Here is a 48,733-nt window from a genome sequence, read left to right as displayed (position 1 = left end):
TTCGTAAGAGGACCGGGGGTTTGTCTTTGGGCGAAGAAAAATTCGTTCGACTTTGGGGCCTCGCCTCGGCAGCAGAGGCTTGTCGAGCAGACCCAGAAGCTGCAGAAGGCACTCGGCCCAGCCGCAGCTCAGCGCTACAAGTGCTGAGCACTTCTCGATGTTCAGATGAACATGCCGCTGCCTACAGCGCCTCGCGCCTCTAGGCAGATGCTGCTGGCGCTGTTTGAAAGTCCAGCCCACCCACCTTTTGCTCAAATACCCCGCCTGCTTTCTGTGCTTTTTCCAGCAGGGGATTCATATGGAAACGATGTAACCGATCCATAAACCCATCTTTTACCAACCGGGGCCAGAGCCTACTGTGGCGAGGCTGGTGAGCAGTCTCACGGCAATAGCGTTTCTTAGTCTTCCATGCTCTCTGTGCCGACGGCGTGAGGTCCGTTCGCTTACCATGCTCAGGTCGGGCTTGTGATAGATGGCGTGCTGGGAGAGAATTCCCTCCAGCTTCGTCAATGAGTATCAGTTTAGACATTGCAAACTCGCAAGTTCTTCGGTGTAGGAATCTAGATTGTGCGGGTTTGCTCTCCCTCCTTCTGCCCCTCGCGCTAAACGTCAACAGCCCCTAACGGAATAAGGTATAAAAATGCTGCCTAGGATCTCTGAAGAAGCAATCCAGTCTCTCTACATTGCCTATTTTGGCCGTGCTGCCGACCCGGAAGGGCTTCAGTACTGGTCTAACACGTTTGAAAATCAAGAGGACGATTTCTCTGGCATTGTAAAAGCGTTTGAAGTAAGCGATGAATATATTGGCCGGAGTGCTTCAGCCAGCAATGAGGTGGTCGTCACAACTATTTATCAGCAGGCCTTTGGTCGTTCTCCCGAGCCGGAGGGCTTGGCTTACTGGACAGAGGCTCTGGATGGCGCAACGTTGTCTCCGGCTGATCTTGTCATCGCCATGATCGAAGGGGCTTCTAATGCAGACGCCAGTGTCCTGAATGCCAAGACCCAGGCAGCTGAAGGCCTGACAGAGGTGCTATCCAGCAAGGTGGGAGGGGAGCAGGCTTACGCTGACAACCTTGATTTTGCTCGCACCTATCTGCAGAACGTTACGAGTGAGGCCGACCTTGCGAGCCTCTCGCCTGAGCAGCAAGTCGATGGATTGATCAACACAGCAGCATCACTACACCATGCCGCAGTGCAGTCGATTTACCTCGCCTACTTCGGTCGTCCCGCCGATCCGGAGGGACTGGAATACTGGGCTGCGCAGATGCTCGCCGAAGGTGGCGAAATGCTGAACGTGGCGCGTGCCTTCGCCAGTTCTGATGAGTACCAAGAGGGATTGGCCGAACTGACACCTCAGGAGCAGGTCTCGGCGCTCTATCAGCAACTATTTGGTCGTGAAGCCGACGCTACCGGCCTGGCTTACTGGAGTGATGCTCTGGTGACTGGTGAAGCCACACTGGGGGATATCGCCCTCGCCATGATGCAGGGTGCGCAAGGCCCGGATACGGAAGTGCTGCAGGCCCGTCAGGACTTTGCTACAGCATATACTCAGCGACTGGTGGAAAATCCCAAGTTATTGGCCACCGTCTCCAGTGAAGAGGGCTTGGCCAATATTCGCAATGTTCTGAATTCAATAATGACAGCCCGCGATGCGGAGGCGGCACTTGACAATATGGAAGTGCTCCAACCGGAGCCCGAACGTGAGTCTGAGTCTGAGTCTGAGCCTCAGCCCGAACCGGTACCTCAGCCCGCACCGGAAGCTCAACCCGAGAGCACCCAGCTTACACTGACGATGACGGAGGACTGGGAAGCGGGTAGTAACTCCGTCAAATTCAGCCTCACTTTCCCGTCCGAGGCCTCTCTGGATGGGGTATCCCTCCAAGGGGGCGGCGCCCTTTCCTTGTCTTCTGCAAGCACCTCCCTAGGCGGCGTGACTACTGTCGACTATTCGCTATCTGCGAGCAATGGCCAGAATAGTGGCGCCTTGGTGTTCTCGTTCACTCTGAATGAGTCGCAACTGGATGATTTCGAAGTCGAAGTGCAAGGTCTCACCATCAATGGTAGTGCCTTAAGCGACACAGTCTATCTTTATCAAGATGGTCGCATGGTGGAACCCGAACCCGAACCCAAGCCGATACCGCAGCCCACACCTGACTTGGATTCCACCTTCAACCTCGTTGAAGATGGGCACTTGACCGAAGATGATGGTGTTTTTAAGTATTGGCAGAGAAGCGACAATACTACTGTCGCTATTAATGAAAAGAAAATTTTCATAGAGGAAGGCGTTGAGATTTCAGCCGATTTTGATGTCTTGTCAACTTTTAATGGTGCAGGCTATTCAATCACGGGCCCAGGCGACTTAGTCGTTACCTTTTATAGTGAAAATGCACCGCAATATCCGGTAACATTAGTCATTGAACTTGATAGTGGTAATTTAACTTTTGATTTCACGGCAACCCAATTAAGTGACTTGGAAGGCCTTGAGCTAGCTGCCGACAGCACCATCAGCCTCAACGGCGGCACACTGAACGTCTCCGGCGGTATATTAGACATTTCCAACATAGAAAACGCTGATCAGTTCTCGGGAGTGGATAATGTAATCATCAACCAGGGCGAGCAGCTGCCGATTCCCGATCCGGAGCCCGACTCCATCAGCGGCGTTGCCCAGGATGGTTATTTGCGGGGGGCTACCGTCTTTCTGGATCAGGATGGGGATGGAAAATGGGATGAGGGGGAGCCTCAGAGCGTCACCGACTACCTGGGTAACTTCACCCTGCTCGGCGGAAAGGAAGGTACCTTGATCGTCCATGGCGGCACGGACGTCAGTACCGGTCTAGCGAACGCCGGGATCTTCAAGGCGCCGGCTGGCTCCACCATAGTCAATCCGCTGACCACGCTTGTGGCCGAAATCGCCGGTGAGAATGCGACACCGGAGCAGGTGGCAGAGGCACAAAGTAAGGTCATCAGCGCCCTGGGGCTACCTGAAGGCACGGACCTTACCGGTAGCGATCCTATTGCCGCTGCACTTTCCGATACTGCCACCGCTGAAGAAAAGGCCGCAGCGCTTCAGGTGCAGTCTTCTTCGATTCAGGTCGCCAACCTGATCACGACCACGGCCAGAATGCTGAGTGGCATGGACGGAGATATCGGCTCGGCGGCCAAGAACACGGCGTCGTTCATCGCCGACACGATCCGAGAAAGTACCGAGTCGGTCGATCTTTCCGATGCCGATACGATCACCACCATCATCGACGGTTCCGCCGCGCAAAATGGCAGCGCCCTCGAAAGCGGGACAAGCGCATCCGCGGCAGGCTCCCTGGCCAATCTCAATCAGCGCGTGAAGCTCGCAGTTTCAGAGGAAGGCGCGACTGCCGAGCATGCGTTAAATAACGCCGTAAAAGCACAGATCGTGGCTCAGAAGGACCTGGCCGATGCGCTTGCCGGTGGCAACACACTGGACGATGAAGCATTGAATACGGCCATCGAGTCGGCAGAGCCCAAGGAGTTGCAACCGGACCTCAAACAAGAAGGCGCCCCTTTCCTGGTGGGAACCACCCCCGTCGATGGCGCGGCCAATGTGCCGGCTTTCACGCGCGTCACGCTGACCTTCAATGAAACGGTCATCGCCCAGCAGGGCGGCACGATCACAATCCATTCCGAGGCGGGCGAGCCGCTGGTCATCGACGTCACTGACCCGAACCATGTGACGGTGCAGGACAACGTGGTGAGGATTGATCCACAGATCAACTTAGCCAATGGGTTGGCGTATCACGTCATAGTCAGTGAGGGAGCCTTTGCTGACGGTGATGGCAATCCGTTTGCCGGGATCGGTGACGCTACCACGCTTGATTTCATCATCAAGGCTGGCAATACCATTACCGGCACCGAAGGGGATGACGAACTGACTGGCACCTTGGGCAATGACACCATTCACGGCCTGGGCGGCTACGACCAGATTCGCGCTGAGGCCGGGAATGATACGGTCCATGGCGGCGCCGGCTACAACGATATTTGGGGTGGGGCAGGTGATGACACCCTGCAGGGTGGCGATGATGGCAACAACATTTCCGGTGGTAGTGGCAACGACAAGCTGTATGGAGGTGTAAGGGATGATTATCTGTATGGCGAGGAAGGAGATGACCTTCTCGAGGGTGGTGCGGGTAACGATGACCTTTACGGCGGTAGCGGCAGCGACGTCCTGAACGGTAGCGAGGGAGACGACAGGCTCACGGCGGCTGACTATTATAGCTATAATAGTGAGTCAGAATCCGACAATGAGCTGAACGGTGGCGCCGGCAATGATTACCTGTCTGGCGCTGGGGGTGATGATGTCCTCAACGGCGGTGACGGTGATGATATGCTGTATGGTTACGGTGGTGCTAATGAGCTGAACGGAGGGGCTGGTGCTGACTTATTGTCCGCCGATCAGGCGAGCACGCTGAATGGCGGTGATGGCGATGACACCCTTTACGCAAGCCTGGGCAGCACGCTGACCGGCGGCACGGGCAAGGATACTTTCAGCGTGGAAAGCAATCGCTGGATGATGGAGCCAAGCGATCAACCGCCGGCCGTGGTTACCGATTTCACGCTGAGCGACGACGTTCTGGATATTTCGACGCTGGTCGCGGACAGTGAATACTCCGGCTTCATCGATTATGCCGGTGGCAATCCCTTCGATCCGACCTTGGGTTACCTGTCACTGACCCAGGAAGGTGACGATACGCTGCTGAACATCGACTTCGATGGCCTGAATGGCGCCGAATATGACATGCAGTCGTTCATTAAACTGGTAGGTATCAGTTCCAGCGAGCTGCAGTCGGTTAATTTTACGCCAAGCGTTGATATGGTTGTGGCTGGAGGTGTCACTGGATAACAGCGAAATACAGATGTAGATCAGGGCGGCATCAACTGTCCGTGACACTGCTCCCTGCCGGGTGTTTTCCGGCAGGGGTCTTCATCGTCGAACTGCCAGCCTCTGACGGCACTGTAAAACGCAAAAACCCATTAGCGAGAGGTGGGGTTTATGGGCGCGTATGGACTCATCCTCTATGGCAAGCACTTTGTTTGATCACAACGAAGGTACGACTGCCTACGTGTATCCGGTCTCTTTAGAGGCGGTACAGCGGGAGATTTGAAGCTGAACTAAACAGCCCGCACCATTGGCTAGCTGCTTAGTTCGTGATCTTCAGCTGACTGGCTCGAACTCTTTAGCAGGCCTTTGAGCAGCTGCGCCGTCAAATGGCTCGGACCGCTCGCGACGCTTGATGAACTGCCAGTCCGCCTCGTCGATGTAGATTCCGCTCGGACCGCTGCCGCCTTCCAGATCGATGGCGACGTGCGCCGAAACCTGCGGTTTCACTGAGGCGAGGATCGGCACGAAGCCCAGCTGCAGGCTGGTTTCGATCAGCGCCTGCTGGTTGCGCTCGTCGATATCCGCCGCCTCGTCGAGGTAGTAGGGCAGGCGGATGCGCCCGGCCTGCTGGCGGTCCATCAGGTGCAGCAACAGGTACATGTTGGTCAGCGCCTTGATGGTCATGGTGGTGCCGTTGGATGCCGCACCGTCGATGTCGATGTGGATCACCGGCTGACCGCCGACCTTGGTGATCTCGAACGCCAGTTCGAACAGATCTTTCAGGCCGAGCTGATTGTTGTTGGCAGCGACCAAGCGCGCCAGGTACTCCTTGGCTTCCTCGTTCTTGCTGTCCTGCTCGCTGCTCTGCTGCAGATCGAACACCGACAGCGTCTCGCCTTCCTCGTACTGCCCGGCGCTGTGGATGATCTGGTCGATGTGCTTGAGCGCATCCTTGTTCGGCGCCAGCACGATGCGGAAGCTCGCCAGGTTGGAAACCTGACGCTTGTTGATCTCGCGGTTGAACAGCGCCAGCTGGTGTTCCAGGCTTTCGTAGTCGCTACGGATGTTGCGCAGCGTCCGGGCGATGTCGGTGACCGCGGCACGGCGGGCCTTGGCCAGGGTCAGCGCCTCGTCCTGACGGTGGGCGTAGGCGTTGACCAAGAGCTGCAGGCGGCGCTCTGGATCTTCCTCGCTGTCGAACTTGGCCACGCCCTTCAAGCGCACCTGGGCATACAGCGCCTCGATCTGACCGTCGACGCGCTGCAGCGCCTGCCAGCTGTCCTGGTAGTCGTTGAGCAGCGGCAGCAGGTTGTCCAGCGAGTCGTCCACCGGGTCCATGAATGGCGTGCCGAACGGCAGATCCGCCGGTAGCAGCTGGCGGCGTCGCAGGGCGTCTTCCAGCGTCCGCTCCTTGGCTTCCAGATCCGCCAGCTGACGGCCGACCAGCTGCAGCTTGGCGGACAGGTGCTGCACGCGCTCGGCAAAGGCGTCACTGGTGCGCTTGAGTTCTTCCTGGGCGGCCTCGGCCTGGGCCAGCTGTTCCAGCTTCGCCGGCTCCTCGGCGGCCAGGGTCTGGCTGCGGCGGAAGTCTTCCAGCGCTTTCTGTGCATCCAGCACGGCCTGGTACAGCGCCTCGGCCTGGGCCTTGCTCGCCGCGCGGTCGACGGCCACCGCATGCTGGGTCTTGAGCTGCTTGAGCTCGCGCTCCAGGCGATCCTTCTGGTCGCGCAGGGCGGCACGGTCGGCCAGGGCCTGCAGCGCCGGTGGCTCGATATGCGAGAGGTCGATGGACAGGCCCGGCACGGCGAAGGTGTCGCCCTTGAAGCGATCCAGCACCGCTTCGACGACCTTGACCCAGTCATCACCGTCGGCCTGGATGCCCTTCTCGCCCAGCGGCAGGCTGAACAGCTGGCCATTGAACAGGCGCATCAGGCGGTCGACGTCCTGCTGGCTGAACTCCTCGCGCAGGCGCGAGTAGCTGTTGTTGTCGGCGTGGTCGAGTTGCTGCTTGACTGACTTGAGGCGTTTTTCCAGGTCACGCAGACGCTCGTCCAGGTCTTCGCTGGAGAACTGCCGCGACTGCGCCAGGGCACCGGCCAGTTCGTCGTGGGCGTCCTTGGCGGCGAGCAGTTGCTCTTCCAGCACCTTGGCATCGTCCACCAGGGCGAAGCGGTTCTTCAGCACTGAAAGCTCGCCGAGCCAGCGCTGGATCTCGCTGATCTCGCGTTCCAGACGCATCAGCTCACTGGTACCGCCACGCTGTTCGTTCTGCAGGCCGTCCTGCTCGTTGCGGTAATGCTCGGCCTGGATCACCAGCTCTTCCTTGCGCGCATCGGCATAGTCGTGCCACGTGCCCAGCAGGTTGTCGAGCAGCGGCGAGAGGCGATGCAGCTTGCCGCGCAGCACTTCGCGCTGGGCCACGCCCGAGGCCAGCGCTTCGATCAGCGGGCCGGCGGTGACCAGCGCCTGGTAGTCCTGCTCCATACGGCGTACGTCGCGGAAGGCTTCCTCGGTGGCGGCGATATAGTCGACGCTGCCGGAGCGCAGGCTGTGCTCGAAGGCATCGAGGAACAGCTGCTTGAGCTTGGCGGCGGTGATCTCGCGCATGTGCAGCAGGTTGATGAACAGGGCGCGGAAGGTCTTCAGGCTCTGCTCGCTGGTCGAGCGCAGCGGGATCAGCGTCATGTCCAGCGGGATCGAGGTATGCCCGCCGACCAGTAGCCGGCGCAGCTCATCCGGCTTGGCCTCGTAGGCCTTGATGCCGGCGCGTTCGAGGTTGGCGAACAGCTCGCGCTGGCGCAGGCAGGTGCCGTTCTGCTGGTAATGGTCGAGGTCCAGCGAGCCCTGGTAGACGAAGAACTGATGACCGAAGCCGCCGCCTGGCCCGCGGCCGGCCACGCCGATCACATGCGGGCCGTGGGGCAGCATGACTTCGACGAGGATGTAGCTGGTGTCCGAGGCGAAGTAGAACTTGCGCGACTGCTCGAGGCTGTACTTGCCGAAGCTCATGTCCGACATGCGCGCCAGGATCGGGAACTGCAGCGCGTTGATCGACGCGGACTTGCCGAGGTTGTTGGCGCCGTAGACCGACAGCGGGTTTTCCAGCGGAAAGATGCCGAGGCTGTAGCCGGCGGTGTTCAGCAGGGCGAAGCGGCGGATGCCGTAGCGTTCCTGGCTCATGCTTCAAGCTCCTTTTCTTCGGCGATGGCGCGCGCCAAGGCTTCTTCTTCCGATTCTTCGGCTGTTTCCTCGATGAGGATGATGTCGTCCTCGCCCTCGTCCTCGGCGATCAGCTCCGGGGCGGGCAGCGGTAGGTCGCTGCTGTGCAGGCTGGCGGCGAGATCGCGGTCCTGCTGCACCGACAGGCAGACGTCGAGGAAACGGTGCATCGGCGGCAGGAAGCGGTAGACGCCGTTGCTGTCCTCGGCGAAGCCCAGCTGCGTCAGGCGGCGAATGACTTTCTCTTCCAGTTCTTCCTGAGTGGTGACTTCGGCCTGCAGGAACAGGTCGCGGTACTTGTCCAGCAGCGCCGGCAGTTCATCGCGACCGAGGCTGCCACCGTCAAGCACGGCCAGCGGGTCGCGCCCCTGGTCGGCCAAGTGCTCGACGAGGATGAAGGTGAACAGCGCCAGGCGCTGGGCGGTCTTGTTCACCTGCGCGCCCATCTGCTCGGGGACGAAGTAGTAGAAGCCGCGCGGATCGCAGACCAGCTCGAAGCCGAGTGCCTTGAACAGTGCGCGGTACTGGTCCTGCATGTTCGACAGCTGCGCGTAGGGCTCCGGCTCGCTGCGCGACAGGTGATAGCCCTTGAACAGCTCGCGGAAGATCGGCGCCAGCTGGGTCATTTCCTTGAGGTCGATGTTCATTCAGGTCGCTCGGATATCGTCGGGGTGATGGTGGACAAGCTGCACGTTGTCCACCCGTTGGCTGGGCGTCGCGGAACGCGGTATGGCGGATCGCTTTTTGTAGGATGGAATCGCCAGAGGCGCTTCCGTCGTTTACCGCGAAGGGGCCAGGTTTCCCCCCATAGCACGCAACCGCGCCCACCCACCCGATCGTCGGATTACGCCTTCGGCTAATCCAACCTACGTAGGAATCAACCATTGGCGTTGGCCACCAGGGCAAAGGAGCTGAGGCTGACGCGGTGCTCGCGGGTCAGGTATTCGCGACGCTCCAGGCGGTCGCGCTGGAAGCGGGCATCACGCGACAGGCGCGAGAACCAGTAGAGCAGCTCGTCGGTGGCGCCCTCGGGTTCCTGTTCCAGCAGCCAGGCCATCAGGTCCGGCAGCGGCAGTGCCTGCTGGCAGCGCTCGATCATCTCGCGGGCGGTGCGCGGTGCGCGCGGCTGCTCGCCCTTGCGCTTGCCGCTGGCCCGCGGGAACTGCGCCGGTTTCGGCTCGAAGCGGGCCAGGGCATAGACGTAGGCCTCGACCTGGCTGGCAGTGCCGAGAAAGGTGCTCTGCGGACGGGTGAACAGCGGCAGCGAGGCCTGCGGTACGGCGTCCAGGCCTTTCTTGCGGATCGCCGACAGCGCCAGCGCGGCGCCGCGGGTCACCGCATTGTGCCGGCGGGCTTCCTCGCGCAGCGGCAGCAGCAGTTCGCGGGCCTTGCGCAGGGTCAGCTGGGCGGTGGTCTGCATATCGAGGATGCGCGCGTGGGTGCGCAGCAGGAGATCGTCGTCCACCAGTTGGCCGAGGCGCTGCTGCTCGCCGAGCAGTTTCATCAGCACCTGCTCGACGCGATGCACGCCCTGCTCGAAGGCGCCATCGGCGGAGACCAGCTGGATCATCGGCTCGACATATTCGTCCCAGGTCGCCAGCACCTCCGCATAGCGCTGGCGCAGCGGAATCTGGCGGTCGCTGGTCTTGGCCCGGTCGGCCACGGCGACCAGCGCCTGCTCGTCGTTGTCGAGCTTCTTCAGTACATCGCGTACGCGCATGTCCAGCAGGCGCAGCTGGCGCGCAAGGTCGTTGCCGTCGCGAATCTCGAAGGCATCGAGGATATGTCCGGCCAGACGCTCCAGGTGGCGCAGGTAGGCCTCGATCTCCAAGCACAGGCCGAGACGATGCTCGCGGCGCAGGTAGGCGAGGAAGTCGTGGATCTGCGCGTTCAGCTCGAAGCGGTTGGGGCTCTTGGCCACTGGTACCAGAATGTCCAGGCGGATCCACTGGTCGAGCAGGGCGGTAATGTCGGTGGGAGTGCCTTCCGGTAATTGCGCGGCGAGCTGGTGACGAAGTTCGACCAGGCTCAGGGTGCCTGCATCGAAACGCTCGCACAGCGGCTCGAGCAACGTCCAGTGTTCAGCGAGGGCACGCAGTACGCGCTTGGGTTCGATCATCGAGGCGCCAGTCCAGCCTGTAAAAAAGCGCGAATTGTACTGCATTGACAGCCCACTGAAGGCCCGCCGGACAATCGGACGCGCTCTGAATGCGGCGCCCGGCAATCAACTGGGCGATTCACTTGAACGTCATTGCAGGCGGGTTAGCCTGTCTAGCATCGGCGCTTGCAGCCATATCGGTGCTGCCGGATGTCCTGGAATGGTGACGAAGTGTTGAAAATCTATTTCGATCTGCGCCGGTAATCGGCACAATTCGCGGCTTTTGCAAACGGGGAGCTGCCGGCTCCTTTCCGGCGAAAACCCTTGGGGGCACGTACACATGATCAATACGCCGTATTACCTCATCGACAAACAGAAGCTCCTGGGCAATCTGGAGAAGATCGCCTACGTGCGCGAACAGTCCGGCGCCAAGGCGCTGCTGGCACTCAAGTGCTTCGCCACCTGGTCGGTGTTCGACCTGATGCAGCAGTACATGGACGGCACCACTTCGTCGTCGCTGTACGAACTCAAGCTCGGCCGGCAGAAGTTCGCCGGCGAAACCCACGCCTACAGTGTGGCCTGGGCCGACGACGAGATCGAAGAGATGGTCGCCAACTGCGACAAGATCATCTTCAACTCCATCGGCCAGCTGGAGCGCTTCGAGGCTGGCACCGAGGGCACCATCCGTGGCCTGCGCGTCAACCCGCAGGTGAGCAGTTCCGACTACCTGCTGGCTGACCCGGCGCGGCCGTTCAGCCGTCTGGGCGAGCACGATCCGGCGAAGATCGAGGCGGTGATCGGCAAGATCAGCGGCTTCATGTTCCACAACAACTGCGAGAACTCCAGCTTCGAGCTGTTCGACCAGATGCTGACCACCATCGAGGAGCGCTTCGGCCATCTGCTGGAAAAGGTCGAGTGGGTCAGCCTCGGCGGCGGTATCCACTTCACCGGCGAAGGCTATCCGCTGGATGCCTTCTGCGCGCGGCTGAAAGCGTTCTCGGAAAAATTCGGCGTACAGGTCTACCTGGAGCCGGGCGAAGCGGCGATCACCATGAGTGCGTCGCTGGAAGTCACGGTGCTCGACACCCTGTACAACGGCAAGAACCTGGCGGTGGTCGACAGCTCCATCGAGGCGCACATGCTCGACCTGCTGATCTACCGCCTCAACGCCAAGATGGCGCCCAACGACGGCGAGCACAGCTACATGGTGTGCGGAAAGAGCTGTCTGGCCGGCGACATCTTCGGCGAGTACCAATTCGATCGTCCGCTGGCCATCGGCGATCGACTGTCGTTCATCGACGCGGCAGGCTACACCATGGTCAAGAAAAACTGGTTCAACGGCCTGAAAATGCCGTCCATCGTGGTAAAGCAGCTCGACGGCAGCGTCGAGGTGGTTCGTGAGTTCGACTTTAACGATTACCTGTCCAGCCTTTCCTGAGGCCGCAGTACAAGGGGGTGAAACAATTGAAGAAAAACGTTCTTATCATTGGTGCAGGAGGTGTCGCCAAGGTGGTGGCCCATAAGTGCGCGCAGCACAACGACGAACTCGGTCGTATTGCTATCGCGTCGCGCAACATCTCCAAATGCCAGGCCATCATCGACAGCGTGCAAGCCAAGGGCGGGCTCAAGCAGCCCGGCGAAATCAAGGCCTATGCGTTGGACGCCATGGACGTGGAAGCGACCAAGGCACTGATTCGAGAAACCGAATCGCAGATCGTCATCAACGTCGGTTCTGCCTTCCTCAACATGTCCGTGCTGCGCGCCTGCATCGACACCGGCGCCGCGTATCTCGATACCGCGATCCACGAAGAGCCGGGCAAGATCTGCGAAACGCCACCGTGGTATGGCAACTACGAGTGGAAGCACCTGGCCGAGTGCCAGGAGAAGGGCGTCACCGCCATCCTCGGCGTCGGTTTCGACCCGGGCGTGGTCAACGCTTACGCTGCCCTGGCGCAGCAGGAATACTTCGACAAGATCGAGTCGATTGACATCCTCGACGTCAACGCCGGTTCCCACGGCAAGTATTTCGCCACCAATTTCGACCCGGAAATCAATTTCCGCGAATTCACCGGTCAGGTTTACAGCTGGCAGAACAGCCAGTGGACGACCAATCGCATGTTCGAGGTCAAACGCACCGACGACCTGCCGGTCGTGGGCGCACAGAGCCTCTACCTGACCGGCCACGACGAGGTGCACTCGCTCTCCAAGCACCTCGATGTACCGAACATCCGCTTTTGGATGAGCTTCGGCGAGCACTACATCAACGTCTTCACCGTGCTGAACAGCCTTGGCCTGCTCTCCGAGCAGCCGGTGCGCACCGCCGAAGGCCTGGAAGTGGTTCCGCTCAAGGTGGTCAAGGCGGTGCTGCCCGATCCCGCATCGCTGGCGCCGGGCTATACCGGCAAGACCTGCATCGGCGATCTGGTCAAGGGCACCAAGGACGGGCAGCCGCGCGAGCTGTTCATCTACAACGTGGCTGACCACGAAGAAGCCTACGCCGAGACCGACAGCCAGGGCATCTCCTATACCGCCGGCGTACCGCCGGTCGCCGCCGCGCTGCTGATCGCGCGTGGCGAATGGGATGCGCAGCGCATGGTCAACGTCGAAGAGCTGCCGGCGCAGCCGTTTCTCAAGCTGCTCGATGTGATGGGGCTGCCGACCCGGATCAAGGATGAGCGCGGCGATCGTCCCTGGGATCAGGCTTGATCGGCTGCGCGTCGGCCCTGCTGCGTTAAAAACAGGCTCGGACGGTGGCTTGCCACCGAACGGCCTTTAGGCCGGCCCGAAGGGCGAGCGGAGCGAGTCATGCTCATTTACAGCAGTAAACTCGTGCGCGAGCCCGGTCCGCTTCCTCGCCTGTTTTGATTCGCTGGCGCTCACCCTGCGGGCCAGCCTTCGGCTGTTACTTCCGCTGGTCGTTGCGCCTTGCATGGCTCTAGCTCGCTCGATCAGCCCAAAGCCCGCCTCTTGGCGGGTGTTTTTCTTTCTGCGATCAAATTGGCCCCACGCGCCGCGCTTCCCGGCCCGCCCATTTCACGCGACAATCCACCGTCTACAAGCGCCCCCTCAGAGGCGCTCGCCAGCCGTGAGGATTTCCTATGAGCAGCAACGACCGCGTCATCATCTTCGACACCACCCTGCGCGACGGCGAGCAGAGCCCCGGCGCGTCCATGACCGGTGAGGACGCCAAGCTCGTGCTGAACGTGGATGGCAACGAGCAGGCTGCGTCAGCGCAGGGGTCTGGGCCGGTCGGCACGACTTTCAAAGCCGTCGAGTCGGTGGCCAACTCGGGCGCCACGCTGCAGCTGTATTCGGTCAATGCCATCACCAAGGGCACGGATTCTCGAGGTGAGGTCACGGTGCGGCTGGAGAAGGGCGGGCGTATCGTCAACGGCAACGGTGCCGACACCGATGTCGTCGTGGCCTCGGCCAAGGCGTACCTCAATGCGCCGGACCTGATGCAGGTCGGCGCCAAGGCTCATCCACAGGTGGCCGGGTTTTGATTACCGAAAGCCGGCGTCGTGCCTTCCTCAACGCCATGCAGATCACCACCTGGCTGCCGCGAGCCGAGCTGCCCTTTGCCGCGCCTTCGCGCCCGGAGCTCTTGCAAATCATCGAGACGGCATCCGCGCCCGCGCCAGTCGTCGAGCTTCGACCGCTGCCACAGCCGAGCCGCACAGTGCCCGAGCCGGCAGCGCCTGCGACGTCTGCTTCGGTCAGCCCAGCCAGCCCGGCCGCAGATGCGGTTCGCTCGGTCATGCCGCGCATCGCCGTGCCCGAGCCGAACAAAGCTGCGGTCAAGACCCGTGAAGCGCAAGCGGTTGCCGCCGAGCAGAAAGCCGCCGTACCGCCCCCTCGCTTCGCCTTGCAGCTGCTGCGTGCTGGCAATGTGCTGTTGCTGGTCGAGCTGCCGATGGGTGAGTCCTTCCAGAGCCGCGATCCCGCTTACATTCTGCTCAAGGACGTGTTGCGTGCTGCCAGGCTACCGGACAGCCCGCAGCAGGTCGGAGACGGTGAGCCGATTCGCTGGCCGCTGCTCCATCGCGGCAGCCTCGATCAGGGCGCCGAAGCCGCACGTGACTACGTGCAGGGCGTGGTCGCTGCCGAGTTGGAAGAAATGGGTTGTGCCTGCCTCTGGCTGATCGGCTCGCCAGCGCTGCGGTTTGCTGGCGAGGTCGAGGCGGACGCCTGCTATCGCGAGCTGCCAATCGAAGGCTTAGGCGTTGCGTTGACGATGCCGGGGCTCGAGCAGTTGATGGAGCAGCCCGGCAGCAAGGCAAAGCTGTGGCGGGCCATGCGCCGCAGCATGCCGCGCTGGGTGATCGGTTTGAGTGGAGCCACCAGTAGTGTTCATGAGTGATGCAGTGAGCTTCTGCCCGATGACCGCGGCGGATATCGAAACCGTTCTGAAAATCGAATATGCCGCTTTCAGCCACCCCTGGACCCGCGGAATCTTCACCGATGCGCTCAGCGCCTATGAGTGCTGGGTGATGTTCGAGGGCGAGCAGCAGGTCGGCCACGGCGTGATCAATGTGATCCTCGATGAAGCACATCTGCTCAACATCACTGTCAAACCGCAGAGCCAGGGTCACGGGCTTGGCCTGCGACTGCTGGAACACCTGATGCAGCGCGCTCAGGAGCGTGGCGGGCGCGAATGCTTCCTTGAAGTTCGCGCGAGCAACACCTCGGCTTATCGTCTGTATGAGCGTTATGGCTTCAATGAGGTGGGGCGTCGCCGTGGTTACTATCCCTCTGCCGAAGGGCGGGAGGATGCGCTGGTAATGGCCTGTACGCTGATCGACTGATCCAGCGAAGGTCTGACGCAAGAAAGGCCCGATTCGAAAGCGTCGGGCCTTCTTCTTTATCGTCTTTACCGTCGCCCTCTATCCGTTGCGTACGGCAGACAGCAGCAGCCTGAGCGAGGCTACTGTCCTGGCGCCTTGTCCCGGCCAGAATCCAGCGGAGCGTCACCGCCGAGTTCGTTGTCATCCATCACTTCGTCATTTTCGTGTAGCGCGGCGTCACCGCCGCCGAGGCCGGTGTCCGGATCGCCATCTGCCGGGCCGTCCCAGGGTTTACCGTCCAGTGGGTTGGAGCGGGCCGCTTCGGCCTCGTCCAGGTCCACATCGGCCCCGATGCGATGCTCCGAAACTTCACTCAGATCCTGGTCAGCCGGCCCGCCATGACCCTGCTCGTGTGGCGAGCGGGAGCCATCGTCAGGCATGAGTGTTTCCGGCGCCATGTCGTCCATCGTCGTCTGGCCGCCTGGCACCTCACCCGTTGTCATTCCGGCTTCGGCGACTCGCTCCGGCGGGAACTCGTCCTCGAGTTCTTCAGCAGCGACTTCATCCCCGATGCGGCCTTTACGGTCGTCCCGATGCTGGTCGAAATCGAGCTGCTCGATTGAACCCATGCGGTCCTCGGTAGTGTCGATTTCCGTTGGGGTATAAGGCTTGGAATCGTTCATGACAACCTCCTGCTGGAACTCTGGTCTTGCAGCTTGTGACCCGGTGCCGATGTGAAGATTCAGGCCGGCCGCTGGCCGGTTCCGCCTTTATGAACCAAGCTGCAGTGGCCGTGCATGTTGAATTACAGGCGGCGGCCGCGATAAAAAACGCGAACCACCACCGTTGACGGGGGGTCCCAGTTACATGAGTAAACAAAATGATCAACCCGAGCTAGAGGCTCGGAGCTGCGCTTTTTTTTTCGATGTTGATGGCACGCTCGCTGAGATCCAGCCGCGGCCCGAACTCGTTTTCATCCCCCCACGTTCACTGGCGGCGCTGGAACAGTTGAGCGCCAATGGCATTCCTGTTGCGGTCGTGTCGGGCCGGACGATCAGCCAGCTCGATGCCCTGCTCACACCTCTGCAACTGCCCGCTGCCGGCGTGCACGGCGCCGAGCGTCGTACCGCAACCGGCGAATTGCGAAACCTGACCCTCGATAATGACGTGCTCGACGCCATCCAGCGCGAGCTGGCGCAAGCATGTGCCAAGCATCCTGGCCTGATGCTGGAGAACAAGGGTGTCGCCTTTGCGCTGCATTTCCGCCTGGCTCCTGAGCTTGAAGAGACAGCGCGCGGGGTGGCCGCAGATTTCGTGGCCCGTTATGGTGAGGTGTTGGCGCTACAGCCTGGCAAGTGCGTCTTCGAACTCAAGCCGCGCGGCGCCAGCAAGGGCGAGGTCATCCGTACCTTCATGCAGGAGGCACCGTTTGCCGGACGGACACCCGTCTTCATTGGCGATGACCAGACCGATGAGGCAGGCTTCTCGGTGGTCAACGAACTGGGCGGGGTCTCGATCAAGGTGGGCACAGGGCCGACCGAAGCCATGCAGCGGCTGGCGTCAGTAGAGGCCGTCGCCGCCTGGCTCGATGGGTTGCAGAACACGCTGTCCGAGCCGCAGCAACATCCAATAAAACCAGACTGAAGCGAGAACTACATGAGCCGACTAGTAGTGGTTTCCAACCGTGTAGCGCCGATCAAGGCGGGGAAGGTCGCTGCTGGCGGGCTTGCAGTTGGCGTTCACGACGCATTGCGCCAGGCCGGCGGTATCTGGTTTGGCTGGAATGGCGATGTAAGCAGCACCCCGCAAACCCGTACCGAGACCGTCGGTAATATCACCTACGCCACGATGGGCCTCACCAAGCAGGATTACGACCAGTATTACCGGGGATTTTCCAATGCCACGCTGTGGCCGATCTTTCACTACCGGATCGACCTGGCGCGATACAACCGGCAAGAGTACGACGGTTACAGACGGGTCAACGCCATGCTGGCGGAGAAACTGAAGCCGCTGCTCGAACCTGACGACATCATCTGGATCCACGACTACCACCTGATTCCCTTCGCCGAAGCCTGCCGCCAGTTGGGCATCCGCAACCGCATCGGTTTCTTCCTTCACATTCCGTTCCCGCCGCCGGAAATCCTGACCGTCATTCCGCCGCACAATGAGTTGCTGAAAACACTTTGCTTCTACGACCTCATCGGCTTCCAGACGGAAACGGATCGGCTCGCCTTCCAGGACTACATGACCCGCGAAGTGCGGGGCATCCTCGAGCCCGATGGCAGCCTGACCGCGTATGGTCAGAATTTCCGCGCCGGGGTGTATCCCATCGGCGTTGTCCCGGACGAGATCCAGACGCTCGCCGAGTCCTACAAGGGCCGAAGCAAGCCCATGCGGCGCACCACGGATGTCGATCGCAAGAAGATCATCAGCGTGGATCGACTGGATTATTCCAAGGGATTGGTCGAGCGATTCAAGGCGTACGAAGCATTCCTCGACCGATACCCGGAGCATCGTCGCGCTGTCGAGTTCATCCAGATCGCGCCGACGTCGCGTTCGGACGTGAAGACCTATCAACACATTCGTCAGCAGTTGGAAAGCGCAGCGGGTCACATCAATGGCTGGCTGTCGGACCTGGACTGGACGCCCCTGCATTACCTCAACAAAAGTCATGATCGGAAAACCCTGATGGGCTTGTTCCGCCAGTCCGACATCGGCTTCGTCACCCCGCTGCGCGACGGTATGAACCTGGTCGCCAAGGAATACGTCGCGTCTCAGGACCCGGAAGATCCCGGTGTGCTGGTGCTGTCGCGTTTCGCCGGGGCCGCGCGCGAGCTGACCTCAGCGCTGATCATCAATCCCTACGATTGCATCGGCATGGCCGAGGCGCTGGATCGCGCGATGCGTATGTCGCTCACCGAGCGCAAGGATCGCTATGAGCACATGATGCGGGCGATACGCACCGCTGACCTGGACGCCTGGCGCGACAATTTCCTGCGCGACCTGCGCGCCTTTTCCTCCCGCCCGAGAGCCGAAGTGCCTTCGAATCCGCTGTTCACCGTCTAATACTGTGACGTACCGGTCTGCGTGCTTGTCAAAACACCGACCGGTTCGTAACGTGCGTGTCGGAATGGAAGGGGCAGGTGATGAGCAACGAGCTTCAACAGTTATTCGAGAACAATGCGCGCTGGGCTGAAGCGATCATCGAAGAAGACCCTGCTTTTTTCACCAAACTGGCCAAGCAGCAGCTGCCGGAGTACCTCTGGATTGGCTGTTCCGACGCCCGCGTGCCTGCCAACGAGATTGTCGGCCTGCTGCCCGGCGATCTCTTCGTTCACCGCAACGTCGCCAACGTGGTGCTGCACACCGACCTCAACTGCCTGTCGGTGATTCAGTACGCGGTGGATGTGCTCAAGGTGAAACACATCCTCGTCACCGGTCATTATGGCTGCGGAGGTGTTCGCGCTTCGATGCATGACGATCAGCTCGGCCTGATCGACGGCTGGCTGCGCACCATCCGCGATCTGTATTACGAACACCACGAGCACATCGCCAGCTTCCCAACCGAAGAAGCACAGGTGGATCGCCTCTGTGAGCTCAACGTCATCCAGCAGGTGGCCAACGTCAGTCATACCACCATCGTCCAGAACGCCTGGCACCGCGGCCAACAGCTGTCGGTGCACGGTTGCATCTACGGCATCAAGGACGGCATCTGGAAGAACCTCAACGTTACCATCAGCGGTCTTGATCAACTGCCGCCGCAGTACCGCCTACGCGCACGTCGGCCGGGCTGATGGACAGGCGTCAGGGATGGGCTTTCGCCGGCCTGCTGCTAGCCGTGCTCTGCTGGAGCGGCAACGCGCTGGTGGCGCGCGCCTTTCATGATGCAATACCGCCGCTGGCCTTGTCGTTCTGGCGCTGGGTGCTGGCGACCTGCCTGTTGCTGCCGTTCGTGGCGCGCTCCATCTGGACACACAGGGCCACGCTACGCGCCGCGGGTTGGCGGTTGCCGGTGATCGCCGCATTGGGCATCAGCAGCTACAACTCATTGCTGTACTCCGCGGCGCAAAGCACCGAAGCCATCAACCTCACCCTGGTCAACACCTGCCTGCCGCTGTTCACCTTCATCGGCGGCGGCCTGCTGTTGGGTGAATGGCCTGCGCGTCGCGCCTGGTTCGGCATGGCCATCGCCGCGTGCGGGCTGGTCTACCTCATCAGCCGTGGTAGCTGGGATGCATTCACCCATCTGGCCTTCAAGACCGGTGACCTGATCATGCTCGCAGCGGTACTGGCATGGGCGCTGTATACCCTGTCGCTACGGCGCTGGGGCGCCTTTCTCCAAGTTCCGCCCTTGACACTGCTGGGCGTGCTGATGGCAATCGGTACGCCGTTGATCCTGCCGTTCTATCTATTCGAGCTGAGTCAGGCTGGCGGCTTCACGCCCACCTCGACCAACCTCGCTGTCATCGCCTACACAGCGGTCTTCGCGTCGCTGGTGGCCTATCTTTCCTGGAACCACGGCGTTAAAACCGTCGGCGCGGCGAAAGCGGCCATGGCGACCTACCTGATGCCGGTCTTCACCGCCATTCTCGGCTGGCTGGTGCTGGGCGAGGGGCTGCGGACATTCCACTGGGTGGGCGGTGGGCTGATCTTCGCCGGGCTGCTGCTGGCAACCCGACCGGCTGCGCGTCGCGCGGTCCGCTAGCGCAGAGTCGAGCAATAAGAGCCCGCCTGCGCGGGGCTGTCATTTGCACTTGTGGTTGTCAGGATCTCTTCGTCGCTGCCGTTCATGCGTGTGTGCACGGGTGCCCTGTGGGGTTCTCTGCGTACTCCGCTGGCTTTACCGGGAGCAACCAAAGTCCCTTTCCCTACGGCCAGCCGGCCAAATCTGCGACAATCGCGGCCTTCACGCTATCGCTTACGGCTGTCCATGACCGACGCAACGCCTGCTTTTGATCAACTCCTGAAAAATCTCGACCAGGCGATGTACGCCGATCGCCATCGCTTGCGTCGTCAGTTGCATGACCTGCGCAAGAAGGTTGGTGATGCACCACTCGAAGACGAGCGCCTCGCCCAATGGCTCGAACATTTTCATGCCTCTGCCGCCAAGGCCGAGGCGCGGCGGCAGAGCGTGCCGACCATGCGCTACGACGACAGCCTGCCGATTGCCGCCAAGCGCGAGGAGATCAAGGCTGCACTGGAAAAACATCAGGTGCTGGTGATCGCCGGGGAAACGGGTTCTGGCAAGACCACTCAGCTGCCGAAGATCTGCCTGGAGATCGGCCGTGGCGTGCACGGGCTGATCGGCCATACCCAGCCGCGTCGACTGGCTGCACGCAGCGTTGCGACGCGGGTAGCCGAGGAAATCGGTACGCCATTGGGTGAGCTGGTGGGTTATCAGGTCCGCTTCGAGGACCAGAGCAAAGACAGCTCGCTGATCAAGCTGATGACCGACGGCATCCTGCTGGCCGAAACCCAGCACGACCGCTTCCTGGAACGCTACGACACCATCATCGTCGACGAGGCCCACGAACGCAGCCTCAACATCGATTTCCTGCTCGGCTACCTCAAGACCTTGCTGCCACGGCGGCCGGATCTCAAGGTCATCATCACCTCGGCGACCATCGATCTGGAGCGCTTCAGCGCGCACTTTGCTGGGGCCGGCCTTCCGGGCGCGCCGATTGTCGAGGTGTCCGGCCGAACCTTCCCGGTCGAAACCTGGTATCGCCCGCTTGCCGCGGAAACTGACGAGGACGGCAACCGGGTCGAGGACGATCTCACTGTCGACCAAGGCATTCTGGCGTCGCTGGACGAAATCGAGGCGCATGAAAAAGGCATCGGCAAGCGTCCCGGCGATGTGCTGGTGTTTCTGCCCGGTGAACGCGAGATCCGTGATGCCGCCGAAGTGCTGCGCAAGGCCAACCTGAAGTTCACCGAAGTGCTGCCGCTGTATGCGCGATTGACCCCGGCCGAGCAGCAGAAAATCTTCCGCCCCGCGGCCGGCCGCAAGATCGTGCTGGCGACCAACGTGGCTGAGACCTCATTGACCGTGCCCGGTATCCGCTACGTGATCGATTCGGGCACGGCGCGCATCAGCCGCTACAGCTACCGCGCCAAGGTGCAGCGCCTGCCCATCGAGGCCGTGTCCCAAGCCAGTGCCAACCAGCGCAAGGGGCGTTGCGGGCGGGTCGAGCCAGGCATCTGCATTCGCCTCTACAGCGAGGAGGATTTCCTCGGCCGGCCCGAATTCACCGACCCGGAGATCCTGCGCACCAATCTCGCCGCGGTGATCCTGCAGATGCTGCATCTGCGCCTTGGCCAGATCGAGGATTTCCCCTTTATCGAGCCGCCGGATGGCAGGGCCATCAGCGATGGCTTCAACCTGTTGCAGGAGCTCTCAGCGGTCAATCGCGAGAACCAGTTGACGCCGCTGGGCCGGCAGCTGGCGCGTTTGCCCATCGACCCGCGCCTGGGCCGCATGCTGCTCGAAGCGGCGCAGCTGGGCAGCATGGCCGAGGTGCTGATCGTCGCCAGTGCGCTGTCGGTGCAGGACGTGCGCGAGCGCCCGGCCGACCGCCAGCAACAGGCCGATCAGGCCCACGCGCAATGGAAGGATCCGGATTCGGATTTCGCCGCGCTGATCAATATCTGGCGCGGTTTCGAGGAACAGCGTCAGGCGCTGGGTTCCAACCCCTTACGCACCTGGTGCCGGAAGAACTTTCTCAACTATCTGCGTCTTCGCGAGTGGCGGGATGCGCATCGGCAACTGACGCTGATCGTGCGGGAGTTGAAGCTCAACGATAACGCGCAGCACCGTAGGAGCCAGCTTGCTGGCGATCAGGCCATCGATGGTAAGGATCGCCAGGCTGGCTCCTACAAGGAAGACGGCAAAGAGGCGTCGCCCGATCAGCTAGCCCTGACGAAGGACAAGAAGGTCAACGTCAAACTGGCCCAGCAAGCCGAAGCCAGCGAGGCAGCACAGAAAGCCAAGAGCTATGCCGCGGTACACAAGGCGATCCTCTCCGGCCTGCTCAGCCAGGTCGGCCACAAGACCGAGGAGGGCGACTTTCTCGGCGCGCGGCAACGGCGTTTCTGGGTGCATCCGTCCAGCGTCATCGGGCGCAAGAAGCCCAGCTGGATCATGGCGGCGGAACTGGTCGAAACCACCAAGCTGTTCGCCCGCATGGTGGCGAAGATCGAGCCGGACTGGATCGAGCCGCTGGCCAAGCACCTGACCAAGACCAACCACTTCGAGCCGCACTGGGAGAAGAAGCGCGGCCAGGTGGTGGCCTTCGAGCAGGTCACCCTGTACGGCATGATCGTGGTGGCGCGGCGCCCGGTGCATTTCGGGCCTATCGACCCGCCTGCCGCACGGGAGCTGTTCATTCGCGAAGGCCTGGTGCGCGGGGAAATGCACAGCCGGGCCAAGGCGCTGACCGCCAATCGCGAGCTGCTGGAGTTGTTCGACGAGCTGGAAGCCAAGGCGCGGCGGCGCGACATCGTTGCCGATGAAGACACGCTGTTTGCCTATTACGACGCGCGCGTGCCGCAGGACATCTACCAGACCGCCAGCTTCGAAAGCTGGTACAAGCGCGAGAGCGCCAAAGATCCGCAACTGTTGGTCATGCGCGACGAAGACGTGCTGGCGCGTGATGCCAGCGAAGTCACCGCGGCGATGTATCCGGATCATCTGCGCATCGGCGAGCTGCAGCTGCCGCTGGAGTACCATTTCGAACCCAACCATCCGCGCGACGGCGTGACTCTGCGCGTGCCGGCGCCATTGCTGCCGCAGTTGCGCAGCGAACGGCTCGACTGGCTGGTGCCGGGGCTGATCGAGGCCAAGGCGGTGGCGCTGGTGCGCAACCTGCCGAAGGCGATCCGCAAGAACTTCGTGCCGGTGCCCGATTTCGTCAAGGCAGCCCTCGCCAAGGTCACCTTTGGCGAGGGCGCGCTGCCCGAGGCGCTGGGTCGCGAGCTGCTGCGCATGACCGGCGCACGGGTTCCGGAGGAGGCCTGGGCCGAAGCCGCAGCGGGCCTGGAAAACCATCTGAAGATGAACATCGAGGTGGTGGATGCGCGCGGCAAGTTTCTTGGTGAAGGCCGTGAGCTTGCCGAACTGACTGCGCGTTTCAACGAGGCGAGCCAGGCCGCGCTGGCGCCCCCGCAACAAAAGGCCGAACAGAAACCGGTGGAAGCCAAGGGCTTCGCCCAGGTGGCGGAAAAAGCCCAGGCGAAAATGGCGGGGCTGTCCATGACCGTCTACCCGGCGCTGGTGGAGGAGGGCGGGGTGGTCAAGGAAGGCCGCTTCCCGACCCAGGCCGAAGCCGACTCTCAGCACCGCCGCGCCCTGCAACGACTGCTGCTGCAGCAACTGGCCGAACCGGCCAAGTACTTGCGCAACAAGCTGCCAGGCCTGACCGAACTGGCGTTGCTGTACCGCGAGATGGGCAAGATCGATGCACTGGTCGAGGACATCCTGCTGGCCTGCCTCGACAGCTGCATTCTCGACGGCGAAGCGCAACTGCCACGCGATGGTGCTGCGCTTGCGTCATTGGCAGAACGCAAGCGTGGCGACTGGGCATCCCATGCTGAGCGTCTGGCCCGCCTGACGCTGGACATCCTCAAGCTCTGGCATGGCTTGCAGAAGCGCTTCAAGGGCAAGATCGACCTTGCCCAGGCGGTCGCGCTCAACGATCTCAGGGGTCAGCTGGGCAATCTGGTCTATCCCGGCTTCGTTCGCGAAACACCGGGCGAATGGCTCAAGGAATATCCGCGCTATCTGAGGGCGGTCGAACAGCGCTTCGACAAGATCGGCGCGCAGCTGCAGCGCGATCGCGTGTGGTCCGGCGAATTGGCTGGCTACTGGGAGCAGTACCAGGCGCGGTTGAAAAAGCATCAGCAGGAAGGCAAGCGCGATCCGGAACTGGTGCTGTACCGCTGGATGCTGGAGGAGTATCGCGTGTCGCTCTGGGCCCAGCAGTTGGGCACGAAGATGGCGGTGTCGGACAAGCGCTTGAGCAAGCAGTGGAGCCAGGTGGAGGCTTGACCGTAAGATTGCGCAGGATCCCTGGTGCCCGCAGATCAGAAAGTTGAATACGTCCTGACCACGTCCAGCCGCGGAGGCAGGTTCATAGCCTCCGGAATGGCCAAGCATTGACCCGCGCGAGGCTGGCCGGGCCTATCAGCACGATTTCAGTTGGAATTTCGCAAGGAGCCCCCAGCGAGAACCGCGTTCTGTTTCAGCTCGGTCTGGCTGAACCAACCATCCTTACACTGCACATTGCCGCGCTTGAGCTTGACCAGCAAGGTGCCGTCCGGGGCGGTAACGAAGCGGTTGGCGCCGTGTGAGCCAGGGTGTTGTCGCGGTCCGGATCGTAATGGTGATCGCGGCTGGTATTGCTCAGCATGAAGGCCCCCCATTGATGCGGTAATCGATGTCGGCGGTCAGCGAGAAGACTTCGCTGCGGGTGTAGCCCTGATCTGCGTCGGCAGTACGAAGCGTTTGTCGCGGTCGACATCGACCGCGCGGCCGTTGATTGCGGAATGCCGAAGTCGATCAGGCGCTTGTCGTGCGGATATGGCGCCCCGAGGTTGATCTCCAGCTCATCGCAGAGCTGGAAGTAGGCAGACGGCGCCAGGACCTTGCGTTCCAGAAAACCGTTTTCGCGGAAGGTGTCGCAGTCTTCCGGTGCGCCGGTTACACGAAACGCCTTGGTTTTCTGCTCCTGATCGGCCCAGCCGGCATCGAATCGAGTGCGCCGCTTTCCTTCGCTGTCGAAGCTGACATCCACACGTTTTCCCGCCTCGCCCTACGCTACGAGCCGCCTGGCCTGTTTTCGGCTGCTTTTCTCGCGTTTTGCTCAAGCCGTTCCAGTCGTTGCAACTGACCTTGCTTGTTCAGCCGGATCCGCAACAGATCTTCGGCCAAAATCAAGTTCGCGCCGAAATGCTTCGCCGCCTCCACCTGAATGTCGTCCAGTGATAAGCCTCTGTTCGATGCGCCTTGATACCGCGCGCTGAAGTGCGTCAGCACCAGATGCGGCAGCTGGATCGACGCTGCGAATGCGGCGACCTGCGCGGCTGTGCTGTGGCCGAAATCAGCTTTACCGGCTTCGGCGATGGCCTGGGTATAGGTCGCTTCGTGGACCAGCAGTTGCGCGCCTTGGCAGGCCTCGCGAAGAAGTTCGGGCTGGTCGTTATCGCCCGCTATAACGACACGACGCGGTGCACGACTGAACAGTAGATAGTGCTCGCTACGCAGCGTGCGTCCCTCATGTTCGATGTCGTGGCCGCGCATCAGATCGCCCCAGAGTGGGCCGCGCGGCACGCCGTCGCGGTCGAGCTTGTCGACATCGAGGCTAGGATCGGGGCGGGCTTCGGTGAAGCTGTAACCCCAGCTCGGGACCCGATGGGACAGGGCGGTGGCCTCGACGCGCATCTGCGAGCTGCACCAGCCGTCGAACGACTCGGTGGCGTGAAACTTCAGTTCGTAGGGCAGCCAGCTCTGGCTCATGTCCAGCGTGGCACGTACCCAGTCTTCAATCGCCCGCGGAGCGATGATATCCAGCGGCTCCTGGCGCCGTGCCAGGCCGGCGCTGGCGAGCAAACCCGGCAAGCCGTAGCAGTGATCGCCGTGCACATGAGTGATGAAAATCGCACGCAAGCCATGCAGTGTCAGCGGCGTATGCAGCAATTGATGCTGGGTGGCTTCGCCACAATCGATCAGATACCAGCCTTTACCGCTGTCCTCCAGCAGCGCTACGCCGCTGACATTGCGGGCCATGGTCGGCGTGCCGGAAGAAGTGCCAAGGAAAATCAAGTCCATGGTGATGCTCATGCGCAGTCGTCGCGTCAGTATGGCGGCCGAGTGTCGGCGGATAAACCTGCACCCGACCGGGCGCAGCGCTGCGTTCATATATCTTTTAGCTACTAAGAAAGCATTAACTTATATTAAGGATTGCTAGTCCGGACCGTTATGCTGCTGGCCTTTGACACGGCCTGTGTGCCTTGAATCGGACGTTCTCATGGAATTCGGTGTAATCAGCTTTGTTGTAGCCGGCCTGCTGGTTGGCTTTATCGTTGGCATGACCGGTGTAGGCGGTGGCTCGCTGATGACACCGATCCTGTTGTGGTTCGGTGTCAACCCGGCTGCGGCCGTTGGCACCGATCTGCTCTACGCAGCGATTACCAAAGCCGGCGGCGTCTGGGTACACCAGAAGAATCGCAACATCGACTGGAGCATTACCGGCTGGCTGGCGCTGGGCAGTGTGCCGGCCGCAGCGCTGACGCTGTGGCTGTTGAAAGGGCTGCACTCGGACCAGGATGCGCTCAACGCGATCATCAAGCACTCCCTTGGCATCGTGCTGGTACTCACGGCTCTGGCTGTGCTGTTCAAGAAGCAACTGCTCGCTGTGGCTGCTCGCTTGTCAGGCCCGACCCCCAGGCTGTCGTCGCGCGGGTTGAACATCCTGACCGTAGTTGTGGGCGTTGTGCTTGGCGCAATGGTCACGCTGACTTCGATAGGCGCGGGTGCGCTGGGTACAGTGGCGCTGTTCTTCCTTTACCCCTTGCTCGCCACGCGCCGCCTGGTGGGCACTGAGATCGCCCATGCGGTGCCTTTGACGCTGGTAGCCGGGCTGGGCCACGCCAGCATGGGCAACATGGACTGGACCATCCTGAGCTACCTGCTGATAGGCTCGTTGCCGGGCATTTATTTGGGCAGCCACCTGTCCGGCCGGGTGCCGGAAGCGGTGTTGCGACCTTGCTTGGCAGTCATGTTGGCGATGATCGGCTATAAGCTAATCTGACCACGATCTATTCACGTCCGCAGGCACTGCCACTGCGCTGGATTGTTGCTTCTATCTGCTCCGTCAGCACACCGGCAGCATCCTAGGCGGCTGGCCCTGAGCCAGCGCCTTCTGGGGACCACCACCGACCAGCCTATCGGCACCATTGCCTCGCTGGCCGGGTTTGGCTCTCAGCATCTCGATGCATCAGCATTTCAGCAAGGCGCTGGGCGTCTCGCCGAAGCAATATCGCCAGGCATTCCGGGGCCAGGGTTGACCTTCAATGGTGCATCGCCAGCCGGCGTATCCGTCGTATCGCCTGAGCTCGTGGCCTGTGTTTCATATCTGTCACAGATACTTGAGCCACCGAATGTCCCGTCGGCGCGCCTTCAGCGAGGCGAACCAACGCACTGGGGGATATGACACCACCGTCAGCGTACACAGGCAAACGGCCATAAGGCCGCAAAGCCGAGGTAGCTTCCCCGGTGGAGTCCCTCGAAAGGCTCCGCGGCAGGATCGGCAAAACAGTAACAATCAGAGGGAAAGGGCGTGACCGGGGATCGCTAAGCCCCGATGCACGTGGCGCGCGGTGTGTTATCCACAACATCTGTGGATAACATTGTGAACAAATATTGGATGACGTGCCCAAACGCCCATCTGGCGCGGCTCAGAACAGATCGACGAGTTTTTACTCAGTATTGATAAAGCCTTTCTAATCAATGGCTTAGATTTGGTTAGGCTGGCGCTTGCAGCAACCCGCGAGCAGGGCCAACCCGACCAGGTCTTATGTGCATAAAATTATCTGTCAACGGGTTTTTTAGATAATTTCGCTGCTATAAGACTGGACAAATCCGTCCGAATGGTTCGAGAGATGGCTGACTGCCACCGGCTGTAGATGATCATCCAGGACACGCCGAAGCGGTCGGTAAACTGCACTTCAGGGTTTTGTCGTCCCCGTTAAGCGATCCACTCCGTCAACCCTAGTCCGGCATCACCCGTGCGGTGGAATAGTCAGCCCCTTGGCCACCGCTGGCCGGGCGAGGAAGGCATCCAGTACCCGTTGGACGTTGACGAAGCGCTCGAACTCCACCAGTTCGCGCGCTTCGTAGAAATCCACCAAGCCGCGGACCCACGGAAATGTAGCGATGTCGGCGATGCTGTAGCGCCCGCCCATGATCCACTCGCGACCCTCCAGGCGCTTGTCCAGCACGCCGAGCAAGCGTTGGGCCTCGGCGACGTAACGGTCGCGCGGACGTTTGTCCTCGTAATCCTTGCCCGCGAATTTATGAAAGAAGCCGAGCTGGCCAAACATCGGGCCGACGCCGCCCATCTGGAACATCAACCACTGAATCGTCTCGTAGCGGGCTGCGGCGTTTTCCGGCATCAGCTGACCGGTTTTATCGGCGAGGTACAGCAGAATCGCACCGGACTCGAACAACGCCAGCGGCTCTCCGTCCGGGCCGTTAGGATCGAGGATGGCCGGAATCTTGTTGTTCGGGTTCAGCGATAGGAATTCTTCTGAGCGCTGGTCACCACACTCGAAGCTGACCAGATGCGCCTCGTAGGGCAGACCGGTCTCCTCCAGCATGATCGATACCTTCACCCCGTTGGGCGTGGGCAGCGAATACAGCTGCAGGCGATCCGGGTAACTGGCAGGCCATTTCTGGGTGATGGGGAAGGTGGACAGATCGTGCATGGTGGGCTCTCCCCAAAACAATTTTCGGAAGGTAAGGATATGGGTGCGAGGTGACGCGGTCATTTACCGGCGTGGAATATCAATTCGCCCCGCGCCGCAGTCTGCTGACGGGCTGAACAATCACTGCGCGGAAAGCGTCTTGATCATCGCCACTGTCAGGTACAGGCGCGGCGCGATGCTGGCAAGCTCCAGATATTCTTCATCCGAGTGCAGGCCGGCACCGACTACGCCCATGGTTTCCAGCACCGCAGGGGTCTCGCTGCCCGGGACATAGGCGTAACCGGCGTCGGTTCCGAAGCGCATGGCAATGGGCTTGATATCCCTGTCGATCTCACCATAGAGCTTGTGCGCCGTTTCGGCCAAGGCTTCGGAGCCGGCATTCTTCGCCAGCGGTGGGCGGCCTTTGTCGATACGCACCTCGACGGTGGTCTCGTCGATCAGCTGTTGCTCGATGATGCGTTTGGCATCCTCCAGCACCCGGTCGTACTCGCCGAGGTCGGAGTAGCGCATGTCCGCCTCGGCGTGCGCGCTGTCCGGGATGATGTTGCGCTTTTCGCCGCCCTCGATCATGGTCCAGCTGACCGTGGTGCCCTTGCTCGGATCGCCCAAGTCACGCAACTGCACCAGTTGGTGGGCCAGTTCCATCACGGCGTTGCGACCCGCTTCAGGCGCCGAACCCGCATGAGAGGATTTGCCCTGCACATCGAGCATCACGGCGTTGATGCCATTGGTCGCCGTGGTCACCGCCTCCTGGTCCGGCGGCTCGTATGAGAAAACGTAGTCATGCTCGCGCGCCAGTTCGGCGATGATTTTCTTCGAGCCCGACGAACCCATTTCCTCGTCCGGGTTGAACAGCACGGTGATGCTGCCGTAATCATCGAAGCCCTGCCTCTGAAGCAGTGCCAGGGCGTGCAAGATCATCGCCACACCGCCTTTGGCGTCCGCGACGCCAGGCCCGTAGGCGCGCTGCTCGTCCATGCGGAACGGACGCTTCGCCGCGGTGCCTTCACCGAACACCGTGTCGTAGTGGACCATCAGCAGGAAGCTCTTGCTGCCCGAGCCTTTCAGTGTGCCGACGATGTTCTCGCCTGCCGAAGGCGTCGCCGGCGTGGTCCTGACTTTCGCCCCCAAGGCTTCGAGGCGTTCGATCAGCATCTGGCTGACGGTGGCCAGGCCCTTTTCCAGTCCGGTGCCGGTATCGATGGCGACCAGTTCCTTCACCGTTTCCAGGTAGGGCTTCTGCTCGGCTTCGGCCTGTTTGAGCAACTCGTCGGGCTTGAGGGCGGCCGCAAGGCCGGTCAGCGAAAAGAAGCACAGGGCAACGGCGGCGGCGAGCAGGGAAGGGCGGACGCGCATGGGCAGACCTCGGTTCTGGTGGGCGGGGTTCCGGTGGGTGGTGAGGTCTAGACCGCTCGCGACCTTGCATCGTTCCGGTGCGTATGCATTCGGATGCACGTGTCAGAGCCGTTCGAGGCTGTGCAACCGCAGCAACGTACCGCTGGCTCTGCGTGGTCGGCTCCCGCTATGGTTGGCGCTCAACCCAACTGTCATGGAGCGCAGCACGTGTCCCTAACCACTTCCTATGACCCACAGAACATCTTCGCCCGGATCATTCGTGGCGATGCGCCTTGCTACAAGCTCTACGAGGACGACGACGTGCTCGCCTTCCTGGATCTGTTTCCGCAGTCATTTGGGCATGCCCTGGTGATTCCGAAGCGCTCCGCGGCGTGCAACATCCTCGATGTGGATACCGAGGCGCTGTGCAAGGTGATGGCGGTGGCGCAGAAGCTCGTTCGCGTGATCGTCGAGGAGTTACAACCCGATGGCGTGCAGGTGGCGCAGTTCAACGGGGCGCCGGCGGGGCAGACGGTGTTTCATATTCACGTGCATATCGTCCCGCGCTATTCGGGCGAGGGGCTTGGCATTCACGCCGCAGGTAAGGCCGATCCGGCAGAGCTGGAAAAGCTGCAGGCGCGGCTGGTAAGCAAACTTGCCGCGAGCGAGCACTGATCGGCTCCTGAACCGGCACTGCTGCCGCACCGGTTGCAGCCGCGACCATCGCAGCAGCGAAGAAACACCAAAGTACTATTCGTAGCGAATTCGAGGCTTCGTACCCTGCGGGCATGAAGCCTGCTCCGTTGTTCCTCACCTTGTCTTTCGCTCGTGCATGCCTCGCAGCGCTTCGATGCGGGCGTGTGGTTCTGCTCGCGATAGTCCCGCTGTTCGTTCAGGCGCAGGGCGAGGCGCAACCGCTGCCGGTGCTGACCCTTGGCGTGTTGCAGTTCGGCACGCCGCATTGGGAGCTCGATCATCTCAAGCGTCACGGGCTGGACAAGACCAATGGCTTCGACTTGAAGGTGCGCTTGGTGGCTGATCTGCCGGCGTCGCGTTTGGCGCTGGGCAGTGGCAGCGTGGATGGCGCGGTAAGCGATCTGCTCTGGGCGCAGGCGCGCTACGAGGCTGGGACGGCGTATCGCTACCTGCCGTTTTCCTCGCAAGTTGGTGAAGTGTTGGTCAACGATGGCAGCGATATTCGCGCCCTGGCCGACCTGCGCGGCAAGCGCATTGGCGTCGCTGGTGGGCCGGACGGGCTTGGTTGGCAACTGCTGCAGCAGGTGGCTACGGGGCAGGGGATCGATCTGGCCCGCGAGGCGACGGTGCAGTACGCGGCGCCGCCCCTGCTCAGTCAGGCGCTGCGGCGCGGCCAGGTGGACGCGCTGCTGACCTTCTGGCACTTCTCGGCACGCCTGCGTGGCGAGGGTGGTGTGCGTAGTGCCTTCGGTCTGGCGGATCTGATTGGAACGCTGGGTCTCGATCCCGATCTGCCGGTGCTCGGCTACCTGTTCCCGCAAGCATGGGCCATTGGGCACGACGATCTCTTGCAGCGCTTCTCCCGTGCGTTGCGCGAGACCAAGGACCAGCTGGCGAGTCAGCCCGATCACTGGCAGGAAATCCGGCCCTTGATGCGGGCTGAGAACGACGCGGTGTTCGCTGCGCTGCATGACAGCTTTGTCGAAGGCATCCCCCAACCGCTGGATGCGGCGCGCATCGCTGCGCTGCACCGGCTGTTGGTGTTGACGGGCGCCGAGCCGCAAAGGCTGATGCCCGCCGCGCTGTTCCAGAGCGAGCCATGACCGGCTCGCGCTATGCCTGCTGGGTCGCGCTGCCGCTGGTGGTCGCGCTCTGGGCGAGTGTCGCGCTGACCGTCAGTATGCCGCTACTGCCGTCTCCAGCGAATGTCCTGCATACCTTCTGGCTCGCCGTCCAGAGTGGTGAGCTGCCCCATCATCTGTTGGTCACCCTGCGCCGGGTGCTGATCAGCTTTGCGCTTGCGATGGCGCTGGGTGCGCTGCTGGGCGTCTGGATGGGGCGCTCGCGGTTGGCCAACGCGGTGCTCGATCCGCTGCTGGTGCTGTTTCTCAATCTGCCCGCGCTGGTCACCATCATCCTGCTCTATGTCTGGTTCGGTCTGGTGGAAGCGGCGGCGGTGCTGGCGGTGGTGATCAACAAGGTGCCGAACGTGGCGGTGACGGTGCGCGAAGGCGCGCGCAGCCTCGATCCGAAGCTGGAGCAGATGGCCCGGGTCTACGGCTTCAACCGTTGGCAGCGGGTGGCGAACGTCTGGCTGCCGCAGCTGTTTCCGTACCTGATGGCGGCGACCCGCGGGGGCCTGGCGCTGATCTGGAAGATCGTCCTGGTGGTCGAACTGCTGGGCCGCTCCGATGGCGTCGGTTTTCAGCTGCACATGGCGTTTCAGGTCTTCGATGTGGCGAGCATATTGGCCTACAGCCTGGCCTTCATTGCCGTCGTACAGCTGATCGAGCTGGCGCTGCTGCAGCCGCTGGAGCGTCGCGCCTCGAGCTGGCGCAACGCCGGGATGCAGCATGCTTGAGCTGCGCATCGATGGCGTAGCGGCAGGCCATCCGGTGCTCGGCCTGATCGATCTACAGGTGCGGGCCGGGGATCGCATCTGCTTGCTGGGCCCCTCCGGCGTCGGCAAGACCACCTTGCTCAACGCCATCGCAGGCCTTGATTCACGCCTGGCTCCGATGATCCGTCTTCAATCCGGGCGGCGCGTCGGCTACCTGTTTCAGGAGCACCGCCTGCTGCCCTGGTACAGCGTGCGGCAGAACCTCAAACTGGTCGGCGCGGCGGCGGGCGATATCGATCGGCTACTGGCCGACGTTGGCCTGAGCGATGCGGGTGATCGTCTGCCGGAGCAGCTCTCGCTGGGTATGGCGCGCCGCGCCTCGCTGGCTCGGTGCCTGGCCGTCAAACCTGATCTGCTCTTGCTCGATGAGCCCTTTGCCTCGTTGGACCCGGACCGCGCTGCCGAACTGCGCGAGCTGATTGTCCGGCTGCTTGAGGGGCAGCCACAGATGGCACTGATCTGCGTGACCCACGATGCGCGCGACGCCGATCAGCTCGCCAATCGGCTGTGGTACATGAACGGCCAGCCTGCGACCCTGCGTTGGGATCGACCGCTGACCGACGGGGCCAATGCCAGTCAGATCTGCGACACGCTGCGCTCGCTCAGTGCTCAGCCAGCTGCCAGCTGAGTCAGGGCATGCAGCAGCAGCCCGACCAGCCCGCCAACCAGCGTGCCGTTGATGCGGATGTACTGCAGGTCTTTGCCAACGCTCTGTTCCATCTGCTCGACCAGTTCGCGGCTCTCCCAGTTTTCCACGCGCTGGGTGATGTATTTGCCGATCTGCCCGCGGTAGCGCTCGAGCAGGCTGGGCGCGGCGGCCAGCAGTTGCTCGTTGATCCAGGTACGCATGGACGTGTCGGCGGAAAGCGAGTCGCCCAAGCCCTGGGTCAGGCGCACGATCCGCTTGCCGATGCGTGAATCCGCGCTCTCCAGATCCGCCTCCAGCCACTCGGTCAGCTCACGCCAGAGCGTCTGCAGGTAATCGGTGGTTGCCGGATGCTCCAGCAGCTGAGCGACGATGCGTTCGACTTCCAGCCGATAAGCCGGGTCATGCTTGAGCCGGTCGATGTACGCCGCCACATGCTCGTCGAAGCGCTCCCGTAGCGGATGTTCAGGGTCGCCCGCGATCTCGGCGATGACCGCCGATACGCCGTCGACGAACTTGTTCGCCGACCAGCCGCCGACCGCCTTGCCGAGTCCCAGATAGCGCAGCGTGCGGACCTCGGCGGTAATGGCGTCGGCCACCAGCGCACGGGTGTCATCGTCCTGCAGCAGCGCATCGACCTTGATCAGCGCTTCATCGAGCATCGCCTGGTGTTTGCCCTGTCGGGTGAGCATTTCCAGCACCTGACCGCAGACCGGTGCGAGATCGACCTTGCGCGCTCGGTTGATCAGCTTGGCCTGCGCGAACGCTTGCACGCGCTCATCGTGCAGCGACTCGACGCCGAACCGCGCCATGCCGGTGAGCTGGCGGCCAACCGCTTCGGCATTGGCCGGATGACGCAGCCAGTTGGCCAGCCTGCCGCCGAAGTCCAGTGCTTCGAGCTTGGCCAGCACCATCGGTGTGGACAAGAAGTGAGTGGTGATGAAGGTCGACAGGTTGCGCCCGATGCGCGCTTTGCTGCGGGGGATGATCGCCGTATGCGGGATCGGCAGGCCGAGCGGATGGCGGAACAGGGCGGTCACGGCGAACCAGTCGGCAATCGCACCGACCATTGCCGCTTCTGCAAAAGAGGCGAGGTAGCCCCAGGCCGGGTGACGCGGCTCCATGGCGGTTGCGATGACGTAGAGCAGCGCGGCGAGCAGCAGGAGCAGGCCGGCGACCAGCTTCATTCGTGTGACGGGGGATTGCCAGCGGCGGTGCAGAGGGCTCACGCGATTCCTCTTTGCGGCGAATGGTGTGCGGGGTGTTACTCAGGCGAATCGGGTACGGCCGACGGGTCTGCCTATACAAGACAGACCCGGCTGGCGAGGTGAGGGTTCGGTAACCGCCGGCGTGTGGTTTATTCGTCGTCGTCTTCCTCGCGCAGCAGCACGTAGCTGTCGTCGTCCAACCGCTCGCAGACATAGAACATGGAGATGCTGCCGTCCTGTTCGGTGACGGCAGCATAATCGTCGGCTTCGACGGTAAAGAACCCTGTTGAGTCGGAGCCAGGTTCGCTGGCGAACACAGCGGTGAAGAAGGCGTCTTCCGGCATCCCGTCGAAATAGTCGGCGCGCGCCTTGGCGTCCCACTCCTGCGGCGGCTCGAACTGCCCGGTGATGATCACGCGGGCATCGCCCATGTCGCGCTCTTCACCATCCGGGTCCGTTTCGTGAGCGCGGTAGATGGTGCAGTTGAGTGCATCCGGGTCGGCCAGAATACTGTCGCGCGATGGGGTTTGGGTGGCAGGCATGGCAGCAGCTCCGGTCAAAGATTGGATTGTCGGCAGTGTGGTGGAGTCCGGGGGGCGCTGCAATCGCAAGTTGGGAAGGATGCTGGATTCTTTCGATCAAGTAGGGCTGATCGGACCGCCGGTGGTTGAACAGGCGAACGCTGTCGGCCGGCTGTTGCTCCAAGTGGTTAGACCCTATCGCAGCAACGCAACGAGGTAGCCATGAACCAGAGCGACCAGACTCAGCGTGAGCAGAACAAGCCGACCGAGGACCTGCCGGACGTCACCATGACCGATGCTGGCGAGAAGGAAGCAGGCGAGGATCCTGATTTCGACGACAGCGAGATCGATGACGACCAGGACAGCCGCGGCTGAAGTTAAATGACCTGCGCAGCCGAAACTGCGCCACACCCAGGAGTGCCAGATGGACAAGTATCACCTGAACCCGACCCCGATGGGCTGGGAGCTGACCGATCAGCAATCCCGGGAAACGGTATTGCGCACCCTGACCAAGGACGAAATGTTCACCGGGCTGGACAGCCTGATGGAAGGCAAGACCGCATCAGTCGAGGTCTACGATCGCCACGGAACGCTGGAGGAAGAGCGGCATTATCCGGGCAGCAGTCATCCGGTGTCGACCCGTTAGATCCAAGTGAGCGCATATTTCCGCAGGGTGGGCGAACACACCTGTCATACCATCACCGCTTCGCTTATCTGACAGGAGAATCCTGATGCGCATGATGCTCGCCCTCATCCCTGTGTTGGCCTTGGCCGGTTGCTCGTCCTGGCAGGCGGACCCGGAGGACATCACGCCAGTACCCGAAGAGCGTCTGCGTGGCTATCAGACACCTGTGGCCAATGGTGGCGAGTTGGTGGTGACGCGCGACTTCGGCATTCGCGGCGGAGGCTGCTACGTGGCGGTGATGGTCGATCGCAGGCTGGCGGCACGGATCCATGTCGGCGAGCAGGCACACTTGCAGGTGCCGGCCGGGATGCGCATCGTCAGCATCGAATCGGACCTTGAGGACGACACGCTGTGCGGCAAGGGCAATCTGCTGCGCGAGAAAGCGGCGCGGGTCGAGTCGGGTGAAACGCTGCAGTTCCGCATCAGCAGTGATAACCGCATCGGCTTCGATATCCAGCAAGTCGACGCCCGGTAGCAGCGCTGCCGCTCGCCTGCCTGTTTGATCACCGGCGCGAGGCGGTATCACGAAGAAACATTGGGTATCCGGGATTAAATGGTTGATGGAGCCTTCCTGCTCCCCGAACCCTTAATCCTCCAGAAAGTTGATAGATCGACCCCGTAGTTCTTCTCGACCGAGGGTAGGCCCTTGCTGTAGGTCATGGTGGCCCTGCCTGGGAGCGGTGATTTGCATGTCACGACGGCCATTTCGTGTGATGGCCATCGATCACCAAGGCGTGCCGATGCCGGCCTAGCGGGTGATAGTGAGGATGGCGATGCGGTTCCGGCCCCTCCCGGCCCTCATGTTCATGCTGGTGGTGTTCATCATGGTAATGCAGGTGAGTGTGTTCGACAGGCATGTGATCATGCTCGAGCGCCACCAGGTCCCGTGACGGCCAGATACGCGCCGCGAGTGCCGTCGACACCAGCGCGATCGCCCCCAGCAGGGCGAAGGTCTCGATCAGGCCCACCTGCACCCCGACCCAGCCGGCCAGCGGATAGGCCACCAGCCAGCAGCCATGCGACAGCGAGAACTGCGCGGCGAACAACGCCGGTCGGTCCTCTGAGTGACACGATTGCTTGAGCAGGCGTCCGGCGGGCGTCATGACCAGCGAGGCGCCGGCGCCCAGCAGAAACCACAGCCCTAGCAACCCCACGAACCCGGGGGCCAGCAGGCCCAGAAAGAGGCTTAGCGTCATCAGAACGCCGCCCGCGAGCATGAGCGGACGTTCTCGCGTGCGCTCCAGCACTTTCGGCAGCAGCAGGGCCACCAGCATCGAGCCGCCCCCCACCGCCGCGAAAGCCATGGCGACCGCCTGTTCGCCCAGGCCAAGGATGGAGCGGACGTAGACCACAGTATTGACGATCTGCATGGCCCCGGCGGCCGACACCGCCATGTTCAGGGCCAGCAGCCCTCGCAGCCGGGGCGTTTCCAAGTAGATTCGCATGCCGTGGGAGACCTTGCGCCAGACACCCGGCGCTTCGTCATCCGCAGTTTGGGGTGACGGCAGGACCACCGAGACGACCAAGCCTGCCGAGACCAGGAAGGCCAGCCCGTTGAGCAGGAACAGCACATCGAAGCTCATCACCATCAGCAGTGCCGCGGCGGCCATGGGGCTGAGCAAGTTCTCGAGGTCATAGGCGAGCCGCGACAGCGACAGCGCCCGGGTGTACTGCTCCTCGTCCTCGAGGAGATCGGGAATCGTCGCCTGGAACAGCGGGGTGAAGCCTGCCGAGGCGGCATTGAGCAGGAAGATCAGCCCATAGATCTGCCAGATTTCGGTGACGAAGGGCAGCGCGCAGACCACGGACGCCCTCAGCAGGTCCAGGCCGACCAGCAGAGCGCGGCGCGGCAGACGCGAGGCATAGGCCCCGGCTAGTGGTGCGATGCACACATAGGCCACCATCTTGATGGCCAGCGCCGTACCCAGCACGATCCCCGCCTGCCCGGCCGCCAGCTCATGGGCCAGCAGCGCCAGGGCGACCGTCGTCAGCCCGGTACCGACGAGGGCGATAACCTGAGCCAGGAATAAATGGCGGTAACGACGGAAACTCAGCACTTGGAGCATGGCTCCTCCTCGAGGCGTTGCTGTCGGTTATAGGCGGCATGCCAGGGTAGAACGGTTCACATTTATCTTTCTTGCAAGCCAGCATACTACCCCCTAGTATCCATATATCGCCCTCCCTTGTATAAATTTTGTCCTCAAAGAGATGGCCAGATGCATACGATCAAAGACAAAGCGAAGTTGCTAATGCGTGTTCGACGCATTCAGGGGCAGGCAGCCGCACTGGAAAGACAACTTGACAAGGAGGGAGATTGCACTGCCGTTCTACAACAGGCCGCCGCGATTCGCGGGGCGGTGAATGGGCTGATGGCAGCCATCATTGAGGGACACCTGACTGATCACGTTGTCAGGGAACCCGAGCTGGAGCAGCGGCAACAGGACCTGGATGCGGTACTACAGGTGATCAAGTCCTACCTCAAATAGGACAGAAAGAAGCCTGGCGCACAGAAGGCCCAGAGAGCAGCCCGCCGGAGTCTCGAGGCACGATAAGGAAGGAGGCAACAATGTCAGAACACAGTCATAGCCACGGTGGCGGCAAGACCTTGCTGTTCGCATTGGTATTCACCACAGGTTTTGCAGCTGTCGAAGTGTTCGGCGGCCTGATAGCGGATTCGCTCGCCCTGTTGTCGGACGCAGGCCACATGCTGACCGATTCATTGTCGTTAGGGGTTGGTGCCTTCGCCGCTTGGCTGGCCAAAAAACCGGCCTCGCGCCGGCACTCCTTCGGCCTCAAGCGCGCGGAAATTCTCGGCGCCCTGTTCAACGTGCTGTTTATGTTCGGGGTGATTGTCTTCATCGCCTACGAGGCGATCCGCCGCATGGCAGATACACCCGCCGTTGCCGGTGGCATGGTTTTGGCGATTGGCGGGCTCGGCTTGCTGGTGAATATCATAGTGGCATGGGTGCTGATGCGTGGAGAGCAAACCATAAACGTTCGCGGAGCGTTCCTGCATGTGATGGGAGACTTGCTGGGCTCGGTCGCTGCGCTGGTTGCCGGTGCGATCATTTATCTGGGCGGGCCGCCCGTTGCGGACCCGATCCTGTCTCTTTTCGTTAGCCTATTGATTCTGTTCTCCGCCATTCGACTACTGCGTGAGGTGACGCACGTGTTGATGGAAGGCGTGCCAAAAGGAATCGATGCCCATGAAGTCGGCTGCGCGCTAGTCCGGGTCGACGGTGTCTGCGCTATTCATGACATGCATATCTGGAGCCTGTCATCAAACAGCCAGGCTCTGGCGGCGCATGTCGATGTGGACGCGATGGAGCGATGGGAGGAGCTACTGCCGCAGCTGCAAATGATCTTGCGGGAGCGTTTCGATATCGAGCACAGCACCCTACAACCCGAGGATGCCGCTATTCGCCAAGCCTGTGATGTCGATCCCGATTGCGGGGCTGATATGTGGAATAGGTAAACAACCGACAGCGAATCCACCACACCCGCATTGAGCAAGCCGCAGCTGAGCACCACCGCTGCAGCAACGGAGATCACGGCCGGATGGGCAAGGCCTCTGGACGCCTTTTCCGGCGGCACGATGCCGGCCAGGGTAACCACCAGCAAGGCGGCAAGGGCGACGATGTCGTAACGCCGGCGATTCCACACGAACCGCCCTGGGTGGCAGCGAGCGCGGCGAATTCGATCAGGCTGATCGCCTTGCATGGAACCTCGATAACGGCTTTTGCCGCAGTGAGCAATCAAGATGAAGAGCCGAACGGCCGGATCTACACGGGTTGCGCCAAAGCGAAGCGGCAGGGCGGCCATACACCAGCTGCTTGAGCGGGTGCTGAGCCAGCGCTGCGTTCGGCATTGGGCGCTATGCGCCGGTATCGAGCCAGACACTGCTGTGATCGGAGGTCAAAAGGTCGCTCCGGCCAGGGTGTTTTCCCGTCCCGGTCATTGGCAAGACCCGCTCCGATAGGCAAGGATGTAGAAGACTCCAGAACGAAACGTGACCATGCCCAAGCAACTTTCTCTGCATTGCCGCGACGGCTACCCGCTCGCTGCGCAACTCTGGCTGCCACCGGGACAGGCACGTGGCTCGGTGATCGTCAGCAGCGCCACCGGTGTGCTGGCGCGGTATTACGCGCGCTACGCCGGGTTCCTGCGCGAACGCGGCTATGCGGTGCTGACGTATGACTATCGCGGTATCGGCGGGTCACGCCCGGCCAGCTTGCGAAAGGCGACCATCCGTTGGCGCGACTGGGGCGATCTGGACTTTGATGCGGCGGTGCGCTGGATGCGTCAGCGTGATCCCGACGGGCCATTGGTGGCCGTCGGTCATAGCATCGGTGGTTTTCTGCCGGGTTTTGCCGAGTCCGCTACCGAGGTCGATCGCTTTCTCAGTGTGGGCGCGCAATATGCCTACTGGCGCGACTATGCCGCCGCGCAACGCTGGCGGATGTTTGCCAAGTGGCACCTGTTCATGCCCGCGGTGACGGCGCTGTGCGGATATTTTCCCGGCCGCCGACTGGGCTGGCTGGAAGACCTGCCCGCAGGCGTCGCGTGCGAATGGGCATTCCGCCGGTCGCGGTTGGAACAGAGCTATCCGGAGCATGAGCGGGCCGAGGTGCTACGCCGCTTTGCCGCGATCAGCGTGCCGATCCTGGCGGTGAGCCTGAGCGACGACGAGTACGGCACGCCCCCGGCGATCGCCCGCGGGCTGGCCTACTACCGCAACGCCGCGGTGCAGCAGGTCCAACTGAGTCCCGCTGTGCTGGGCATGGAGCAGGTCGGCCACTTCGATCTGTTTCGGGAGCGCCATCGAGACGGCTTCTGGCAGGCAAGTCTGGACTGGATCGGGGAAGGTCGCAATCCCTGGTCGGGCGACGCGCAACCCTCCGTCAGCGAGGCGTGCTGAGCGCGACGCTGCAGGCCTGTCTGGCGGCGAAAACGGCGCTAACTGCGGTTGGCCCGGGTGCCTGGATGCGGCTGTTCATCGGCGCTGTGCACGACAGGCGCGTTCAACAGCTGGCGGACCGCGTTTGCATAGGCGCGGCGGCCCACGCGCATGGCGTTGTTGTGGTTGCCGCCCTCGATCAGCAGTAGCTGTTTGGGGTTCTGAGCGGCGGCGAAGAGTTCTTCGCTGAAGCGCGCCGGCACGTATTGATCAGCCGTGCCATGGACCAGTAACAGCGGCATGCCGACCTGGTCGATCTTGTCGATGGAGTCGAATTTCTGCGACACCAGCCAGCGGACTGGCCAGGGCGTGTCGGCTACCTCCGTTGCGATATCGGCCAGGCTGGTAAAGGTGGATTCGACGATCAGCGCACGCGCTTCCGGCGCTTCGCCACGGCGTTCGGCTTCGCGTCCCAGCTCGGCGGCGAGGTCCACCGCCACCGCACCACCCAGCGAATGGCCATAGATCAGACGCTTGTCCGCATCGGGCTGCAGGGTTTTCAGATGGTCCCAGGCGATACGCGCATCCTCATATACGCTGGCTTCCGACGGCAGCTCGCCGAGGCTTTGGCCAAAGCCTCGATAGTCGATTGCCAACACGGAGAAGCCCAGTGAACGTATCTGTTCGAGCCGGAACAGGTGTCCGGTGAGGTTCCAGCGAGAGCCGTGCAGATAGAGAATTGCCGGCGCGTCTCGCTCGTCAGCCGGCCACCACCATGCGTGGATGTTCTGGCTGTCGCCGAATGCAGGCGCGCTCAACTCCAGCTCCTCCACACCGCCTGGTAGGCCGCGGTACCAGCTGGCGGTACCGGGCTCGATACGAAACACCAGTTCGCGCTCTTTTTGTTCGAGCATCGAGCAGCCGACGGGCAGCAGGGTGAACACTGCGGCGACGATCAGCGAAACAAAGCTGCGGGCTCGGGTGCGGAAAAATGGCAATTTCGACATGCAGCGGCACGCTCTCCTTCTGGAATCGACATTGAGCGGCCAGCTGGATAGGCACGCAGCTCAATCGCAGGCGGTGACGGCTCCCCTGGTTTCTTCGCTTCCACTGCTTGCGATCCAGGCCCACCAGAACACCAGCAGGCCGACGGCGCCGGTCGCGGCGCCGATGTAGCCAGTCGAGGTCCAGCCAAGCCCCGCGCTGATCGCCAGCCCGCCCAGCCACGGCCCGAGGGCGTTGGCGACGTTGAAGGCTGAATGATTGGACGCGGCTCCAAGCGTCTGGGCCTCGCCGGTCACGTCCATCAGGTGGGTCTGCAGGGCCGGGCCGAGCGACACCATGGTGCCTACCGCAAACGCGGCTGGGAGGATCGTCCACAGCGAATGCGCAGCGAGCGGAAACACCAGTAGCACCAGAATGCTCCACAGCAACAGCCAGGCGACAGCCTTGAACCCCAGCTTGTCGAACAACCAGCCGCCAAAGAGGTTGCCGACAATGCCGCCCAGGCCGAAAGCGGCCAGGCCCACCGGGATCCGCTTCTCGCTGACGCCAGTGACCTCCAGCATGGTTGGTGCCAGGTAGCTGAACACGCAGAACATGCCAGCGAAATCGATCGAACTGATGGCCAGCGCCAGCCACACCGGTTTTCGATTGAAATCACGCAGTTCGCGCATCGGGTTGTTACGCGGCTCGCTGCGGTCGAGCGGCAGGAAGATCGCCACGAACAGCACCGTCAGCAGCGCAATCATTCCAACCAGACCAAACGCCCAGCGCCAGCTGAGCCACTGCCCCAGCCAGGTGGCGGTGGGATTGCCGATCAGCATGGCGATGGTGAGGCCCGCCAGCACGCGGCTGACCGCCTTGGCCCGCTGGTCAGGTGCAACCATCGAGGCGGCGACCAGCATCGCCACGCCGAAATAGGCCCCGTGGGGCAGGCCGGCGATGAAGCGAAACAGCATCAACGAGTGGTAATCCGGTGCCATGGCGCTGGCGAAATTGCCCAGCGCGAAAAAGCCCATCAGGAGCAACAGCAGGTGCCGGCGGAACATCCGCGAGCCGAGGATCGCCAGCAGCGGCGCGCCTACCACGACACCCAGGGCATAGGTGCTGATCACATGGCCCACTTGCGGCTCGCTGATCCCCAGCCCCTGCGCGACGTTGGGCATCAGTCCCATGATGGCGAATTCGCCGGTACCGATGGCGAACCCACCCATGGCCAGGGCCAGTTCGATCAGCAATATGGCGCGCGCCGATAATTTCGACTTGCCTGTGGCGTTCACTTGGGTCATCGGTGCCTCAACGGGATGGGTCGATTAACGGACACGCGCCGCTTGCGTCGAGCGACGCTGGGCTAGCGGGAATACGCGGATAGGTAGGCAGCGATCGAAGGTTGAAGTTCGTCTCGGGATCGAGAGGGCCGAGCGCGCTTATGACGCAACCAAGGTTGAGCATGCGAGGCCGAGCGGTATCGGTACTCCGCCAGGATCGCCTCGAACTCGCCGTCGTGCTGCATCTGTTGCATGACTTCAAGTATCTCCCGGGCCGGGACGTCAGTCTCATCACGCACGATACAGTGGATGGAGGACTCCGTGAGCCGGTCGATTGCTCCCTTCTGGTCTTTTCCGCTCCGCGTTGGCGCAGGCTGCGGAGCGTCCACGGCGATTCTCGGTCAGCGACAGCTCGACCATGCGATGATTGATCCGGAGAACGGCCAGCAGGTTACCGGTGCGGTGTCGATCAGGTAGATGCCACGCTCCAGGGCGCTGCGAGTGGTGCTGACGGAGCGGTTGTCATCCGCGCGCCCCACATCCAGCCACCGATGGCCAGGTGCCCAAGCCTATACGCGTCACGGGCGCGGCGATGCCTTCGATCGATAGCGTTTCGATGCTCATGAGCTCTTCTGTTTGACCGGTGCCGGCCAGCTCGGCGGTTGGCCAGGTCACGGTTACTGATCGCTGCAGCCGTCTGATGTGCGGTGCGTTGGGTACTGGAGAGACGTCATCCAGACGCTGCGAAGCTGGAACTCAGCTGCAGGCAGCAACGGCTTCGGCTAGCAGTTTGGCTGTGTCCTGGGCGCCCATGGCTTGCGCAGCGGCCAGAGGCGTCACGCCGTTCATGTCGGCGCGACTTGGGTCTGCGCCGCGTGCCAGTAACAGTTCGACAATGTCACTGCGATTGAACATGGCCGCCATCATCAGGGCGGTCTTGCCGTCGGGCGAGGCGCTTTCGACATCGGCACCCTGATCGAGCAGCAGTCGCGCCATTCGCAGGTTGCCCTTGAAGGCAGCGCCCGCCAGCGGACTCTGGCCCTTGTCGTTGCGCAGCTGGGGGTCGGCACCGTTCTCCAGCAGCACGCGCGAGGCGTCGAGATGGCCGTGGTAACTGGCGAGCATCAACAGGCTGTCGCCATTGTGGTTGCGAATGTTGGCCGGCAAGCCGCGACCGAGCAGGTCGGTGAGGCGTTCGGCATCACCGCTGCGGGCGCTTTCGAAAACCTGAGCGGCGAACGCCAGCGCGGCGTCGTCCAGTTCGGGCTTGGGGCTCGGTTGATCCGTCATCTTGAGGTCCTCGGCTTTCAGAGTTGGGCGCAGCGGCGCAGACGCGTCGAGCTGCCAAGCGGTTTGCACTGGCGACTGCGTTTGTATCCGACCGACAGGTCGCGCAAATGTGCGAAACGGGCGCAAGGCTGCACGGCCAGATCGGCTATGGCAGTATTTGCCGCCCATCTGCCGATGAATTGCTGCAATGAAAGCTGAAGACCTCGAACGCCTGGTGACCCAGACCATGCCCTACGGCAAATACAAGGGCCGGCTGATCGCGGATCTTCCGGGCAACTACCTGAACTGGTTCGCCCGGGTCGGCTTCCCGCCCGGGGATCTGGGTCAGCTGCTGGCGCTGATGCAGGAGATCGACCACAACGGTCTGTCGCCGCTGCTCGAGCCATTGCGTCGCCGCTGATTCACGCCTGGCTCTGGGCCTGTAGCGCCGCCGGCGCGGGCGCGGCGTAGATACCCACTTCTACCGCCAGGGCCATGACCCGCTCGATGTCGCAGGTATAGACGAGTACGGCCTGCAACTCATCGTCCAGTGGCTCGCTGAAGTCCACCAGCACGTAACCGCCTTTTTCCGGGTAAAGGCTGCTGAGCTGGGTCTGGATGCGGTTGAGCGCCTTCAATGGCTCGGTCTTGGCCAATTGCTTGGGCTTGAGAATGAAATTCACGTTCGGGCCGAACGAACCGACAATCTGCTCGAACAGCGCCTGGTAATCATCGGCCTGGAACAGCACGGTATCCGGCAGGCTGCCGACGATCATCCATTCGCCCAGCGGGATGGGGAAGCCATCGTCGTAGATGATGTCCGGGTTGGCCTGCAGAAAGGCCTGGGGGTCGGCATAGGCTTGAGCCGCTTCGTCAGCGAGCCGGTTGATCTCGTCTTCGCTCATGCAGCCCGAACTGATCAGACGGATCAGTTCGGCGAGTGGGTCTTTCATGGGGAAACATTCCTGCGGTGCGGGGAGCACAAGGATAACCGAAAGCCTGCCAGGGCCCTGCCTGCTGGCTTCTGGGCAGCCGCGATGGCCACCGTCGTGCCTCGATAACCTTTGGCTGCTTTTACACGCTGCGCTGCAGATTCTGTTCAGTTTTCGTGCACAATAGCCGCCATATAAACGGACGCGGGATGACGATGGCGATCGGCGCTGGCCGGCATCGCTCTGTTCCGACGCCAGACAACGATCAGCCAATATTCAAGAGGAACGACTGTGCATAACGTCGTCATCAGTGGTACCGGCCTTTACACCCCTGCCCAGAGCATTTCCAACGACGAACTGGTCGAGTCGTTCAACACCTACTCGCGTCGTTTCAATGATGAAAATGCCGCAGCGATCGAGGCGGGTGAGATCCAGCCGATGCCGGAATCCAGCTCGGCGTTCATCGAGAAGGCGTCCGGCATCAAGAGCCGCTTCGTTATCGACAAAGCCGGCATCCTCGATCCGGATCGCATGGTTCCGCGCATTCCCGAGCGCAGCAATGACCAGTGGTCGATCCTCTGCGAGATGTCGGTCAAGGCCGCTCAGCAAGCCCTTGAGCGTGCCGGCAAAAGCGCAGCTGACATCGGCGGGGTGATCGTTGCCTGCTCCAATCTGCAGCGCCCCTACCCGGCAGTCGCCGTCGAAGTGCAAGCGGCACTGGGTATCAAGGGGTTCGGCTTCGACATGAACGTCGCCTGTTCTTCGGCGACCTTCGGTATCCAGATCGCCGCCAACTCGGTTCAACTGGGGCAGGCGCGAGCAGTACTGATGGTCAACCCGGAGATCTGCACCGGCCACTTGAACTTTCGCGACCGAGACAGCCATTTCATTTTCGGCGATGCCTGCACGGCGGTGATTGTCGAGCGTGACGATCGGGCGACTTCGGCGTATCAATGGGCGGTCGTGAGCACCAAACTGGCGACGGAGTTCTCCAACAACATCCGCAACAACTTCGGCTTTCTCAATCGCGGCGCCGAGCAATACATGACCAACCCGGACAAGCTGTTCGTTCAGGAAGGGCGCAAGGTGTTCAAGGAAGTCTGCCCGATGGTGGCCGAGCTGATCGGCGAGCATCTGAAGGAAAACGAAATCGAGGTCAGCGAGGTCAAGCGCTTCTGGCTGCATCAGGCCAACCTGAACATGAACCAGCTGATCGTGCGCAAGTTGCTCGGCCGCGATGCCGGTCCGAAGGAAGCGCCCGTCATTCTCGACACCTACGCCAACACCAGTTCGGCCGGTTCGGTGATCGCGTTCCACAAGCATCAGGACGACCTGCCGGCCGGCAGCCTCGGTGTGCTCAGCTCGTTCGGTGCCGGTTACTCGATCGGTAGCGTGATTTTGCGCAGGCGCTGAGCCCTCCCAACCCGCTGCGCTGCTTCGATGTCGGCAATTTTTGTTCCCATGCCTGCGTCTCTTTCCTAACCATACGGGACGTGGGCTCCAGCATTGAGTGCGGGCAAGCGGAAGCTTCGAAAATGAAGCCGTTTATTCCGACCCCCATTGGCTGCTCCGCCGAATCGCTCTGCAACGCCACTCGCCCATAAGTTCCCTGATATTTGAAATGTCATGGTGCAGCAAACCTTCTGTCATATCCGCTTCCGATAATCGCCTCCGTTGAAACAGACGACGTCATGTCATTCGCAGGACGACGTTTCATAAACGAAGGAGCTTTCCCTGATGAAGAAGAAGTTGATTGCGATTGGTGTTGGTGCTGCGATGGCGGTGCCTGCTGTGGCAATGGCCGATGTGTCGTTCTACGGCCGTGCACACATATCGGTAGATTACCTGGATGATGGCGACGACTATTCCGAAACCAACCTGTCGAGCAACGCTTCGCGCCTGGGTTTCAAGGGCGATCACCAGATCAATCCGAATCTGGAAGCCTTCTTCCAGATCGAGCAGCAGATCAGCTTCACCAGTGGCAGTAGCGATGGTGACAGCACGGACTTCGCCACTCGCGACACTTTTGTCGGCCTGCGCAGCAACGACATCGGCGCAGTGCAGATAGGTCGTTTCGACAGCCCGTTCAAGGTAGCCCGCGGCCCGGCGAACCTGTTCGGTGACCAGGTTGGTGACATGCGTAACCTGACTCGTTTCGGCAATGGCCGCTTCGACGAGCGTTATGACAACACCATCCAGTACACCACCCCGACCATGAGTGGTTTCAATGCCAAACTGGCCTACTCGATGTATGAAGGGCAGTGGGCTGTCGAGGACGAAGACAGCGATGCTTTCAGCATGTCGCTGAACTATGCAGGCGGCCCGCTGGAGGCCTCCCTGGCATACGAGCAGGTAGAAGAAGATGCCTCTCGTGGCGAACGTGATGGCATCCGTGCCGCTGCCGCCTACAAGCTCACCGATGCCTTCAAGCTGGTGGGCTTCTATCAGACTGTTGACCATGACTCACCGGTTAAAGCCAAGAGCGATGCGTGGTCGTCCGATGTCTACGGTATGGGCGGCGAATTCGCGGTGGCCAAGAACACTGCTCTGAAAGCCATGTGGATGACCCGCGACTCCGACGCCAACAACGCCGACGCCGATATGTGGGTGGTGGGTGTCGAGCACAAGCTGGACAAGGCCGTTCGTGTTTATGCCAACTATGCGATGATCGATAACGACGACAACTCCAACCAGGTACCATGGGAACAAGCCCGTTCGGCAAACGTGAGACCGGCCACTGCGTTCGGTGAAGAGCCTACCGGCCTCTCCGTAGGTCTGCGCTACGACTTCTGATCCGCGTCGCGGGGCAGGTCAAACGAACCGGGCTGTTCCCTCAGGGGCAGCCCGGTTTGTCATTTAACTGACATCTTTACGACTTATTCTTGTTTCCTGATCGTCATCGCATCCAGACCGCCGAGTCGGCGGGTCTTCCCACCTAGGAGTTTTCATGCGCAGTTTGTTCGTTATCGCCATGGCGTGCCTGCTGGCAGCCTGTGCCCAACAGCCCCCTGTTCAGCTGTATGCCGGTTCGCCATTGCCGGAGAGCCAGGTGCTGGAGCTGGTGGTTCCCAGCGAGCTGGAAATCCGCAGCATCAACGGTCAGCCATATTCGGCCGCCAACTCCATGTTCGGCGCCTCGGACAAGCGCCTGCATCTGCAACCGGGTGCCTATCAGGTCCAAGCCTTCTACAAGAACGGCTTCGATATCAATGGCGGCATGGACCATGAAGTGGTGCGCAGCCGCACTGCCATCTTCAACTTCGAGGGGAAGGCCGGGGAAGTATGGCGCCTGGGGTTCGATCGTCCGCAGAACCTGGCCGAGGCCCGTGAGTTCGAGACCGATTTTCCCGCCTGGGCAGAGAACACCCGCACGGGCGAACGCCATGAGGCGCAGGCCGGCAACCGCAATACGTCCGTGCTCAGCGCGATGATGGGTTCAAGCGAAGTCGCCCCCGAAGCCTCCACCGTTTCCCCCTTGGGTGCTGCAGCCGAGCCGGCCACCCCGGCAGTGACGTTGCGCCAGACGCCCTCGGCGACGGCTACCCTGCCACACAGCGATGCGACCCTGACCACCCTGCAGCAGATGTGGAACATGCTGACTCCGCAAAGCCGCGAGGCGTTCTTGAAGTGGGCCCAGCAGTAAGCGTATGGAGTCGCGTTTTTGCTCTGGCAGGCTGTTGACAGCTACCTGCGTTGGCAATCCCGCGTTAAAAAGGCCCTGGATCGCCAGCCCGGTCACAATGCTCGTTTACAACAGTAAACTCGATCGCGAGCCCGGTCCGCTTCCTCGGTCCTTTTTGCCTTGTCTTGCCTGCCTCGCCTACGTTTTTCAACGGCCTGCCAGGAGCTGTTGAGATTCAGCACTGCCACACCGGACAAGAGGCATTGCCTTTCCCCTTTTTCATGATGGAGAGGCGGCGGAGCTTAAACGCCCCTCTC

Annotated in this window: 40 protein-coding genes and 2 pseudogenes; 27 read left to right on the top strand and 15 right to left on the bottom strand. The window is 61.7% G+C overall.

All coding sequences use genetic code 11. The annotated features are described in order from the left end of the window. Window positions 1-640 precede the first annotated feature (640 nt). Entirely contained in the window at window positions 641-4,873 is a 4,233-nt protein-coding gene (locus NA637_RS10935) for a DUF4214 domain-containing protein (RefSeq protein WP_256072288.1), read from the top strand. A gap of 312 nt (window positions 4,874-5,185) precedes the next feature. Here the strand turns inward: NA637_RS10935 and mksF are convergent, their stop codons facing one another. The 3 genes from mksF to mksB form a co-directional block, all read right to left on the bottom strand. Then, entirely contained in the window at window positions 5,186-8,032 is a 2,847-nt protein-coding gene (gene mksF / locus NA637_RS10930) for an Mks condensin complex protein MksF (RefSeq protein ID WP_256072287.1), read from the bottom strand. After that, window positions 8,029-8,718 carry an Mks condensin complex protein MksE gene (mksE, locus tag NA637_RS10925; protein ID WP_061338275.1) on the bottom strand — a complete coding sequence of 230 codons (690 nt, stop codon included), beginning with the start codon at window positions 8,716-8,718 and terminating at the stop codon, window positions 8,029-8,031. The genes mksF and mksE overlap by 4 nt, the downstream gene beginning before the upstream one ends. Window positions 8,719-8,948: 230 nt before the next feature. Beyond that, window positions 8,949-10,235 (bottom strand): Mks condensin complex protein MksB, encoded by a 1,287-nt coding sequence (mksB, locus tag NA637_RS10920; protein ID WP_272888994.1) that lies wholly within the window; start codon window positions 10,233-10,235, stop codon window positions 8,949-8,951. 274 nt (window positions 10,236-10,509) lie between these two features. Between mksB and NA637_RS10915 the strand changes: the two genes are divergently transcribed. From NA637_RS10915 to rimI, 5 genes and pseudogenes are all read left to right on the top strand, one after another. Continuing rightward, on the top strand, window positions 10,510-11,607 hold the full coding sequence (locus tag NA637_RS10915) for a carboxynorspermidine decarboxylase (RefSeq protein WP_256072285.1): 1,098 nt from the start codon (window positions 10,510-10,512) through the stop codon (window positions 11,605-11,607). 26 nt (window positions 11,608-11,633) lie between these two features. After that, a complete protein-coding gene (locus NA637_RS10910; RefSeq protein WP_256072284.1) occupies window positions 11,634-12,875 on the top strand; it encodes a saccharopine dehydrogenase family protein in 1,242 nt (413 codons plus the stop codon). A 458-nt stretch (window positions 12,876-13,333) separates the two neighbouring features. After that, window positions 13,334-13,672 (top strand): annotated as a pseudogene (locus NA637_RS10905) (alpha-isopropylmalate synthase regulatory domain-containing protein); the annotation flags it as partial. Continuing rightward, window positions 13,669-14,529: an energy transducer TonB gene (locus tag NA637_RS10900; protein WP_256072283.1), complete on the top strand. Its 861-nt coding sequence runs from the start codon at window positions 13,669-13,671 to the stop codon at window positions 14,527-14,529. The pseudogene NA637_RS10905 and the gene NA637_RS10900, both read left to right, overlap by 4 nt. Next, window positions 14,522-14,974, top strand: a complete 453-nt coding sequence (rimI, locus tag NA637_RS10895) for a ribosomal protein S18-alanine N-acetyltransferase (RefSeq protein WP_256072282.1) — start codon at window positions 14,522-14,524, stop codon at window positions 14,972-14,974. The genes NA637_RS10900 and rimI overlap by 8 nt, the downstream gene beginning before the upstream one ends. Before the next feature lie 119 nt (window positions 14,975-15,093). On the opposite strand, the gene NA637_RS10890 is transcribed toward rimI, so the two are convergent. Further along, window positions 15,094-15,636 carry a hypothetical protein gene (locus NA637_RS10890; RefSeq protein WP_256072281.1) on the bottom strand — a complete coding sequence of 181 codons (543 nt, stop codon included), beginning with the start codon at window positions 15,634-15,636 and terminating at the stop codon, window positions 15,094-15,096. A 184-nt stretch (window positions 15,637-15,820) separates the two neighbouring features. Here NA637_RS10890 and otsB point away from each other — a divergent pair, with 184 nt between their 5' ends. The 5 genes from otsB to hrpA all read left to right on the top strand — a co-directional run bounded on the left by otsB (window position 15,821) and on the right by hrpA (window position 23,999). Beyond that, complete coding sequence (otsB, locus tag NA637_RS10885; protein WP_256072280.1) at window positions 15,821-16,597, top strand: trehalose-phosphatase; 777 nt, start codon at window positions 15,821-15,823, stop codon at window positions 16,595-16,597. Between the two features lie 12 nt (window positions 16,598-16,609). Beyond that, complete coding sequence (gene otsA / locus NA637_RS10880) at window positions 16,610-18,019, top strand: alpha,alpha-trehalose-phosphate synthase (UDP-forming) (RefSeq protein ID WP_256072279.1); 1,410 nt, start codon at window positions 16,610-16,612, stop codon at window positions 18,017-18,019. Between the two features lie 80 nt (window positions 18,020-18,099). Continuing rightward, entirely contained in the window at window positions 18,100-18,747 is a 648-nt protein-coding gene (gene can / locus NA637_RS10875; RefSeq protein ID WP_256072278.1) for a carbonate dehydratase, read from the top strand. Beyond that, window positions 18,747-19,658, top strand: a complete 912-nt coding sequence (locus NA637_RS10870; RefSeq protein ID WP_256072277.1) for a DMT family transporter — start codon at window positions 18,747-18,749, stop codon at window positions 19,656-19,658. Before can ends, NA637_RS10870 begins: the two co-directional genes overlap by 1 nt. Window positions 19,659-19,883: 225 nt before the next feature. Further along, entirely contained in the window at window positions 19,884-23,999 is a 4,116-nt protein-coding gene (hrpA, locus tag NA637_RS10865; RefSeq protein WP_256072276.1) for an ATP-dependent RNA helicase HrpA, read from the top strand. Window positions 24,000-24,169: 170 nt separating this feature from the next. On the opposite strand, the pseudogene NA637_RS10860 reads toward hrpA, so the two are convergent. Then, a pseudogene (locus NA637_RS10860) lies at window positions 24,170-24,750 on the bottom strand (TonB-dependent receptor); the annotation flags it as partial. Between the two features lie 17 nt (window positions 24,751-24,767). Beyond that, window positions 24,768-25,778: a ribonuclease Z gene (locus NA637_RS10855; protein WP_256072290.1), complete on the bottom strand. Its 1,011-nt coding sequence runs from the start codon at window positions 25,776-25,778 to the stop codon at window positions 24,768-24,770. Between the two features lie 199 nt (window positions 25,779-25,977). On the opposite strand from NA637_RS10855, the gene NA637_RS10850 reads away from it, so the two are divergent. After that, window positions 25,978-26,760, top strand: coding sequence for a sulfite exporter TauE/SafE family protein (locus tag NA637_RS10850; protein WP_256072275.1), 783 nt, complete (start codon window positions 25,978-25,980; stop codon window positions 26,758-26,760). A 970-nt stretch (window positions 26,761-27,730) separates the two neighbouring features. Here NA637_RS10850 and NA637_RS10845 read toward each other — a convergent pair. Then, window positions 27,731-28,435, bottom strand: coding sequence for a glutathione S-transferase N-terminal domain-containing protein (locus NA637_RS10845; protein ID WP_256072274.1), 705 nt, complete (start codon window positions 28,433-28,435; stop codon window positions 27,731-27,733). A gap of 120 nt (window positions 28,436-28,555) precedes the next feature. After that, window positions 28,556-29,791 (bottom strand): M20/M25/M40 family metallo-hydrolase, encoded by a 1,236-nt coding sequence (locus NA637_RS10840; RefSeq protein WP_256072273.1) that lies wholly within the window; start codon window positions 29,789-29,791, stop codon window positions 28,556-28,558. A 207-nt stretch (window positions 29,792-29,998) separates the two neighbouring features. Between NA637_RS10840 and NA637_RS10835 the strand changes: the two genes are divergently transcribed. The 4 genes from NA637_RS10835 (at window position 29,999) to NA637_RS10820 (ending at window position 32,994) form a co-directional block, all read left to right on the top strand. After that, window positions 29,999-30,445 (top strand): HIT family protein, encoded by a 447-nt coding sequence (locus NA637_RS10835; protein WP_256072272.1) that lies wholly within the window; start codon window positions 29,999-30,001, stop codon window positions 30,443-30,445. A gap of 113 nt (window positions 30,446-30,558) precedes the next feature. Next, complete coding sequence (locus NA637_RS10830; RefSeq protein ID WP_256072271.1) at window positions 30,559-31,569, top strand: ABC transporter substrate-binding protein; 1,011 nt, start codon at window positions 30,559-30,561, stop codon at window positions 31,567-31,569. After that, window positions 31,566-32,327 carry an ABC transporter permease gene (locus NA637_RS10825; protein WP_256072269.1) on the top strand — a complete coding sequence of 254 codons (762 nt, stop codon included), beginning with the start codon at window positions 31,566-31,568 and terminating at the stop codon, window positions 32,325-32,327. Before NA637_RS10830 ends, NA637_RS10825 begins: the two co-directional genes overlap by 4 nt. Then, window positions 32,320-32,994 carry an ABC transporter ATP-binding protein gene (locus NA637_RS10820; protein ID WP_256072268.1) on the top strand — a complete coding sequence of 225 codons (675 nt, stop codon included), beginning with the start codon at window positions 32,320-32,322 and terminating at the stop codon, window positions 32,992-32,994. Before NA637_RS10825 ends, NA637_RS10820 begins: the two co-directional genes overlap by 8 nt. Here NA637_RS10820 and NA637_RS10815 read toward each other — a convergent pair. Together NA637_RS10815 and NA637_RS10810 are read right to left on the bottom strand one after the other, a co-directional pair. Then, window positions 32,976-34,199: a DUF445 domain-containing protein gene (locus NA637_RS10815; RefSeq protein ID WP_256072289.1), complete on the bottom strand. Its 1,224-nt coding sequence runs from the start codon at window positions 34,197-34,199 to the stop codon at window positions 32,976-32,978. The genes NA637_RS10820 and NA637_RS10815 overlap by 19 nt on opposite strands. A 170-nt stretch (window positions 34,200-34,369) precedes the next feature. Next, the gene (locus tag NA637_RS10810; RefSeq protein WP_256072266.1) at window positions 34,370-34,762 is read right to left on the bottom strand and encodes a hypothetical protein; all 393 of its coding nucleotides are present in this window, start codon (window positions 34,760-34,762) and stop codon (window positions 34,370-34,372) included. Window positions 34,763-34,963: 201 nt separating this feature from the next. On the opposite strand from NA637_RS10810, the gene NA637_RS10805 reads away from it, so the two are divergent. The 3 genes from NA637_RS10805 (at window position 34,964) to NA637_RS10795 (ending at window position 35,901) form a co-directional block, all read left to right on the top strand. Next, entirely contained in the window at window positions 34,964-35,116 is a 153-nt protein-coding gene (locus NA637_RS10805; RefSeq protein WP_256072265.1) for a hypothetical protein, read from the top strand. Window positions 35,117-35,165: 49 nt separating this feature from the next. Further along, the gene (locus NA637_RS10800) at window positions 35,166-35,387 is read left to right on the top strand and encodes a hypothetical protein (protein ID WP_256072264.1); all 222 of its coding nucleotides are present in this window, start codon (window positions 35,166-35,168) and stop codon (window positions 35,385-35,387) included. An 85-nt stretch (window positions 35,388-35,472) separates the two neighbouring features. Then, window positions 35,473-35,901: a 3-isopropylmalate dehydratase gene (locus tag NA637_RS10795; protein ID WP_256072263.1), complete on the top strand. Its 429-nt coding sequence runs from the start codon at window positions 35,473-35,475 to the stop codon at window positions 35,899-35,901. Window positions 35,902-36,118: 217 nt separating this feature from the next. Here the strand turns inward: NA637_RS10795 and NA637_RS10790 are convergent, their stop codons facing one another. Next, window positions 36,119-37,492 carry an MFS transporter gene (locus NA637_RS10790; protein ID WP_256072262.1) on the bottom strand — a complete coding sequence of 458 codons (1,374 nt, stop codon included), beginning with the start codon at window positions 37,490-37,492 and terminating at the stop codon, window positions 36,119-36,121. A 150-nt stretch (window positions 37,493-37,642) separates the two neighbouring features. Between NA637_RS10790 and NA637_RS10785 the strand changes: the two genes are divergently transcribed. The 4 genes from NA637_RS10785 to NA637_RS10770 all read left to right on the top strand — a co-directional run bounded on the left by NA637_RS10785 (window position 37,643) and on the right by NA637_RS10770 (window position 40,344). Further along, a complete protein-coding gene (locus NA637_RS10785) occupies window positions 37,643-37,912 on the top strand; it encodes a metal/formaldehyde-sensitive transcriptional repressor (RefSeq protein ID WP_256072261.1) in 270 nt (89 codons plus the stop codon). An 80-nt stretch (window positions 37,913-37,992) separates the two neighbouring features. After that, window positions 37,993-38,901, top strand: coding sequence for a cation diffusion facilitator family transporter (locus tag NA637_RS10780; protein ID WP_256072260.1), 909 nt, complete (start codon window positions 37,993-37,995; stop codon window positions 38,899-38,901). 83 nt (window positions 38,902-38,984) lie between these two features. After that, on the top strand, window positions 38,985-39,263 hold the full coding sequence (locus NA637_RS25690) for a hypothetical protein (protein ID WP_256072259.1): 279 nt from the start codon (window positions 38,985-38,987) through the stop codon (window positions 39,261-39,263). A 178-nt stretch (window positions 39,264-39,441) separates the two neighbouring features. After that, window positions 39,442-40,344 carry an alpha/beta fold hydrolase gene (locus tag NA637_RS10770; RefSeq protein WP_256072258.1) on the top strand — a complete coding sequence of 301 codons (903 nt, stop codon included), beginning with the start codon at window positions 39,442-39,444 and terminating at the stop codon, window positions 40,342-40,344. A 38-nt stretch (window positions 40,345-40,382) separates the two neighbouring features. Here the strand turns inward: NA637_RS10770 and NA637_RS10765 are convergent, their stop codons facing one another. The 3 genes from NA637_RS10765 to NA637_RS10755 all read right to left on the bottom strand — a co-directional run bounded on the left by NA637_RS10765 (window position 40,383) and on the right by NA637_RS10755 (window position 43,883). Next, window positions 40,383-41,330 carry an alpha/beta hydrolase gene (locus NA637_RS10765; RefSeq protein WP_256072257.1) on the bottom strand — a complete coding sequence of 316 codons (948 nt, stop codon included), beginning with the start codon at window positions 41,328-41,330 and terminating at the stop codon, window positions 40,383-40,385. 60 nt (window positions 41,331-41,390) lie between these two features. Next, entirely contained in the window at window positions 41,391-42,614 is a 1,224-nt protein-coding gene (locus NA637_RS10760; protein WP_256072256.1) for an MFS transporter, read from the bottom strand. Between the two features lie 735 nt (window positions 42,615-43,349). Then, a complete protein-coding gene (locus NA637_RS10755; protein WP_256072255.1) occupies window positions 43,350-43,883 on the bottom strand; it encodes an ankyrin repeat domain-containing protein in 534 nt (177 codons plus the stop codon). A gap of 187 nt (window positions 43,884-44,070) precedes the next feature. On the opposite strand from NA637_RS10755, the gene NA637_RS10750 reads away from it, so the two are divergent. After that, window positions 44,071-44,283 (top strand): DUF3820 family protein, encoded by a 213-nt coding sequence (locus tag NA637_RS10750; RefSeq protein WP_046162487.1) that lies wholly within the window; start codon window positions 44,071-44,073, stop codon window positions 44,281-44,283. Window position 44,284: 1 nt separating this feature from the next. On the opposite strand, the gene NA637_RS10745 is transcribed toward NA637_RS10750, so the two are convergent. Next, a complete protein-coding gene (locus NA637_RS10745) occupies window positions 44,285-44,815 on the bottom strand; it encodes a hypothetical protein (protein ID WP_256072254.1) in 531 nt (176 codons plus the stop codon). Between the two features lie 270 nt (window positions 44,816-45,085). Between NA637_RS10745 and NA637_RS10740 the strand changes: the two genes are divergently transcribed. From NA637_RS10740 to NA637_RS10730, 3 genes are all read left to right on the top strand, one after another. Further along, window positions 45,086-46,207: a beta-ketoacyl-ACP synthase III gene (locus NA637_RS10740; RefSeq protein ID WP_256072253.1), complete on the top strand. Its 1,122-nt coding sequence runs from the start codon at window positions 45,086-45,088 to the stop codon at window positions 46,205-46,207. Window positions 46,208-46,531: 324 nt separating this feature from the next. Then, window positions 46,532-47,587 (top strand): porin, encoded by a 1,056-nt coding sequence (locus NA637_RS10735; protein WP_256072252.1) that lies wholly within the window; start codon window positions 46,532-46,534, stop codon window positions 47,585-47,587. 154 nt (window positions 47,588-47,741) lie between these two features. Beyond that, window positions 47,742-48,437 (top strand): DUF2057 family protein, encoded by a 696-nt coding sequence (locus NA637_RS10730; RefSeq protein WP_256072251.1) that lies wholly within the window; start codon window positions 47,742-47,744, stop codon window positions 48,435-48,437. Window positions 48,438-48,733 lie beyond the last annotated feature (296 nt).

It is taken from the genome of Stutzerimonas stutzeri (assembly GCF_024448935.1).
GTDB classification, from domain to species: Bacteria; Pseudomonadota; Gammaproteobacteria; order Pseudomonadales; family Pseudomonadaceae; genus Stutzerimonas; species Stutzerimonas stutzeri_AO.
Note: the sequence above shows the minus strand (reverse complement) of the source record. Positions and strands in the feature narration are given on the sequence as shown.

Bases quoted from the DNA above. Each gene is read 5' to 3' on its own strand.
- NA637_RS10935 (WP_256072288.1), top strand. From the start codon at position 641: ATGCTGCCTAGGATCTCTGAAGAAGCAATCCAGTCTCTCTACATTGCC.
- mksF (WP_256072287.1), bottom strand. From the start codon at position 8,032: ATGAGCCAGGAACGCTACGGCATCCGCCGCTTCGCCCTGCTGAACACC.
- mksE (WP_061338275.1), bottom strand. From the start codon at position 8,718: ATGAACATCGACCTCAAGGAAATGACCCAGCTGGCGCCGATCTTCCGC.
- mksB (WP_272888994.1), bottom strand. From the start codon at position 10,235: ATGCAGTACAATTCGCGCTTTTTTACAGGCTGGACTGGCGCCTCGATG.
- NA637_RS10915 (WP_256072285.1), top strand. From the start codon at position 10,510: ATGATCAATACGCCGTATTACCTCATCGACAAACAGAAGCTCCTGGGC.
- rimI (WP_256072282.1), top strand. From the start codon at position 14,522: ATGAGTGATGCAGTGAGCTTCTGCCCGATGACCGCGGCGGATATCGAA.
- NA637_RS10890 (WP_256072281.1), bottom strand. From the start codon at position 15,636: ATGAACGATTCCAAGCCTTATACCCCAACGGAAATCGACACTACCGAG.
- otsB (WP_256072280.1), top strand. From the start codon at position 15,821: ATGAGTAAACAAAATGATCAACCCGAGCTAGAGGCTCGGAGCTGCGCT.
- otsA (WP_256072279.1), top strand. From the start codon at position 16,610: ATGAGCCGACTAGTAGTGGTTTCCAACCGTGTAGCGCCGATCAAGGCG.
- can (WP_256072278.1), top strand. From the start codon at position 18,100: ATGAGCAACGAGCTTCAACAGTTATTCGAGAACAATGCGCGCTGGGCT.
- NA637_RS10870 (WP_256072277.1), top strand. From the start codon at position 18,747: ATGGACAGGCGTCAGGGATGGGCTTTCGCCGGCCTGCTGCTAGCCGTG.
- hrpA (WP_256072276.1), top strand. From the start codon at position 19,884: ATGACCGACGCAACGCCTGCTTTTGATCAACTCCTGAAAAATCTCGAC.
- NA637_RS10855 (WP_256072290.1), bottom strand. From the start codon at position 25,778: ATGGACTTGATTTTCCTTGGCACTTCTTCCGGCACGCCGACCATGGCC.
- NA637_RS10850 (WP_256072275.1), top strand. From the start codon at position 25,978: ATGGAATTCGGTGTAATCAGCTTTGTTGTAGCCGGCCTGCTGGTTGGC.
- NA637_RS10845 (WP_256072274.1), bottom strand. From the start codon at position 28,435: ATGCACGATCTGTCCACCTTCCCCATCACCCAGAAATGGCCTGCCAGT.
- NA637_RS10840 (WP_256072273.1), bottom strand. From the start codon at position 29,791: ATGCGCGTCCGCCCTTCCCTGCTCGCCGCCGCCGTTGCCCTGTGCTTC.
- NA637_RS10830 (WP_256072271.1), top strand. From the start codon at position 30,559: ATGAAGCCTGCTCCGTTGTTCCTCACCTTGTCTTTCGCTCGTGCATGC.
- NA637_RS10825 (WP_256072269.1), top strand. From the start codon at position 31,566: ATGACCGGCTCGCGCTATGCCTGCTGGGTCGCGCTGCCGCTGGTGGTC.
- NA637_RS10820 (WP_256072268.1), top strand. From the start codon at position 32,320: ATGCTTGAGCTGCGCATCGATGGCGTAGCGGCAGGCCATCCGGTGCTC.
- NA637_RS10815 (WP_256072289.1), bottom strand. From the start codon at position 34,199: ATGAAGCTGGTCGCCGGCCTGCTCCTGCTGCTCGCCGCGCTGCTCTAC.
- NA637_RS10810 (WP_256072266.1), bottom strand. From the start codon at position 34,762: ATGCCTGCCACCCAAACCCCATCGCGCGACAGTATTCTGGCCGACCCG.
- NA637_RS10805 (WP_256072265.1), top strand. From the start codon at position 34,964: ATGAACCAGAGCGACCAGACTCAGCGTGAGCAGAACAAGCCGACCGAG.
- NA637_RS10800 (WP_256072264.1), top strand. From the start codon at position 35,166: ATGGACAAGTATCACCTGAACCCGACCCCGATGGGCTGGGAGCTGACC.
- NA637_RS10795 (WP_256072263.1), top strand. From the start codon at position 35,473: ATGCGCATGATGCTCGCCCTCATCCCTGTGTTGGCCTTGGCCGGTTGC.
- NA637_RS10790 (WP_256072262.1), bottom strand. From the start codon at position 37,492: ATGCTCCAAGTGCTGAGTTTCCGTCGTTACCGCCATTTATTCCTGGCT.
- NA637_RS10785 (WP_256072261.1), top strand. From the start codon at position 37,643: ATGCATACGATCAAAGACAAAGCGAAGTTGCTAATGCGTGTTCGACGC.
- NA637_RS10780 (WP_256072260.1), top strand. From the start codon at position 37,993: ATGTCAGAACACAGTCATAGCCACGGTGGCGGCAAGACCTTGCTGTTC.
- NA637_RS25690 (WP_256072259.1), top strand. From the start codon at position 38,985: ATGGGCAAGGCCTCTGGACGCCTTTTCCGGCGGCACGATGCCGGCCAG.
- NA637_RS10770 (WP_256072258.1), top strand. From the start codon at position 39,442: ATGCCCAAGCAACTTTCTCTGCATTGCCGCGACGGCTACCCGCTCGCT.
- NA637_RS10765 (WP_256072257.1), bottom strand. From the start codon at position 41,330: ATGTCGAAATTGCCATTTTTCCGCACCCGAGCCCGCAGCTTTGTTTCG.
- NA637_RS10760 (WP_256072256.1), bottom strand. From the start codon at position 42,614: ATGACCCAAGTGAACGCCACAGGCAAGTCGAAATTATCGGCGCGCGCC.
- NA637_RS10755 (WP_256072255.1), bottom strand. From the start codon at position 43,883: ATGACGGATCAACCGAGCCCCAAGCCCGAACTGGACGACGCCGCGCTG.
- NA637_RS10750 (WP_046162487.1), top strand. From the start codon at position 44,071: ATGAAAGCTGAAGACCTCGAACGCCTGGTGACCCAGACCATGCCCTAC.
- NA637_RS10745 (WP_256072254.1), bottom strand. From the start codon at position 44,815: ATGAAAGACCCACTCGCCGAACTGATCCGTCTGATCAGTTCGGGCTGC.
- NA637_RS10735 (WP_256072252.1), top strand. From the start codon at position 46,532: ATGAAGAAGAAGTTGATTGCGATTGGTGTTGGTGCTGCGATGGCGGTG.
- NA637_RS10730 (WP_256072251.1), top strand. From the start codon at position 47,742: ATGCGCAGTTTGTTCGTTATCGCCATGGCGTGCCTGCTGGCAGCCTGT.